This is a genomic window from Chryseobacterium jejuense (assembly GCF_900100075.1).
Taxonomy (GTDB): Bacteria; Bacteroidota; Bacteroidia; order Flavobacteriales; family Weeksellaceae; genus Chryseobacterium; species Chryseobacterium jejuense.
Window position 1 is genome coordinate 115,343 of sequence record NZ_FNEG01000009.1, and the last position, 57,671, is coordinate 173,013.

Below are 57,671 nucleotides of genomic sequence, written 5' to 3' on the forward strand. Positions count from 1 at the left end.
CCTGCTCACTCTGCCAGAGAAAACTTAACTCCAGCATTCATTATAACAACAAAAAAAGATTATTTGAATTAAAAGAGTTCTTTGAAAGACACCATCTCAATTCAGAGTTTGCCCGTGCTGAAAAGGATATTGATCTACTTCCCTAACATTATTCTCTACTCTTTTTTATTCGCCATCTCTTTCAGATATCGATCATAGTTCATGAAAGGTTCATTGATTCGTTTATTGGCCTTTAAATAGAGCGTTCCGTCTTTATTATTCAAAATCACATTAAATTGGCTGAGAATCTGATTTCCGAATAAGGTTGGCCTTCCTGTCGGTTTCTGAGGATCTGCAGCATTTGTTATAATATCTTTAAATTCTCTTCCGGCAATAGAAGCATTTAACCGAACCAGTTTCCTTTCATTCACCATTTGCAGCTCTTTTAAATTTTTCCAATTTTCGTCCTGACTTGTAAAGTCATCTCCAATCAGCATTGTGCCTTCTCTTCCTGTATCAAAAAGGAACCAAAAAGAATATTTTTTATTGTCCTGAGTAAAATCAACTTTGAATTTTGGGCGATTTTGCTCGTAGAATATTTCTTGTTTTTTAAACTCCTTCACTTTAGCTGGTAATTGATTATGAATCAGCATTATTTTCCTATCATAATCAATCTCAATAATTTTATCCCTGAAAAAGCCATTCCCAACAATCAAATCTTCATCCGGTTTCATATTTCCCACTTCTGTAAGAGGAACATCTTTCCAAACGGCATCTCCTATTTGTAATCTGTTTCCAGGGCTTTTACGAGCTTCATTTACTCCTTGTGTATTACTAATTGTTGTTTTATCTGTAAAAGAAAGTTGAAGTTTTTCTGATGAAAGTTTATTAACACAGGATGTTCCCGCTCCAAGATCAAACTGTATATTTACCTCTTCTTTTTCATTCAGAAGTCCTTTAAAATAAATTCGAGATCCTGTTATTGTAAAGGGGATTTCCAGAGGATAAGGTTTATTTTCATTTTGTTTAAGAGAAATAAAAGAAGGATCTTCTTTAGCCATGATACGAACGAAACAACTGTCTTTTTTATTAAGCAGAACTATTAAATCATAACTTTCCCCATACTGAGCAGTAAAGCTTTGCTTCCCCTGATCTGTAACCACCTCTATCTTACTTTTTTTGTAAGGTAAATTGGTGTAATAGATATCGGGTTTTACTCTGGGATCCAGTCGCCAATCTACTTTAACATTTGCACCGTCGTAAATAATAGCTTTATCACTTGTTGCCTTTATAACGGGAATCTGTTTTTGTGCAGAGATCATTTCCAAACACCCTGTTGAAATGAAAAGAAGTATAAAAATGACTGTAAAAAAAATATTTTTCATAGTTATAAAAATTAATCCACACCAACATAACAAGCTTATTTACAAAACAATAAATCCATATTATTTTACATTTAAAGATATAAAATAATATGGATTTATTGAATTCTTCCTTAGAAAATAGTTTATTTTCTCTTCAGATCCAGATCATCAAAATCGAAACTGAAGTCTGTAACATCAGAAATTGCTTTTAATTTTGCAGACTGAGCTTTTCCGCTTTCATCATAATCGAATATGATATAGGCATCAGCATCATAACTTCTGTCATCCCATTTAATGATGAATGAGTTATTGGAATATGGCAGCAATTCTCCTTTTAATCTTGGTGAATTTTTACATGAAATTCTGTAAGTACTTCCCTGCTGAGCAATTTCTACATCACCGAACCAAACATCGTTAAAAGTTCCTGTAAACTGTTCTGCTTTGGGCTGAAGTGCTTTTTCCTTTTTAAAGGCATCCGACTTTGTAAAAGCTTCTTTTTTTTGTTTATCATATTCTGCTTCTACTTTAGACATTCTGTCTCCATACGTTTTCAGCCAGTTTCTGTCTGCTACTCCAAGATAAGAATCTTTAACCGTATTGGTAATCGTGTTGAACGCTGCTCCAGACTGTTGATTCGTTAATACAACAATCCCTAATTTAAGATCAGGAATGAGAGTAAACTGTGTTACTGTTCCTATTAATCCTCCTGTATGCTGTACTTGTTTGTGTCCTTTTACATCGCTTAGGAACCAGCCTAAACCGTATCCGTAAAAACTTGTATCATAAGGATTCTTAGCCGCTACTTTATCCGGAATCTGTAAGCTCCAAAGCTGTTGAACATTTTTATCTGAAACTAATTTTTTACCGTCTTTAGTGGTGAAATTGTTTAATAAACATTCCGCCCAAGTTGTCATGTCTTTAATATTACTCATAATTCCTCCTGCAGCATTACCGGTTTCATTCCAATCATGAGGAACGGCAATGGCTTTTCCGTCTACAGGTGCATGAGCATCAATTTTATTGGTAATGGCCTTCGCTCTGTTGTAGCTTCCAAAACTGGAGGTCATTCCTACTGGTTTCATGATCCTTTGTTCAATAAATTCTGCCCAGCTTAATCCGGAAATTCTGTGGATAACTTCACCAGCAACAATGAACATGATATTGTTATAATCTAAGGTTGTTCTGAAAGGGTTTTCAGGCTTCAGGTATCTTACGTTGTGAACAATATCATTAACGGTTAAACTTCCGCCTTCCGGGAAAAACATCAGATCTCCCTGTCCCAGCCCTAATCCAGCTCTGTGAGTAATCAAATCTTTGATGGTCACATTTTGAGAAACGTATGGATCATACATCTGGAATTCAGGAATGTATTTAGAAACTTTATCGTTCCAGTTCAGTTTTCCTTCATCTGCCAGAATCGCCAATGCTACACAAGTGAACCCTTTTGAGTTGGAAGCAATTCCTACTAAAGTGTTATCATCCATTGCCTGTTTTGAGGTAAGAGAACGCACTCCAAATCCTTTGGAATAAGTAATTTTTCCGTCTTTTACAATTCCTACAGACATTCCTGGAACGTCAAAGGTTTTCAAAGTATTTTGGATCAGATCATCCAGTTTTTTCTCTTCAACCTGTGCATTCGCCAATCCTACGGTTAAAAGAAAAATGAAAAAAGAAAATTTCTGTTTCATTATTTTTTAATTTTCTCAAATTTAGTAAATAACATGCGTCCGGAAGAGGAAAATTGTGATTTATGTGGAGAGAGGCTGCAAGAGGGAGGCTGTAAGTGCTCTAAGACGTTTAATAAAAGGGAGCTATTTTACACTTAATCTCTTCCCTGGGCTATAATTTAATATTACTACCTACAATAACTTCCAGCCTCCTGCTCCTAACTTTTCCCCCACAAAAAAACCGGAAGAAAACTCTTCCGGCTGTCGTTAAATCAAATGATCTTATTGTACTAACAAAAAAGAAATTATTTTTTAGAAATGATATTAACTCCCATTAATCGTCCACTTCCTTTAAGTTTAAACTCAACTTTTGTATTTTTAGAAACAGGGTCATAAGAACTTAAACCTGAAAAGTTATCAGCCTTATTATTAGACATAAAATAGATTCTGTTTTTATATAAGAATGGGTTCTGATAGTTGTAGAAATTATCCACAGGAATATCAAGTTTTACAGCTTTCTTTGTCTGAACATCAATTTCGTTCCAGAACCAGATATCATTTCTATAGCCTACTCCATGCCCGCCACTGTAATAAGATGCACCTGTTGAAGGAATGGTAGTATAGATTTTATTATTGTATGCGAAAATTCTGTTAAATTCAGCCGGCTGCACATAATTCTTCATATCAATTTCAAAGTTAGAATCGAAAGTAGTTTGCCCGTTCTTTATTCTAAGAATTTTAGATGAGTAGGCTGCATCCTGAGCTTTCATATCTGATGCTGCTACCATATAAATATCTTTGGTTACCTCATCAATACTCCATAGAACATGGTCAGTGAAAAGCCCAAGATTTGTAGTGTTAGCATATCTTGTAACGTTCTCCACTTTTTTTGAGGTCAGGTTATATACAGCAACCGCTACTTCTTTTACAACAGGTTTGATCTGCCAGTTTGCTCCTTTTTTACCAATCTGTAAATCAAGATACAATTTATCATCTCTTTTGATTAAAATTAACTGTCCTGCAGCCTGATAAGCTGTTTCTCCAGGTTCAAGGTCTCCAGGGTTAATGATTCCCGCTAATGAAGAAAGATCAATTTCTCCTGTACGCTGCATGGTTCCTGGGTTAAAAGTCTGGATTTTAAGCATTCCTCTTGAACCATCCCAATAATATCCTTCTGTATCACTTACTACAAGATAGTTAGGCTCAAATCCATTGTTTTGGGTAGCGATGAAGCCTTTTGAAGAAATATTTCCGGCATTATCAGCTGTAAGTTTAGAAAAACCCTCTTCCGAAGATGCTGCACCACCAAGTCTGTACATATTCTCCCCGAAAGCTTTTCCCCCTGCAGAATACGCAATCTGATAGAAAGGTTTCTTGTCAGCTAATGAAAGTTCTCCCTGAGGAAGTTCTGAGAATGAATAAATATTTCCACCCCATCCAGCTGTACTGTTATAAATGATCCAGCTGTCTTTAGTTTGTGTTGTTGGTTGTTTTTGCTCTTCAATATTGTCATCGCTGCTGCAATGGGTAAAAAGCAAGAGGCTTAATGCAGATAAAAGTATTGAAATCGGTTTTGATTTTCTCATGATTATAATATTAAAAAATTGTATACGTTAATTTCAGATGATAAGATCTTGTAGGTTTCTGTGCGTTATAATTATCGTAAAGTCTTTCGTTCGTAAGATTGTTAACGCTAAAATTAATGGCCAGCTTAGGGTCTGCCAGGAAGTAGGTAACTCCTACACCTACATCCACCATTCCCAGCCTTCCATCATTCGGAATAAGGAGATCGCTGGAAGCAATAGTAGCTTTGGAAAACAATCCCGGCTCAAGGTTTTTCGGTACAGGATATAGCAGAAAACGATGTACGTAATTAATGTTATAGTACAGCTCTATCTTATCCTTCATATTGAGAATATCTGAAAAATTCAGTCTCAGATAATGGTTTCCAAATAAGTAAGGAATATTCGGTTGTCTGGCATCTTCCCAGATACTTTCGGAACCGGAAAGGTTTTTAAGCCTTATATCCTGATAGGTAAAATTGAATCCTGTCTGAATATTTTTTATAGGCTGGTAGTTAATTTCATACTCTAATCCCAGAATTCGGTTATCATAATAGTTCTGATACCTTCCATAAGGATTATCCGGTATCATGAATATTGTGTTTTTAACATTTCGATAGAAGAGATTCAAGCTTGTATTCAGCTTATAATTCGATGAAGTATAATCCAGAACAACATTGACGTTATCACTTTTTTCAGGTTCAAGGTCAAGATTTTCTTTGATTAAAATTCCGTCTCCGAAAATTTCGGTTTCATCAGGAAGTCGAACTGCTTTCTCATAAGATAATTTCAGAATAAAATTTTTAGGCTTATAGCTTATTCCCGCCATATATCCTGATGCATTTTTATTCCGGTCAGACTCCCATGTAAAATTATATTTATCCGTAGTATATCCTTTAGAACTGAAGAAGTAATTCTTTACCCCAAGCACAGTTTCCACTTTTCGGTCAAGCCAATGAGACACCAATCCCAAAGCTGCAATATTCTTATTGTAAATCGCTGGAATTTTAAGTACATCTTCGCCATTTATATTGATAGCTCCATAAGGATCACTTCCTTTTCTTCGTTGATAGAAATACATATTTCCAAATTCCAGGCTGTGGTTATTATTGATCCGGAATGCGGCATTAAGCCTTGTATGAAACATGTTATAATTCATTTTCATATCATTCCCTTTATTGATCTCACCAACGCTGTTTTCATTACTGAAAGTTGAATCTCCCAGCCAATTGTATCTTCGCCTGCTGATATCCACAAAAGAATTGTTATATCTGGCAAAAGCAGTCATTAAATCTAGTTTCAGACGATTATCAAAGAACATTTTTTTATACTGGAGATAACCCGTCACATTATTTTCTTTGGCAAAAGCTTCACCATAAGGTTTTCTCATTTCAAGGTCATTCTGAATCTCTTTATAGAAATGAGAATAGATAAACCCGACTCTAAAGTCATTGGCCCAGCTTTTATTTCTTACACCAGTATAGACTTCCATATAAGAAGCTTCGGTATCGTCATGAAACCTTTTGGCTTCTACTTTTTTAAGATTGGCAGTCTCAGGATCGATAACATCACCCAGAATTTTATAATTGTTCTTTGAAAATACATAACTTGCCTGCGTTCCAACATAGAACAGGCTGTCTTTTTTCCCTATAAATACTGCATTAAGATGAGATTTATAAGTACTGAATGATGCAATCTCATTAGATATTTCGAGGTTGTCTTTTTGTATAGGTTTTGAGATAAAATTGATCCCGCCTCCTAAGGCATCAGATGCCAAAGAAATAGGCATTACTCCTTTATACACATCTACCCTGTCCAGCATATTGGGAGATAAAACATTCGGATTAAAGCTATGTCCATAAAATTCAATAGGGACTCCATCCCTGAAAATTCTGACTGCTTTCCCCTGAAGACCTCCAAGATTAACCTGAAATCCTGAACCAACACCGCCTTCTGTACGAAGCTTAATTCCGGTTGCCATATTAAGTATTTCACCAATATTGTTGGCCTGGCTTTTTACGGCCTGCATATCAACAATCTTAACACTTAACGGAGTTTCTTTGAGTTTCTCCAGTTTCTTTTTACCTCTGATATACACCTCATCAATACGGTTTGCATCTGAAATTGCTATTTCATACTTCTGACGTGACTGGCAGTTGATATCTAACGTATCATTATAAATAACTTTATTCTGATACAACACAGACACCTTTACAGGACCATCCGATACCTCAGCAAAATCAACAGTTCCTTGTTTTGAAATCTTTTTCTTTTCGCCGTTAATCACTACATACACCTCATCGTTATTATAGTTTTTGATGTTTTTAACAACTAAAGTAATTGGACAGGCAGCCAATGCTAAGGAAGAAAGTACAGAAATCAGAAAAAATATACGCTTCATAGTTTATATAGTTTCTAATGCTCCAAAATGCTGGAACGCAATATTTTTCTCCAATGGATAATGTTCGTGGCCTAATATTTTGTTGATAATAGTAGCATTTCTATAAGGTCCCATTCCTAAATCTGAGGTAATAATCCCTTGTGAATCTACACAGCCGTTTTGCATGAATATTTCATTATCATTCACATCAACCGTATAGTTTTCTGAAGATAGTAATGTCCCATCATTTTGACTCTTGTTCAAACGACCTTCAATAGGTTGTAAAAAATGCGGAACTTCATATCTGTAGCCCGTTGCCAGAATAAGATAATCTGTGTTTACTGAAAATGGTTTTTCTTCTTCAAGATGCCTCATCTTTAGGGTATAATTTTCATCATACTCCATATCTTCCAGCAAGCTATTAGTTAATATTTTTACAGGAAGTGGCTGCTCTTCTTTCATTTGCTGATGATAAAGCTCATCATAAATTGTGCTTATCAATTCATCATTAATTCCTTTATATAGAATATCCTGTTTATTGATGACTTCTCTTCTTTTCGATAAAGGAAGCCTGTTGAAGTAGGAAATATAATCCATGGAAGTAAATTCATAAGTGAATTTTGAATTTTCCATTGGGAAGAATCTGTCGGCAGCCGTTACCCAGTTCAGTTTTAAATCTAAATCCGGTCTGGACGAAAGAAGATCAAAGAATACTTCACCTCCACTTTGTCCGGAGCCCAATACGGTAATGGTACTGCCTTTCTTTATATATTGTTTTCTATGTAAATATTCCGAAGAGTGGAAAATATGCTCCTTAGAGAAGCGCTCCGTTATTTTAGGAACATTAGGAATAGAACCTACTCCCAAAACAATTTTATCAGTGAGATATACTTTCTTTTCACAATTAATAAGATCAATGACTGACACTTCGTAACATTCATGGATTTCATTATAATCTATTTCTGTAACGGTATGACTGAAATTCAGGCTTTCAATTTGTGAAGCTACCCATTTACAGTAAAGATTATATTCCATTCTGGTGACATAAAAGCTTTCCTTAAAACAGAAACGGAAAATTTTACCTTGCTCTCTTAAATAATTGATATACGTAAAAGGACTTTTAGGATTTACAATCGTTACAAGATCTGCCAGGAAAGGAACCTGAAGCGTTGTCCTGTCTATCATTAAACCGCTGTGCCATTCAAATCTTGGTGCTTTATCAAAAAATATGGTTTTAAGATTATGCTCTTCAAGCAGAGCAGCAAGACTTAGATTGAATGGTCCTATTCCTATACCAATGATATCATATTTCATAAATTATCTTTTTCAGTATTCAAGTATTATTATGTAGTAATGTTTATTTTCAGGACCGAGTTTTTGAATATATCTTCTGTTGTTTCATAGAACTTCTCACGGTCAAGGAATGTCAGATTGGATGTTTTATAAGGAAGAGCCAGTGATCTGTTGAATTCACACCCTACCTTGGTAATCAGATTATGAGTTCCTTTGTGAGATGCAGAGGCCTCGCCTATCATTCTTGTTAATTGTGGGAAAGAGAAGAAATATTCCATACACATAGCCAGTGCGTTCATTGAAAAGTTTGGAATTTTTTCTTTTGCAGGAGCGATGAGCATGTGAAAGCCGTAATCTCCAGGATTGAAACGGTAATATTTACCAACTTCATCTTTTACTGCCCAATACAGTTCCAGGGTAAAAATAGGATTGCCATTCAGAAGACCGATATAAGGATGAGAATAATCTACTCCCATGTGTTTAATATAGGCTTCTTCAAACTCCTGTTTATCCACATCCATTTCCCAGTACTGTTTAGCGTAATCCATATTAGACCATTCATGAAGGAACTCCATATCAGTTTCAGGATTAAAAGCTCTCAGGGTGATTTCTAACGTTCCGTTATTAAAGTATCTTTTATGCAGGATTTCCCCATAATCAGGTTTTATCAGCTTTTTGGAATAATGTTTAGGATTAATAAGGAAATTATGTTGTCTGATATACTCTTTCCAAATATCTTCATTCACACTGTGAGCCTGTTTCAGGAACAGTCTTGCCTCCAGGGTTTCATAAATAAAATTCATCGCATCACCATAAACTTCTTGTAAAGAGTCAATTTCAGTATCTACAATCTGATAAAGAATCTCTTCCTCAATAGAACCTAAATAAGCTAAATGTCTCAGAACCGGATAAAGGTTGTAGTAAACCACATGGGTTCTTATAAAGCTTTCCACTTTTTCTCTTCTGATTGCTGACCCATTTGTAATGTATTCATCAAAACTAACATTTACCTTTTCTCCAGCTGTATTGATAAATGTATGCTCGATATTACTGTTATAAATTATCCCTTCCTCTATATACTTCCCTACTGCTGTTTTCAACAATGAATGGGTATATTCTGAAAACCATTGGATAATAGCTGCTTTCTTATCGTAATTGGATTCTAACGCTATATTCTTCGAAACAAAATCCAATAGATTTTCATTTTCGTATCCGAAAAAATTAAAGATAGCGCTTCCCTTAACAGAGTCTATGAAAGAATCAATACTTTCTGTCATTTTATGCCCTTTGTCAAAAGACTCATCAAATTCTTCAGAAAAATATTTGATATAAGCCTCTTCGGGATTTTCTATGATTGTATTTCCACCATAAACAAGGGAAGTAATAAATCGATAAGCTTCTTCAGCACTGATCTTTACTACTTCGCCCATTTTCTTTTCTCTATATCCTACCTCTTCGCCTATATGATGAACTCCGGTAGTAGAAAAATGCTTTACAGGAACAATTAAATAAGATTCTTTATCTGTAATATTAATTCGGATGAATTTACTTTCAGAACAACTGTTCATGAACGTTGACAACTCTTCATCAAACTTTGGTATAAGGTCAAAATAATACCAGTTTTTGCTTTCCAATAAGTATAAACCGACACTCATTATTATTTTTGTTTAGATTAAATAAAAATTAAGACAAATATATACATATTTTCTTCTCAACAAAATAATTATTTAAAATACCGAAAATGAACAATTTAAAATACTGATTATTAATTAATTAAAATGAATAACTCAAACTAATTAATACACCAAAAAGTGAATACAAGCAATATTTCAATCCCCTTTTTTTATATCAAAACACAATTTTCAGGAATTAAAATAAATGTTATTAGGAATTAAATAACAAAACAACAGAAAAACAGAAAATGTCTCAATATGAGACTTTATAGCAATTAATAAGCTGTTGATAAATTTTATATTAAGCGGAAAACTTTCAGTCTTATATTGAAAAGCTTAATTTTGCCGGTAGTAAAGTGTAATCATTTTAAAAGTATGAAAAAGTTGATCCCCTTTCTTTTGTTGTTATTCTTCGCAACTGGTTTTATGAAAAGCCAGGACAGAGCCTCAGACCCTTTTCTTTTACAGACATGGAAACTGACTAAACTGGACAATTATATTTACACTTACGAAAAGCAGAATATTTTTTATGCCAAAAGCCCAGGTTTAAAATTTAGTAAAAACGGAAAAATCATTGGAAATTTAAGTAAATCAGCCAATGGTTATGATACAAAGGAAGATTTTCCTGAAAAAGCTTCAAAAATGGAACGATATGTAGGAAACTGGAAAAAGGTTTCAGATACTACTATTGCCATTGTATTTACTTCAAATAACAGCATGGATGGAACCTTTGTGATATCAAGGCTTACCGAAAGTGGACTGAAATTAAGAAAAGTATTCAGTGCTGACGTTGAAAAGAAGCTTGATTCTATCCGAAGAACCAAGAATATTTCTTATTAATTCACAATGGGCTTTACAGTAATGATAAAATTCAACCAAAATAATTTTATCAAAGCTTCTCTATATTTGCAATCTTAAAACATTAAAAATGATAATAAACAGATTATTCGCCTTCTTTATATTAATGATGAGCTGTAATTTATATTTTTCACAGGATATAACCATTAAAGACGATAAGGTTCTTCTGGATGGAAAACAAATTCTAAAAACTGAAAAAATAAGTCTCGCTCAGTATTCATTTTTCTCAATGAAAAATGATGATGAAGTTCTGATGTATAAATATATGGATAATGAAACTCCAAGCTATGTAACTGACGACTACTTTATTCTTAACTTCCTGACTGAAAAGGTAAAAGTAGAGTCTAAGGACTTAGGGAAAGTTTCCAACTTTATGAACTCCAGAAAAGGAATGGAAAAGCTGGTAAGATGGCTTTTAAAAGAAAGAGTTATCAATCAGGATGGTGATTTAAACTCTGAACGTTTAGCTATATTTAAAGAAAAATACGACGAAAATATTACCCAAAGAACTCTTAGATAATGACAAAAATCCTTCTCCTCTCCGATTCCCATTCTTATATAGATGACAGAATTCTGGAATACGCCTCTCAGGCAGATGAAATCTGGCATTGTGGAGATTTTGGAAGCATGGATGTTATTGAACAGCTGGAAAAAATAAAACCTTTAAAAGGGGTCTACGGAAATATAGATAACGCCAAAATAAAATCTGAATTTCCGGAAGTCAATCGTTTTTTCTGTGAAAAACTGGAAGTTTTAATGATCCATATCGGTGGATATCCAGGAAAATATACTCCATTAACCAAAAAGGAAATGGCTGAGAAAGCGCCAAAATTATTTATTTCAGGACACTCTCACATATTAAAAGCAATGTACGACGAAAAGAATAGTCTTTTACACCTGAATCCGGGTGCTTGTGGAAAACAAGGCTGGCACAAAGTGAGAACGATGATGCGTTTTGTGGTGGATGGTGAAGAGATAAAGGATCTGGAAGTGATTGAACTGGGACCTAGGGTTTAAGAGTTTGAGAGTAGTAGGGTTTGAGAGTGTTGGCTAAAATTAAACCATATCATTTATCAAAAATAAAAAGGCACTCATTCAAAGTAAGTAGAATTTATGAAAATTGGAGATACAGTTTCTGTAGTGGATGAAGATTTAAGCGGAGTGGTAACTTCCGTGAAGGGAAATATTGTGGTTTTTAAAGATGAATACGGCTTTACCCATCAATATCCTAAAGAAAAACTGGTTCCAAAGGATGCTGATCTTTATGAAAATATCCGTGTGGTAAAAAAAGCAGAGCCTAAAAAGGTCATTTCTAAAAAACATCAGAAAAATCATTTGGTTTTAGACCTGCATTTTCATAATTTGGTAAAGAATCCTAGTGATTATGATAGCTTTGAAAGATTATTCATTCAAAAGGAAAAACTGATTGGAGTGATAGAGTTTTGCAGAAAGAATAATTTAAAGAGGCTTGAAATCGTCCACGGAATTGGAAATGGAACCTTGCAGCGCATGGTTCGGGATGTTTTGGAAAGCCAGGTTGGTATTGATTTTTATAATAAGGAAATACTTCACCATCAATCGGGTGCGGTAATGGTAGAATTTCACTAAATTTGCAGGAATTGAAATATGAACGTACTTAATTTACTTTTTACCAAAGACGGATTAATCTACCAGATTGTGAAAAACAAAAGCATTCTGGAAGAAAAGTCTTATTTTGTTACTGAAGAAACACCAGCCAATCTTATTGAGGAAAAACTGGATGAGGTTCTTATCAAACAGCGTTTTGATGAAATCCAGGTGATTTCCGCTCTGAATCATTTTACATTAATGCCGGAAGGTTTTTCTGACCATGATGCAGGGTTTGACCTGATCTCATTCAATGCTCCTGCTGATAGAGAAAAAGAAGAATTGATGCTATCCATCAATAAAAAATTCAACATTCAGTTTTATTATACTTTTCCAAAGAATTATTACAAGAAAATAAAAGAGCTGGCCATACCGGTACATTTTAATTTTTCAGGGGAAAAGTTTTTAAGTTCCATCCACAATAAGACTAATAAAGAGATTCATATCAATCTTTATCATAATCAGTGTGAATTTTTTGCCATTGATAATAAGAAGATTATCCTTTACAATAATCTGGATGTCAACTCTGAAGTTGATTTCCTTTATTTCGTAATGTTTACTTTAAGCAAAATAGGCTTCGGAATTAATGAAACCAGTTTTTATGCTTATGGTGAAACTACAGAAAATGAAACGTTTATTTCCGAACTTCAGAAATTTGTACGAAACCTGAAGATCGTTTTTGACAATATTCCTAATAAGAATTTTATACTTAATTAAAAAGGTACTGTTTTCACAGTACCTTTTTTTTAGCATTTGTTTAGAATAATGTATATCCCAAGATAATGGAGAACGTTTGATAAGTTGCATCATTTTGACCTCCTTTAAGTAAATCTCTTTTTGTTCGAATATTGAATTCAGCACTATACTTGTTATTGTATTTATAGCCAACTCCAAAACCCAGATTAATCCCTGAGTCTATTTTATACTCCTCAGTAACAAACCGATGAATATTATAAGTTACTTTTGAATCCCCCATTGGAATATCAAATATAGCGGATGCATTAAAAAACAATTTTGATGTGTTATTCAATACAGCATAATATCTTACCCCTACAGGAATTTCAATGGATGAATACTTTACAGAAGCTGTATTTGAAACCTTTTCACCTAAGATTGTAGTTGTAAATACTTCTTTTTTATCAGATTTGAAATATTGATAGGTAGGTTCTGCAATAATGGTCCATCTATCATTGTTTAGTGGCAAAACAAACTCTCCCTCTATTCCAATTCTAAAAGTAGTTTTTCTTCCATAGTCAGAATCAAAAACATTATTAGCAGCTTTATTATTAATATCCAGAGATGAAAAATTAATTCCTGGCCTTACAGATAAATGAAAGAATTTTCTATTTGTTTTTTGATCAAAACTTTTATAGCCTGCACTCTCATTTCCACAGGTATTAAGTTTTATAAAAAGTTTTTTTAAGCCACTTTCATTGTATTCAACATTTGAAATCTGAGATGATGTAATACTTTCACAATCTGAAAAGCTTTGCAATTGGTTGATATAAGTATTATTTTTAGCAATTTTAGAATCTGAAATCAAATACCTTTTATAGACCAAAGGTACTATTTTACCATCCGACATGTAGAAAAAACGACTTACATTTTCATTATTATATCTATACAATGTATGCTTCCCTTCAACAATGGTTTTCAAAAAAACAACTTTCTTAGTAAAAGCAGGAGTTTCCATATCACTTAAAGAACTCATATCGTCACTAGACATATCCACATCTACTTCTGCTTTTACATATTTTGCTTTCCCTTCTATTTCAAACTCTTTTATATTGACAATACTATATGATTTAGCAGATGAACTTGCATCTCCTCTAAACTCGATTTGGGAAGGAGTATTTTTCCAATCTGGATTTTTTATCGAACCTTCAATCTTTTCTCCGGCATCATTAATGATATATCCTTTTTCATATTTATCTTGGGCAGATACTTTTAAGGATACAACGACACCTAAAAATAGTGTCAATAATTGTTTATTCATGATTATTATTTTTTCGAGCACAAAAATAGATAATTCATTGAAATAAAAAATAATTAGACCCTGATTCTTTTTATTTGTCAACATTTAGTAATTTCGCAGTTAATAATAAATTCAGTATGTTTAGAATCATTTCCGGAAAGTGGAAAGCCAAAAAAATTGCCGCTCCCAAAAACTTTGACGTAAGACCAACTACAGATTTTGCGAAAGAAGCCTTATTCAGTATTTTGGAAAACAAATACGATATGCAGTCGATTTCTGTACTGGATCTTTTCGCAGGAATTGGTTCTATCACTTTTGAATTTGCTTCCAGAGGATGTCAGGATGTAACTTCTGTAGAAATGAATCCAAAGCATACTGCATTCATCAATACTACAGCTTCTGAACTTGATATGGCACTTCAGATCAACGTACAGAGAGGAGATGTATTCGACTGGCTGAAAAAATTCAGAAACAAAAAGTCTTTCGAAATTGTTTTTTCAGATGCTCCTTTTGAGATGGAAGAAAAAAAATATTACGAATTAATCTCTTTAGTTCTGAACAATAAGTTCCTGAAAGAAAACGGAGTTCTTATCGTAGAACATCAAAGCCGTATGAAGCTGGAACACCCTAATTTAGTAGATACCAGAAAATACGGAAACGTGAGTTTCAGTTTTTTTGACCCGAATAAAGAAGATAATCAGGAACTTTAGTTCTTGGTTATTTTTTTTGAATTATCAGGAGCAGCAATTCCCCACTGGGTAATGGCTTCCAGAACAGGCAGTAATGTCTTTCCGAAATCTGTTAAAGTATATTCTACCATCAACGGTGGTTTTTCTGTATATACTTTTCTATCAATGATGTTATCTTCTTCCAGCTGCTTGAGTTGAAGGCTTAACGTTCTCTCTGTAATCGTAGGAATTACTTTCCGTAACTCATTATATCGTTTCGCTCCGCCTATAAGGTGATGTAAAATTACAGCTTTCCATTTTCCGCCTATAAATCTCATCGTTACACTTGTACAACAAGGGTAAGATTTACTATCTATTGTATACATTTTTATACTATCATTTTTAACCGTTATTGCAAAGTTAATAAACTTAAATTAATTTTGTAGCTATAAAAATGATAGTATAAAATTATGAACTTTTTAGACAAAATGAAAACAAGGTATACTGTAAAAAAGTATAACCCTCAAGGCAATATCAGTGAAGAACAAATTTCTCAGCTGAAAGAAATCTTAAATCTAAGTCCATCATCCATCAACAGTCAACCATGGAATTTTATCTTTATCAATCGTGGTGAACTGAAATCACAATTGGCAGAAGTTTCTTTCATCAATAAAGAAAAAGTAATAGACTGCAGCCACCTGATTATTTTCCAGGTAATTAAAAACCCTGAAGATTTTGAAAGACAGATTGAGGAAAATCTCCCTGAAGGTGCTGTAAATTATTACAGAACCAGAGTAAAGCCTAAAGGAGAAGCCTTCGTAAAATCCTGGTTAGGACATCAGGTTTATTTATCGTTAGGAGTACTTCTTTCTGCATGTGCAGATATGGGAATAGATTCTACTCCTATGGAAGGAATAGAGCCTGAACTCTATGATGAAATTCTAAAAAATGATAAATACGAAACGCTCTTTGCCGTTGCAATTGGAGAAAAGTTAGATACGGATGCCAACCAGCCTAAATTTAATCCAAAATCACGATTGAAAGCAGAAAAAGTAATTCTGGAAGCGTAATTTTGAGCACAAATTATACAATTCTTTATCACAAGAAACACGAATAAGATATGTATTAATTCTCTCGCAGATTGAGAAGATAAGAATCTGCGTAATCCGATTCATCTGCGAGAAATATTTTACAAGTATAAAATTTTATCAAAGATAAAATCATTGCGCCTTAAAAACGTCACCTTTTAGACTATTTGTGTCTTAGCGTTTTCTAATATAATATTGAGATTGCTTCGCTACGCTCGCAATGACGAGGGTGAGAAAGAAAAAAGTCTGCTTCTTTATGAGGCAGACTTTTTTTCTATAATACTTTAAGTTCTAAATCTATCGTTTTACCGAAAAACTTCTTAGAGATCTTTTCAAAGTTCTTAGTGATATCTGAAAGGTAAAAATGATAATTCGGTTTAGCATTATTTTCATTCAGAAGGTTGTACTTATCAAGAATAATCTTCAGATGATTCGCTACAATATTGGGAGAATCGATAACACGCACTCTATTTCCATAATATTGCTTAATTTCATCAATTAGCAATGGATAGTGAGTACAGCCTAAAATTAATGTTTCAATATTTTTCAGCTTGTTATTGCTCAGATAATTATAAATAATAGCATGGGTAATCGGATGGTTTTTGAAACCTTCTTCAATCGCCGGAACCAATAAAGGAGTAGCTAATTCATCAACTTTTATCCATTTATTCTGTTTCCTGATACTCTTTTTATACAATCCCGAATTAACAGTAGCTTTAGTCGCAATGACTCCCACATTATTATGAATCTCATAAGCTACTTTCTCCGCCACAGGATTAATAACATCTATAACAGGGACTTTTCCGGCCACCAATTGCATTACTTCATTTAAAGCATTTGCCGTAGCCGTATTACAGGCAATTACAATAGCTTTACAATTCTGCTCCAACAGAAAATTGGTGATCTTTGTAGAATATTCTATAATCGCTTCTTTTGACTTTTCACCATAAGGAAGGTGCTTGGTATCTCCAAAATAGATGAGATCTTCATTAGGCAAAAGCCTTTTGATTTCTTTAGCTACAGTAAGACCTCCTACTCCACTATCAAAAATACCGATAGGCTGGTTGGATGAAAGATGCGAATAATCTTGTTTCTTAGTTTTCAAATGAACTGAAATTTTATACAAAAATAGTGAATAATCCGTTACTTAATTAAGATTAGTGATTGAAAAATCTTTCGGAAATTTTACTTTATAACTCACTCTTAATTTTCTTGTTTCTGATGGAGAAATTTTAACATTCCAGGTCAAAAAACCTTTCTCTTTATCAAATTCAGCATTATCACTCTGAAGAAGTTCAATTTTCACAGATTCATCTTTACTTAAAGGGATCTGGTCTTTAACATCAATATTGATGGTTTCCTTTTTATTATTACGAATAACAAGATCATAGGTAAATGTTTTTTCCTGATAAGAAGAGAAGAATTTTTCACTTGCTTTATCATTAGCTACTTCTTTCCTGATACTTATTTTTTTATCATCTCCAAGAGTTATACTCATTTTATCATCAGTGAGGTTAGGGTTTATTCTGGTTTCACCAACATACATATTTTCAAAAATCACGCTAGCAGAACCGGTAATCAGCTCGTATTTATTAAAATCTTTGATCTCTGCTACAAGATAGGCCGTCTTATTATACTTTGGTACAGTATAGTATTTATACTCTGCCGGTATTTTTATTTGCTTTAAATTGATAAAATGGTCTTCATTATTGGAAAGAATATCATACGGAATATCTACATCAAAACTAGTGTTCAACTGGTTTTCACTAATCTTAAACCCTACAGAACCCACCATAACTACTTCTTCTATTCGTGTCTCTTTCATAATTGAATCCTTTTTAGAATAACTACGATTAACCCTTTCTTCATTTCTATAAGAATTTAGAAACCATGGGTCCATTACCGGTGCATTATTGTTTCTGGAAGACCTTGCATTAATAAGAGATAACTTCACACCTTTCCAGTCAAGTCCTGTATTTTGATTTACTTTTGCTTTAAAAGTAAGATCTAAAGGCTCTGTAAGTTTGGATCCTTTTACTTCATAAAATGGTTCCCAAGAAACACTTTCTGCTAAATATCCTATATCCATTTTAGCATTCCCAGCAGTAGCAGTAGCGACTTTTAAAACAAGTACTCCATCTGAAAAAGTTTCCTCAGCTTCAGTATTGGCCTTCAGACGATTTTTTAGTCTTTCAAGCTTTAATGTAGTCTCTGTATATTTTTTATTGATATCAAGCTGGGCTATACTGATTTCATTTCTTTTAGTTTTATAATAATCAGCAAGTTGCATAAGTTGAACTACGCTTGAGGTATTGCTTCCAACTAGAAGAGCTTGATTTTTATCTAATAATTCAAGGGTCTTTTCATTGGTTTTCCGTTCAATATCAATTTTAGCACTAAGGTTTTCTAGGATAACTATACTATCCTTAATTCTCTTACCATTAGGATTATTATTTTCAAAGTATGTAGTATTGTAATCATCCCTATACTGTGCAGAAAGAATTGAAATATTCTTATTGTTAGTATTAATCTGTATGGATTTATCCACAATTTCATCTGAAATATTTGTTACTACAACTTCAGAAGTTCCGGCCGGAAGTAAAACACTTACAGTATTCTGGAGCTCAGCAGAAGTTCTGTAGACATTAACAGCAACAACCTTAGCTTTTACAAATATTGGCTTTTGTGCAAAATACAGCCCAGTGAAAAATAGAAATAAGAACAATAAGTTTTTTTTCATAGTTTAGTTTTTGAAGTTATCTACTCCAAATATACACTATAAACCCTAAACCATAAATAAATCCGAAGCAATTCCATCCGCCATAAACCAATGCTTTTCCGGAATTTTCAAATGATTGTTTTCTATAACTAAAATGCCTTCCTCAACTTTCTGTCTGATCTCATTTTGAAAATACTCAAGGAATCGATCATCAAACTTATTTTTTAAGCTATTCAGATCTACTCCCCAAATGGTTCTCAAACCAATCATAATCATTTCATTAAACTGATCTTCCTTGGAGAGAATTTCTTCTTCTTTAGCTAAAAGTTTTGTATTGAGCTTTTTAATATACTGCTGATTGTTGGCTACATTCCAGCTCCTTACGTCAAATCCGTTATAAGAATGTGCGGAAGGACCTATTCCTAGGTATTCCTGATACTTCCAATATGATGAATTATGTCTGGAATAAAAACCTGGTTTTGCAAAATTGGAAACCTCATAATGTTCAAAACCATGATCTTTTAAAAAGTCAGACAGATAATAGAACTCTCTGTTCTGTTCTTCTTCTTTCGGACTTTTAACTTTCCCTTTTGATATCCAGTTATCGAGAGCCGTTTTAGGTTCAACTGTTAAGGCATAAGAGGAAATATGAGGAACTTCCAGCGCAATGGTTTTATGTAAATTTTCTTTCCAGATCTCAAGATTAGAGGTAGGTGAACCGTAAATTAGATCTATACTCAGATTTTCAAACCCGAAATCCTGGGCACGCTTGATAGAACCTTCAGCTTCTGAAGCCGTATGAGCACGATTCATCAGTTTAAGATCTTCTTCAAAGAAGCTTTGTGTCCCAATTGACAATCGGTTAACGGGTGTTCCAGCCAGTTGCTTTAGGAAATTCTTATCCAGATCATCCGGATTGGCTTCCAATGTAATCTCAATATCTTTTTCAAAACTGAAGTGATGTAAAACCTCATCAATTAAAGAATTAATCTCATCCACCGAAAGAATAGAAGGAGTTCCGCCCCCAAAGTAGAGAGATTTTAAGCTCCTGTTCTGCAGTTCATCTTTTCTAAGCTGTATTTCAGTTTTCATGGCACGAAGCATTTCATCCTTAAAATTAAGGGATGTTGAAAAATGAAAATTACAATAACTGCATTTTTGCTTACAGAACGGAATGTGAATATATATCATAAAAAAAGCTCTGAAAAAATTCAGAGCTCAAATTTATTTAAATTAAATTGATTAATATCTATATCCTCGAACATTAATAAAGTTATCGAAATTATAACCAAGTCCGATCATGAAGCTGTTTCCTCCGTATTGCTGAATATCAGACAATCCAAGGTTGTACGTAGCTCCAATCATAAATTTGTTGAATCTTACTTTAACAATCGGAGCAATTTCTAATTGCTGACCGTCAAATCTGTTCTGAGCAGCTCTATAACTTACCCCTACAGAGAATGCATTAACTTCATTAGAGAATGTACCCATTAAGTTATAATCCATTACTCTTGTTGAGTTTGTGTTCAGGTTAATCATTGCAGCAGGAGTTAACGTGATATTGTCAGCAATATGCCAGTTATATCCTAAGTTTAAGAAAAACTTGATTGGAGAAGGCTCCCATCCGTTTACGATAGGTTTATCATTCCCTAATGCAATATCATTTACAGAAACACCCCCGAAAAGGTTTTTAAAAGTAGCTGCTAAACCGAAGTTAGCATAAGCCATAAAAATATTCTGCTGATCACCTTTTACTAAGGGATCTCCCTGTTCTTCAACGTTGATTTTTGTATAATCAAAATTTCTGTTGTACAAACTAACACTTGTACCGAATGAGAACTGATCTTTTCGGTCTCCTTCACTACTTAGAGGAATAAAATATGAAGCACCTGCTGTAACACCACCTGCAGATTCAGCTCCATTGCTGTCTCTGAAAACGGTAAGACCGGCACCTACTCTATCGAAAATGTTTGCATTGATTCCCACCGATTGTACATTTGGGGATTCGCTGAATTTTGAAAATTGCTTTTGATAAATGGCATTGAGCTGTACGTAGTCTGTTTTACCGTACTGAGCTGGGTTGAACAGAAAATCACCATCCAAAAGATACTGTTGATAATATGGTAGTGATTCTTGTGCTTTGTATGCATTTGACAAAAGAGCTAAACATACGATAGCATATAGTTTTCTCATAACAAATCTTGATTTCAATTCAACAAATATAAAAAAAATCTCAATATATTTTTAGTTTTCTAAATAATTTCTCCATTTTTTTACGGCATCCGCCATATCTTTGGGCATTGGGCTTTCAAAATATAATTCCTTTTTTGTTGTGGGGTGTATAAATCCGAGGGTGTGTGCATGCAATGCATGTCTTGGAAGAATTTCAAAAACATTTTTAATAAATTGTTTATACTTCGGAAGGTTCACTCCTCTTAAAGGCGTATGCCCTTCATAGCGCTCATCATTGAATAAAGTATGTCCAATATGCTTGAAGTGAGCCCTGATCTGATGTGTTCTTCCTGTTTCAAGCTTGCATTCTACCCATGTCATGTATTTGAATCTCTCTAAGACTTTATAATGAGTAACGGCATGTTTCCCATGACTTCCATCTTCGTAAACAGACATCTGCATTCTGTTTTTAGGATGTCTTCCGATATGTCCTTTGATCGTTCCTTCATCTTCCTGAGGGTTCCCCCATACAAATGCCCAATACAGCCTCTTTGTAGTCCTGTTGAAGAACTGTTTTGCCAGAAAGCTTAGAGCATACTCATTCTTAGCAATCACCAATAATCCGGAAGTATCCTTATCAATTCGGTGAACAAGCCCTACTCTGTCAAGATCAGACTTCACCCCATTGTTTTCAAAATGATAAGCCAGGGCATTCACCAATGTGCCATCCCAATTTCCATGTCCCGGATGAACCACCATTCCAGGTTCTTTATCTACCACTACCAGATCATCATCTTCATAAACGATATTCACAGGAATATTCTGTGGAATAATCACATTTTCCCTTGGCGGACGGGTTAGTAATATGGAGATCTGATCTCCGGGTTTCACTCGGTAATTCTGCTTTACTGGAGTACCATTCACTACAACGTTTCCAGCTCTGCAGGTCTGAGAAATTTTATTCCTTGAAGAATTCTGGCGGTGTATTAAAAGAAACTTATCAATTCTTAATGTCTCCTGTCCGGGATCAACAGTGATATTAAGATGCTCATATAAACCTTTGTTTTCCTCGTCAATATCGATATTATCAATACTATTAGAATCCAATAATTCTTCGTCTAAAAAATCTTCGTTATCTTCTGACATTGTATTTATTTTTTTACAGAAAAGGCTTCAACATTTTGCAGTTGAAGCCTATATTTTTACAATTAATCTCTATTTATTCTACGACTACTTTCTTAGCCTTTGGCTTTTGAGCAGGCTGCTGTGTAGAAGTTGAAGCTGCTGGTTTTGCAGCATTTCCTATAGCTGGAGTACTGGTAGAAGCTTTAGGCTTTTCTGTTCCTGTACTTGCAGGTTTTGGAGTTGTTGTTTGAGGCTTTGGAGTCTCTGTCTTCGGAGCTTCTACCTTTGGTGTTTCCCTTCTAGGTACTGGTGCAGGTACTACCGGAGCATCATAACTTGGTTCATTATGTACTTCCTCATATCGTACCGGTGGCAGAGAAGTATCTACCTTCATTCGGTAAATAGAATTCAGCTGTTCCACTTTTGCTCTCAGTTCTGCCGGAGTTTTCTTACTCGCCCAGAGGTCAATCTGCATTCCCTGGTCACGAACATCTCCTGAAGCTGGATCCTGATAATAGATAATATCAGATTCATCTTTACCACCATCTTCATATTCTACCAATCCTACTTCAAACATATTCTTCGCAATAACTGCTCTTGCCTCTTTTACAGAAAGTCCTACTACATTAGGAATGGAAATATTTCTCATTGGTCCTGATCCTACCACAACATCAATTACGGAGAACCTAGGAAGACGAGCACCTGGATTTACGGCATTTCCTTTATATAAAATTCTTAAAAGAGCATCTTTTTGAATACTTGGTTCGTAAATAGTATCCCCAATTTTCAGACCTACCTGATCCAATCTCTGGAATGCCAGCCCTGAATATTTGTTGATAACATCCGGAACGGCAATTTGAGCCCATGTTCTAGGGTTAACTTTAAGACGCACAGTTCTTCCATCCTTTACACGGGAACCCGGTGCAGGATAAATTTGTAAAACCTGAAATGGTCTGTATTTAGGGTCATAATTGGCACTGTCTACTTCATATTCCAAACCTGTATCATCTAATATTTTAACAGCATCATGTACAGATTTATTAACTACATTGGGAACAGGAATTTCCTGACCGTGATTAGTATGGTACTCTAACCAGCGAAACGTAAGCCATACAAGACCCACGAAAACACCGATTGCCACTACTAAATTCACTAAAACTTTCCAATTGAAAAGTGATTTAAGCATACTTAAAAATACTTTAATTATAACCGCAAATATAGCTAATAATTTTAGAATGGACTTTTTATTTAACACAATTCATTTTTGATTTGAAAATTTCCCGATTTCCCGTATTGCATTGCATAAAATGTTTAAATTTGCCTTAATTGATACTATATGGTTATGAATAAAAAAAGTGTTGCCGTAGTAATGGGAGGCTATTCTGATGAATATGTTGTATCCTTAAAAAGCGGACAATTGATCTATGAATCCCTGGACAGAAATTTATATGATGTATATAAAGTAGTAGTCCTTAAAGATGAATGGTATTTTCTAGGAGAAAATGATAAAAAATACCCGATCAACAAAGGAGATTTTTCTGTCACCTTAGATAATGGAGAAACATTGAAGTTTGATGCATGCTTCAATATCATTCACGGAACACCGGGTGAAAATGGTATTCTACAGGCTTACTGGGATGCCATAGGTCAAAAATATACAGGTTGTGATTTTTACCAGAGCGCCCTTACTTTCAATAAAAAAGATACGCTTGCCGTATTGTCAAAATATGGAATTCCTTCTGCGAAAAGCATTTATTTAAGAAAAGGAGAAAACATTGATGTGGATAAAATTGTAGAAGAATTAAATCTTCCGGTTTTTGTAAAACCAAATCAATCCGGATCTTCATTAGGGATTTCTAAAGTAAAAGAAAAATCTGAGCTCATTGCAGCTACAGAAATTGCTTTCAAAGAAGATGATGAAATCCTTATCGAAAGCTTCCTGAACGGAATGGAAGTCTCCGTAGGAGTTATCGATTTTAAAGGAGAAACCATTGTTTTAGGAATTACTGAAATTGTTCCAACCAATGAGTTCTTCGATTATGAAGCTAAATATGAAGGAGCTTCTGAAGAAATTACTCCAGCAAGAATTGATGAAGAAACCACAAAAAGAGTGGAAGAAATTTCCAAAAGAGCCTACACCTCTCTTGGAATGAGTGGTTTTTCACGAAGCGAATATATCTTAATGGATGGTATTCCTTATATGCTTGAAATGAATACCAACCCAGGATTCTCTCCTGCAAGTATTCTTCCTCAACAGGCAAAACATTATGGAATCTCCATTATGGACCTTTGTGGAAATGAAGTTGAAAAAGCTTTAAATAAAAAAAATAAATAATAGATGTTGAAAATTAAAAGTTAGATAAGAATGTTACCATTTAACTTTATCATTTTTGACGAACAATTATAAAACCAGACAACATGAAAATTGCTGTTTTCCCAGGGTCCTTTGATCCCATCACTTTAGGACATTATGATATTATAGAAAGAGCGGCACCGCTATTTGATAAATTAATCATCGCTATTGGCCAGAATTCTCAGAAGAAATATATGTTTCCTCTAGAAAAAAGAAAGGAATTCATTCAAAATTCTGTAGCAGAATTCCCCAATGTAGAAGTAGACTCATTCGAAGGCTTAACGGTAGATTACTGTTTTGAAAAGAATGCTCAATACATCATCAGAGGTCTGAGAAACCCTGCTGACTTTGAATTCGAAAAGGCAATTGCCCATACCAACAGAACATTAGCTCACAAAAAACTAGAAACCGTTTTCTTATTAACCTCATCCGGAAAATCATTCATCAGCAGCAGCATCGTAAGGGAAATTATTACCCACGGCGGCGAATATGAACTGATGGTCCCGGACTCTGTAAGGGTTGAGAGATAGATAAAATGAGTAATAAGTAATGAGCAATGGGTAATTTTGAAGATATGGATTTTAATCAAATTTTCCGTGAAAGAACTAAAAAATTCTCTATTGCTATTATTAGAGCACTTTCCGTATTACCGTATTCTGATGATCTTTCAATAATAAGGAAGCAAGTAATCCGATCTTCAACTTCAGTTGCAGCTAATTACAGAGCCGTTTCAAGGGCAAGATCTGAAAAAGAAAAATTTGTAAAATCTGCATTGTAGTTGAAGAGATTGATGAAACACAACTTTGGCTTGAAATTATTGAAGATCTAGAATACATAAGTCCAGAAAAAATTCTACATTTAAAATCGGAATGTGAAGAACTTGTAAAGGTTATGACCAGATATAAATTTAAATTGTCTCAGATTTAAATGGCATAATTTTTATTACTCATTGCTCATTATTCATTACTTATAGTAGTATATGCACGAACAGTTCAATTTTGCCATAGAAGTACTTGGAACCATTGCGTTTTCCATGTCAGGAAGTTTTGCAGCGATGCAGAAACGGCTTGATCCTTTTGGCGTTCTTATTATTGCCTTTGTAACTTCCGTAGGTGGAGGAACTGTAAGGGATCTATTGCTGGATATTCCTGTATTCTGGATGCATGATCTTCTGATGTGTGCCCTGATTATTATTACCAGTGTTGTTTCCATGGTATTCAAGTCTCTTGAAAAAAACTTTAAGGTTACCCTATTCATCTTCGACAGCTTTGGATTAGGGCTGTTTACCATTATCGGAATTCAGAAAGGGCTTAATGTTGGTATCCATCCTTTAATCTGTATTGGTTTGGGAACCATCACAGGCTGCTTCGGAGGAATTATCCGGGATATATTATTGAACAGAATTCCGTTGATTTTCAGAAAGGAAATCTATGCTACGGCATGTATTGTTGGAGGGGCTGCATTTCTACTGATGACAAAGTATACTCCACTTTCCTATACTTTCGTACAGATCTTTACCATCTTACTGATTGTAGCCATCAGAACGCTTGCTGTGAAATACCAGTGGCAGATGCCTAAGTTTTATGGCTATGACCAGACTTCTGAAATGTAATTACATTATATAAGCATAAAAAAAGCACCTGAATCAGGTGCTTTTATTTTATCTAAGTTTCTTATTAGAAGAATTTCCCTCTATTTCTCATATTAGGATTGTGCATATGCTTTTGCATGGTTGGCATTTTCAACTGATCCTTCATCATTTTGATCTGATCGGTCATCATTCCTGCACTGTCTAATCTTTTAGCCTCATCCAATAGCTTTTGACCTTCCTGCTTTCTTCCTTTAGAAATAGCTGCCGCTGCAAGATTTAAAGTAGCCATTGCTCTGTCATGCTTCATATTCAAACCGTACTCCAAAGCTTTTTTCATTAAAGGTTCCACTTTTGTAGGGTGATCCTGAGCTTGAGTTAATCCTAATAAATAGTGGAAATATCCGTATTGAGTTTTATGAAGTTGTCCTTTATAGTCGGTAATTTTTGTTAACCATTCTGCAGCTTTTTCCATATTTTGTTTTCTCAATTGCCAGAATGCCAAAAGGATATACTCATTTTTAAAGTAAAGTACGATTGGAAATGCGGCAAGAAGAAAAACAACAATCCCCCATCCAAGATTTCTTGTGAAAATCATCATATAAAGTCCCAGAAGGATAAGAAGTGCTGCTACTGCAATTTTAATGTTCTTATTCATTATTAAATTTTAGAAGTGCAAAGATAATAAATTTCAGGCTTAAAGTTCAAAAAGTCAATGGTGAATGGTCAATTCGCTGCGCTTGTCAATTTTTATCTCTGACAGCTATTAACGATTCATTTTGCAAAGCAAAAATTGACTATTGATTCCTAAGCTTCTTTTTTGATTCTTTCAAACGTCTGGAAACAGAAATCATAACCATTCTTTTCGTCTTTTTCATGGCAGATTTCATTCGTTTTTTTCCAGATTTTCTCATCGATTTTTGGGAAGAATGTATCTGCTTCAAGGTCAGCCTTTACCAGAGTAACCTCAAGTTTATCTACAATATCCATTGTTTGTTCATAAATATTTCCCCCTCCGATAACGAAGACTTCCTCATCAATCTTTTTAGCAAACTTCATCGCTTCTTTAAGGCTTCCCACGATAAGAACTCCTTCTTCAAACCAATCTTTTTTTCTTGAGACAACAATATTAGTACGGTTAGGAAGTGGTTTCCCAATACTCTCATAAGTTTTTCTTCCCATAATGATCGGATGCCCGGAAGTAAGGTCCTTAAAATGTTTTAAATCTTTCGGAAGATGCCAAAGCAACTGGTTTTCAAAACCAATCTCGTTCTTCTCTCCCATTGCCACCACTATTGTTGTCATTCAAATATAATTTTCTACAAAATTAGCACATAATTTGTATATTTGATTAGCACAAAAAATTAAAAAAAAATAAACTATGAAAAATAAAGGATGTCTGGGCGCCGGAACTATTGGTATAGCCCTCCTTATTATTGTTGCAGTCCTATTCTTTTGGGGAAAAAGCGGATATAACAGCTTTGTAGGTAAAGAACAGACTGTTAACGCAAAATGGTCTAATGTAGAGACTGTGTATCAGAAAAGAGCTAATCTTATTCCCAACCTGGAAAGAACAGTAAAATCGTATTCAAAATTTGAGCAGGAAACTTTAACACAAGTTGTAGAGGCACGTTCTAAAGCGACTTCTATCAACATTGATCCTACCAATATGACGGAAGCGGATATTGCTAAATTCCAGGCTGCACAAGGAGAATTATCTGGTGCATTAAGCAGATTAATGGCTGTGGTAGAGTCTTATCCTAACTTAAAAGCAGATCAGCAGTATATCAACTTCCAGAGAGAGTATACCGCTATTGAAAACAGTATCAGAACAGAAACTGTTTATTATAATGATGCTGCTAAGGATTACAACACCTCTATCAAGACTTTCCCAAATAATATTTTGGCGAATTTCACCAATTTTAAAGAAAAACCTTATTTCAAAGCTGATGCAGGAGCTCAGAAAGCCCCTGAAGTATTCAAATAATAATGGGTAATTTCCTTACAAATCAACAGATCGCTTCCCTTGTGGAAGCGATTCAGTCAGCAGAAGACCATTCAACAGGTGAGATTAGAGTGCATATTGACTCTAATACGGAAAACCGTGATGCTAAAACAGCATTTAAAGTTTTCAAAGAGCTGTCTATGGATAAAACTACCGACAGGAACGCTGTGCTTTTTCATGTTAATTTTGAACAAAAATACCTTACCATTATTGGTGATGTAGGAATTCATGAAAAAGTAAACCAATCCTATTGGGATCATCTGCATGACTATATTACCTCTGAATTTGCCAAAGGAAATTATTATCAGGCATTGAAAAGTGCTATTCTGGAAACAGGCCTTGAACTTAAAAAATACTTTCCTGTTGAAGGAGAAAACCCAAACCAACTCCCGAATGAAATTACATTCTCTTAAAATAGTATTTTCATTTTTACTGATCTGCTTTTACACTTTTGTATCAGCACAATATACGATTCCTCAAAAACCAGCGGTTTTATACCCAGTTTTTGATGAAGCCGGAATTCTTTCCCAGCAAGAAAAAGATGAGCTTAATAATAAACTCATCAAATTTGCGGATTCCACTTCCACAGAAATTGAAGTTGTTATCATTAAGTCTACCCAAGGCGAAGATGTTAACTTCCTGGCTACCCAGTTTGGTGAGCAATGGAAGATCGGAAAAAAAGGAGTAGATAACGGAGTTGTTTTCCTGATTGCTGCAGAAGACCACACCATGTCTATCCAACAAGGGCGAGCTGTGGAACAATATCTTACGGCTTCCGTTGCAGGACAGATTCTGGACTATATTGTAACTCCTAACTTCAAAAAGGGACTTTGGTATGAAGGTATCAACCGTGGTACCTCAGCCATTATGGAGGCTGTTCAGGGCAAATTCAAACCTGCTCCTACTACAGCGCCTTCAGGTGATGGCAGTGCGCTGAAAGTTCTTATTATCGCCTTTGTTATTTTCATCATCATTGCTATTCTCTTTGGAAACCGAGGAGGCGGAGGCGGTGGTGGCGGCAATTATGATGACGACGATGATGTTATTATCACTCGAAGAGGACGCAGAAATTATCCTGGCGGGTTCTTCCCATTCCCAGGTAGTTTTGGTGGTGGAGGCTTCGGTGGTGGTAGTTCCGGAGGAGGCGGTGGCGGCTTTGGTGGCTTCGGCGGTGGCGGAAGTTTCGGAGGCGGTGGTGCTTCCGGAGGATGGTAATCTTACAAAAAATATATTTATTTATAAACAGATCAGGTCTTAATGACCTGATTTTTTATTTAAAAACTTAAAATAACCACGTTTCTTTGATTTTAATTAACATTAAATCCACATTCACATATTAAAAAATTAATAAATCAACATAAAACCTACCTTTTATTCAATATTTTTTCAGTATATTTACTGAAAACAGGATTATGAAGAAGACGCTGGTAGTATTTGCGCACCCTTACCTGGAGCACTCCAATTCGAATGTAGAGCTCATCAATTTCTACGTTCGTCACCAGCATTATACCTTAAGAGATCTTTATGAAGAATATCCTGATTTCCATATTGCCGCCTTCAGGGAAAGAAAACGTTTAGCCAATTATGACCGCTTTGTTTTTCAGTTTCCACTGATCTGGTTCGGAATGCCACCTTTGTTAAGATTATGGATTGATGAAGTTTTCGATCGTGACTGGCTTCAGCCCGGAAAACATAACCCACTTGAAAATAAGGAAGTTTATATTCTGATAACTACCGGTGGAAAAGAAAGGTCTTTCAGCAAAACCGGAACGTATCAATACACTGTAGATGAATTAATTAGTGGTTTAATTGTTTCATTAAAGGTTTTCAAGGCAGATATCAAATTTATCAAGATCGTTTACGAAGCCAACAAATTGTCCAAAAAAGAAATTATTCTACATAAAAAAGAGTTTACAGAACTTCTCAATCAATAATATATGGAGTCCAGCTTAGCGATGAACACATTAATTTTTTTGGGTGTAGCCATTATCATGGTTCCACTGGCAAGAAAATTTGGATTGAGTTCAGTGATTGGTTATATCTTAGGAGGGATCATCATTGGTCCTTATGTACTTAGGCTTACAGGAAATAATGTGAATGACATTATGCACGCCAGTGAGTTTGGGGTTATCATGCTTTTATTTATCGTTGGTCTGGAACTGGAACCAAGAAAGTTCTGGGAGATGCGTAAGAAAATTATGGGACTGGGACTTACTCAGATGCTTCTCACTATTTTATTATTATTTCTTGTATTCATCAGTGTCGGCTGGCGAATAGATAAGGCTATTGCGGTTGCCATGTGTTTCGCGCTATCTTCTACTGCTATTGTATTGCAAACACTTCAAGAAAAAAATAACTTTAAGACAACGGCCGGAGAGGCTTCATTTTCCACCTTATTGTTTCAGGATATTTCGGTCATTCCAATTTTGGCTATTCTTCCGATTATTGCCAACTATAAGGCTAAGCATCATGATAATGAAATTCAGATCCTGATCCAAAAGCTTCCTCAATGGCTTCAGGCAGGAACAGTAATTCTTGGAGTAGCATTGTTGATTTTATTGGGCAGATATGTATTTGTGCCTTTCTTACGATATGTTTCAAAATCCGGAATGGCAGAATTATTAACTGCCTCTTCCTTATTTCTTGTTATAGGAGTATCTGAACTGATGGTAGTAATCGGGCTTTCTCCCGCATTAGGAGCTTTCCTTGCAGGAGTAATGCTGGCCAACAGTGAATTCAGACATGAGCTTGAAGCGCAGATCAATCCTTTTAAAGGACTTTTATTAGCCGTATTCTTCGTCAGCGTAGGATCCACAATCAATTTTAATATCATTCAAAAAGATCCATTATTTATTTTCAGTACTGTATTCGCTGTATTGGCTGTAAAGTTTTTGGTCCTGTATACTATTGGAAAATTTTATAAAATAGATACTCCACAAAGCTTTTTTTATGCCTTCGCTCTTTCGCAGGTGGGAGAATTTGCCTTTGTACTTATTAATTATGCTTCGGATCTTTATCTCTTAAGTCCTGAGTTAAATGCCCAACTGATGGCTGTTACGGCTATAACGATGTGTATCACTCCTATTCTCCTTATTCTTAATGATAAATTCATTACCCCGAAGTTTATCCGGGAAATTCCTGAAGAGGAACATGATTACAATATTCTGGACAGTGATGTAACTCAGAAAAAGATCATTATTGTAGGGTTTGGGCATTTTGGAAGCACCGTAGGACGTCTTTTAAAAGCCAATAAAATATCCGCGACGGTGTTAGACAGAGATTCTGATCGTGTAAAACTTTTAAGAAGCTATGGCTTTAAGGTTTATTATGGTGATGCTACAAGAATTCCGATTCTAAGAGCTGCAGGAATTGAAGATGCAGAAATTCTGGTATTATGCCTTGATGATTCTGATGACAATATGTTTATTGCAGAGCTTGTACGTGAACATTATCCGGAGGTTAAAATATTTGTAAGAGCAAAAAACAGAATTGATGCTTATGAATATCTCAACAACGGCATCAATCATATTTATCGGGAAACATTAGGAACAGCTGTTGATATGGCTGTTGATGTCCTTCATGAGACAGGAATGAGAAAATATGCAGCAAGACGTCTTGGACAGAGGTTTATGGCGATTGATAAGGCTTCCGTCAGAAAGCTTGCAAAGATGACAGAAGATCAGGATGTTACTTTATTCAGCACAAAAGAAATCCTCCAGCGTGAGGAGGAATTATTGGCTTACGATAATCTTAATTTTGATACTAAAAACTGGGAAGGTTCCTCATCCACCGAGGAAGAAGATGAGGAAGAGTCCCAGGATTAATTTATTGGATGTTTACGCTTCCACCGCTGCTTTCTTCTTTAGTAACGCTTTTAAGGTCTCCTTTTTTAGCGATATCTACACTTCCGCCTGAAGAGGCCTCTGCCTTAACAGAAGAAACAGCACTGATCTGAATGCTGGCACCACTGGATGCATCTGCTTCTACATTGTCTGCAATAACCCCTTTAGCTGAAATGCTACTGCCTGAAGAAGAACTTATATCCGCATGCTTAGCTTTTCCGGAGATATCCATACTTGATCCTGATGAAGATTCTATATTAAGATTTACCGCCCAGATTTTCCCGTTGAAATTACTGCTGCTACCTGTATTAATATTGAAATCATTTGCCTCCAGATTTCCGGAAATACTTCCTGCACTTGAAGCTTCAATACTGGTTTTTTCCTGAGTAAATTTATCTTTTACATTAATGCTTGCTGCAGATTCTGCTGTAAGTTTTGTAAAGTCTCTGGCATAAATTTTTGCAGTGACTTTATTAATATTCATTACTCTGATTCCTTTCTTGTAGTGAATATGTACTTTTCCGGATTCATTTTCTACTAGAATTTCATCAATGATATTTTGAGGTGCTGAAATCACTATTTTTTCTGTATCCGACTTAATAATTTCTGCATCTATGGCCTGAGAAACCTGAATTTCGTCAAAATCTCCATTAAATTCTCTCTGCTGAATAGGTCCCGATTCTTTATTGATTACTTTCTCTACCCAGCCATTATTTTCTTTATTTTTTTTCTCATGTCTTTCATTACATGAGGCTAAAACCACTAAGGCTGAAAAAATAAAAAGAGTTCTTTTGTTCATGTTTATTTTTTTTATAGATTATTTTTTTGATTATAATTTAATAACAACTAAAATATAAAAAATATTACATCTACTTCTTATTATCCTTTCAATCTCTAGTAATTCAATAATTGAAAAGTTTTTATGAAAGTAAAGCTGTTATTTCTTTTTATGCTTAAATCACCAAAACAGCTGTTTTATTAAATACATACCCCAAAATATCCGCTATAAGGCAAGTTTTTAATATCTTTATGCTTTAATAACAACTATATTTATGAAGAATATTTCATCGGTATTATTAATTTCTGCCTTGGCGTTCAATCAATCTTGTACTACAATGAAACAGACCGATACTCAACAGGAACTTCCTGCCCCTGATCCATCATTATCTTCAAACCCTTTTATGAAGAAGAGCAAGCTTCAGTATGAAGCTCCGGAGTTTGACAAAATTAAAAATGAACATTTTAAACCGGCTTTTGATTTCGGATTAAAGCAACATGCTGCCGAAATTGAAAAAATAGCTAATAATCCAGCTTCTCCTACTTTTGAAAATACTATTGTTGCATTGGAAAAAAGCGGTGAAGTACTGAGAAGAGCACAAATTGTATTCTCTAACCTTACCAGTGCGAATACAAACCCTACTCTACAGGCTTTGGATGAAGAATATGCTCCTATTTTTGCAGGGCATTCTGATAAAATGTACCTAAATGAAAATCTTTATAAAAGAATCAAATCAATCAAAGAAGATGGGCTAGATCCTGAAAGCAAAAGATTGGTACAATATTACAAACAAAACTTTGAGATTGCAGGAGCTAACCTTTCTGCAGCGGATAAAGAAACACTAAAGCAGATCAACCAGGAACTGGCTTCGCTTTCTACACAATATGCTAATAAATTATTGGAGGCAAGAAAGCAAGGTGGTGTATTCTTCGCTGATGCTAAAGAACTGGATGGACTTTCTGCGGACGAGATTGCAGCGGCTGCAGCTGATGCTAAAACTGCAGGACAACCTGGAAAATATCTTCTTGCCCTACAAAATACAACTCAACAGCCTCTTTTACAAAACCTTAAAAATAGAACGAGCAGAGAAAAGTTATTCAAAGCTTCATGGACAAGAGCTGAAAAAGGTGATGCTAACGATACGAGAGAAACTATTGAAAAGCTGGCTAAAATCAGACTGAAGAAAGCTCAGATTCTTGGTAAAAAGAATTTTGCAGAATGGAAACTTCAGGATCAGATGGCCAAAACTCCGGAAGCAGCTACTAAACTAATGAATCAGGTGGCTACACCAGCTGTGGAAACAGCAAGACGTGAAGCTAAAGATATTCAAGATCTTATCGATCAGCAAAAAGGCGGTTTCAAGGTAGAGCCTTGGGACTGGAATTTCTATGCCGAGCAGGTAAGAAAAGCTAAGTTTGATCTTGATGAAAGTGAAATTAAACCTTATTTCGAAATCACAACTGTTTTAGAAAAAGGTGTTTTCTTCGCTGCTGAGAAATTCTACGGATTAACTTTCAAGAAGAGAACAGATCTTCCTGTTTATCACCCTGATGTAGTGACTTATGAAGTTTTCGATCATGATGGAAAATCTATTGCTATCTACTATCTGGATTTCTACACAAGAGATTCTAAAAATGGTGGTGCATGGATGAGTAACTTCGTAGAGCAGTCTTACCTTATGGGAACAAAACCTGTAATTGTAAACTGTTATAATTATCAAAAACCAGCTCCTGGAAAGCCTTCATTAATTAGTTTTGATGATGTTTCAACTATTTTCCATGAGTTTGGACACTCTATCCACGGAATGTTTGCAAGCCAGAAATATCCATCTCTTTCAGGAACCAATGTACCAAGAGACTTTGTAGAATTCCCTTCTCAGATCAATGAACACTGGGCACTGGATCCGATGGTTATAAAGAACTACGCAGTTCATTATGAAACAAAACAGCCTATTCCTCAGGCTCTGGTAGATAAAATTAAAAAAGCGGCTACCTTCAACCAAGGTTATATGACTACGGAATTGATTTCTGCAGCTGCTTTAGACATGGATTGGCATTCTGTAACGAATGAAAGCCAGTTTATCCCTGTTTTAGATTTCGAAAAACAATCTTTAACAAATCACGGATTCACTTTAGCAACAGTTCCACCAAGATATCATACGCCTTATTTTGCTCACATTTGGGGCGGTGGATATTCAGCAGGCTATTATGCTTATCTATGGTCTGAAACACTGGATAACGATGCATGGGAATGGATCAGTAATAACGGTGGATTAACCAGAGAAAACGGTGACCGTTTCAGAAAATATATTCTTTCTGTAGGAAATTCTGTAGACCTTAATCAGGCATTCAGAGATTTCACAGGACACGATCCGGATATCAAACCTTTATTAAGAAACAGAGGGTTTATTAAATAATACAATGGAAGCATTCTTTTAAGAGTGCTTCTTTTTTTTGATTAAAACCTGGAAGATTAGCTCAATTGGGGATAAGTTTTGGCTAAAGCTGATGGATTTATTGCATCATTTTAGAACAAGTTAAAGCCCGTTCCTATTGATATTTATTATACTTTTGTAGCTTAAAATTTTAAATAAAAAAGATGAATTGTCCCTGCTGTTCAGGAAAATCCTATGAAGAATGCTGCAAGCCTTATCATACAGGAGAAAAACATGCTCCCACAGCTGAAGCATTGATGCGTTCCCGATTCTCAGCCTTTGCCATCCCGAACGGTGAATATTTAATGGAAACTACCCTTCCGGGAAAACGAAAATACCATAACAAACAGGATTTACAGGAATGGGGTGAGATTAATGAATGGACAAAACTGGAAATTATTCAGACTCCCGCTTTAAATCATGTAGAGTTTAAGGCTTATTATACAGATCAGGACGGTCATCCGCAAATCCATCACGAATTCTCTGTCTTTCAGAAAATGCATGAGCGTTGGTATTATGTTTCAGGTGAATTTTTAAACTAATAATATGAAGAAGAATTTTATGTACACATTGCTGCTTATGCTTTGCAGCTTTAGTATTTTCAATGCCCAAACAACTGAGGATAAAAAGGAGATTTCCATTGCTGTAACTGACATCTTAAAAGGGTTTCAAACCAAGAACGGTGATATCATGAATCAATATGTGAACCCCACTTATGGTGTTGGTGTCCTTTTTAAAAGTGGTGGAGATCTTGGTTTTGTTTTAAATGAGGATGTTAATCTCAATATGTCATTAGGCTACATTCAAAAAGTGTGGAATATCAGAAATCAATCTCCAATACAGTTTGATACTGCTTTTGAATATGATTTAAATAACAAAAAGTGGAAAAAAGAAGGATTATCGGTTCAGTTTAATTCTAATGCTGTGAATGCTTATGCGAATAAATTCTTATCGCAGTATTCTGTAAAAGATCAGAAGATTTTTAAAATCAATTCCAATCCTAAAAATGTAGTTTTTGTAACGCTGGCTGAGAATAGTAAGGAGAATGCTCCTATTAATGGATTTAGATTTGTCATGACAAAGATTGATGGCAAATGGTTCCTTACGTTTATTGATGTAACGGAGCATGATGCAGAGTAAGAGTGTGGGATAAACCACCCCGTCAAATCTTCGATTTGACATCCCTTCAGCGAAGGGGAATACCAAGCATTATTCAACTAATATTACTTATAAGAAATACCCCACAGAATGCTCTGCGGGGTATTTTTATTCTATATTAAGCTTGGATCTTTGTGAAAACCCAATCCAAAAAAATGTCCGAAAAAATCGGACATTTATATTATTTTTTAGTGAGCATCAGTTCCGTCAATACCGTGAGCATGACCGTGTGATAATTCTTCTTCTGTTGCAGGACGAGTGTTTAAAACTTCTACCTGGAAATCTAACACTTTACCAGCCATTGGGTGGTTAAGGTCTGCTACTACAGCTTCCGGAGTTACTTCTACTACAAAAGCCTGGAAGTTATTTCCTTGGTTGTCTGATAAAGGTAAAATTGCTCCAATTGGAGGAGTTCCTGATTCTTGGAACATTTCAAGTGGTAATTGTGCAATAGCATCAGGCTGTCTTTCTCCGTAAGCTTCTTCAGGCTGAATTACAAAAGCAGCTTTATCACCAGCTTTCAAACCTAGGATATTTTCTTCAAATTTTGGAATCATCATTCCAACACCATACAAAAATGTAAGTGGATTTTCTGCTGTTGTTTCTTCTACTAGAACTTTAGTTCCATCTGCTTCGATTGTGTGAAGTATATACTTTACAGCTACAACGTGATTGTTTTCAATTGTCATATTTTCTTTTTTTGTCGTGATTTTCCTTCACGATTAACACCACAAATATAATGTTTTTGAAATAATTTCATTGGGTTGGAAACTATGAAAGACATAAAGAACAACTCCTGCTCTTTATTCATCCCAAAAACATTTTCATAAATTTTATTTTCATGAACGATCAGAAGTTATAAGACCAGCAGATACTTCCAGCTTACAGTCCTGTTACTTCTTATTCCTGGACTCTTCTCTTTTTTTCTGTCTTAAGACATACAAATACAAACTTTCAACTTTCGCCCTTGCCCAATCTGTTTTGCGTAAAAACTTCAATGATGAATTGATACTCGGGTTATCTGTAAAACATTTGATATTGATTTGTTTTCCCAATTCCTCAAACCCCTGGTAATATTCCACTAGTTCTTCAAGAATAGCATCAAGTCTTTTTCCGTGTAAAGGATCTTTTGATTTTTCTTCCATAACGCAGTAAAATTAAAACATTTTATCAGACTTACCGACTAAAATTGTTTCAACTCTTAATCTTTAGTATTTTTGATGAAGCTATTTCTTACCCATAAAATTATTCGTTACCAAAATATGAGCAAAAACAACGAAGTAAACAGGAAAAAAAATAAAAATAAAATCGACCAGAAAAAGAGGAAAGCACAAAATGCAGAAGCAGAAAGGAAAGCACGTTTAAAACAAATTCATCAAGATTTTAAAGCAAAAGAAGCTGATGATCAACCATAAAAATCGTTTATTATTAAACCTAATGACTTTTAAAAGCCTATATTTCCTTTACACAACGATACATTTTTTATGAAAATTCTACATACTGCCGACTGGCATTTAGGAAAACGACTGGACCGCTTCTCCCGACTGGAAGAGCAAGTTTCAGTGATGGAAGAAATCATCACAATTGCTGATGATGAGCATGTTGATATGATCCTTATTGCCGGCGATTTGTTTGATAATTTCAACCCTGCTGTAGAAGCCGTTGAGCTTTTTTATAAAACACTGAAACGTTTATCTCAAAACGGAAAACGTCCTGTAATTGCTATTTCAGGAAATCACGATTCTCCTAACCTTATCGATGCTCCGGATCCGTTGGCCAGGGAATGCGGAATTATTCTCATAGGTCATCCCAAAGCGGAAGTTATCCCATTTGGAACAGAACATTTTACAATTACCCATTCAAAAGAAGGTTTTATAGAAATGAAGATCAATACTATTGATTTTCCTATACGACTATTGCACACTCCTTATGCCAATGAAGTCCGTTTGAAGGAATATTTAGGAGAAAATAAGGAAGAAGAAATCAATAATGTCCTTTCCAGAACCTGGAAAGATCTTGCAGACCAATTCTGTGATGAAAAAGGAATCAACCTTCTGACTGCCCATTTATATATGAATAAAAAAGGAGCTGACATTTTAGAAGAGCCTGAAGGAGAAAAACCTATTAAAATTGGGAATGCAGATCTTATTTATTCGGATAGTATTCCTGAACAGATTCAATATACAGCTTTAGGCCATTTACATGGTTTTCAGAATATCGGAACAAAGGAAAAACCGGTCATTTATTCCTCTTCTCCTCTATGCTACAGCTTTAGTGAGGCAGGACAGACAAAATATGTTTCAATTATTGATGCAGAACCAGGGAAACCTGTTTCGTATGAAAAAAAAGTATTGAAAAGCGGAAGAACTCTAGTAAGAAAAACGTTTACATCCATTGATGAAACCGTTCAATGGTTGGAAAAACATCCATATACGTTTATTGAGCTGACATTAGAAAGTGAAACCTTTTTAACGGCTGATGAACGAAGGCTAATTTATCAGTCCCATAATGGAATTGTACATCTGATCCCAAAGGTTAAAAATCAGGAATCCGGTGAAGAAACCAATCATGAAATTAATCTCAACCAGAATATAGAAACATTGTTCAAGGATTTTTTTAAATCGAAAAATGCAGGCCAGGAAGCCAATGAAGAACTGATGAAATTGTTTAACGAAATTTTAAATGCCTAAGTTATGATTCCTGTTCAATTAACCATTGAAGGTTTGTATTCTTATCAGGAACGTCAGACCATTGATTTCAAAAACCTTACGGAAGCCGGTCTATTCGGTATTTTTGGAGCGGTAGGTTCCGGAAAATCTTCAGTATTGGAAGCGATTTCGTTTGCTTTATATGGTGAAACGGAACGTCTGAATATGCGTGACAAAAGAGCGTATAATATGATGAATTTAAAATCAAACTCGTCCTATATTGAGTTTGATTTTATTAATTATGAAAATAAGCTTTTCCGTGCTACCAGGGATTTCAGGCGGAATTCTAAAAAGTTTGAGGATGTAAAACCCTATTCTGTGACGTTCTATGAGAACATCAACGGAAAATGGGTTCCTTTGGATCATTCCAATGCAGAAGAGATTATTGGTTTAAGCTATTCCAACTTTAAACGGACCATCATTATTCCTCAGGGACAGTTTAAGGAATTTCTTGAATTGGGAGCCGCAGACAGAACAAATATGATGAAGGAAATTTTCAGTCTTCAGCGTTATGATCTCCAGAATAATGTTTCAGCTTTGAATACCAGAAACCGATCAGAATTGGATCAGCTTGAAGGTCAGCTGAAAGGTTTTGAAGAGATCAGTGAAGAAAAAATTCAACTTCAAAAAGATCTTTTGGGAGAGGAACAGAAAAAACTGGTTCAGGCCAATGAAAAATTTGAAAAGGTTTCCCAGATTTATCAACAATTAAAAAATTTAAAAACTGATTTTGAAAGCCTAAAACAAAACCGGGAAAACTTTAACAAACTTTCCGAGCAAAAACCTCAAATGGATGTACTTGAGGCTCAAACTGAACTTTATGATCGTACATTCAGAGCTTTCAATCCATTAATTACTGAAAAAAACAGGCTTTCCAAAAGTGTTGTTGAGAAAAGGAATGAGAAAGAAAATCAGGTCAAAGCAGTAAAGGAAACCGAGACTGCTTTTAATACTGTAAAAGAACAACTTTCTGTTTTGGAATCGAAGTTTAAAGCTTTAGAACAGTCCAGAATACAGGAAAATGATTTAAGTCTTATGGTACAGATCCTGAAGTTTTATAATGAGATTAAAACGCTTAAGGAAAGAACCCAAAAAGGGTCAGAAAAGGTAGCTGAAGTAGAAGTTCAAAGGGATGTCATTCAGAAAAAGATTACTGAGCTGTCTAAAAGCCTTGATGTTTTAAAAGGGCAAAAGCTTGATACCTCTTTACTTTCCAATGTAGGGAACTGGTTTATTCAACATAAAAATTTTAAAAAATCACAACAGGAGCAAATTGAAAAAATTCAAAAGCATCAAAAGCAGGTAGAACTGATTGCTGAGGAATTGAAACCTTTTGGTCTTCAGGAAAACTTTAAAGCTGATTTCAATACGAAAAAAGAAGGTCTGGAAGCACAGAAAAAGGAACTTTCTCAAAAGCTGGATCATCTGAAGATTCAAAAGGAACTTTCCCGTTTTGCGAGTGAACTTCATGATGGAGAAGCCTGTCCTCTTTGTGGTTCTCAGGAGCATCCTCATATTGTGGAATTTCATGATGTAAATACTGAGCTACAGGAAATTGAAAAGAAAATAAAAACGGTTGAACAGGAAGCTCATCAACTTCAGCAACAGGAAACCGCTGTTGAAAAAATTCTGGACAGAAAGAAAATCTTTGAAGAACAATTAGTCTCTGAACAGAAAGTTCTTCAACAGATCCAAAAGGATATGGAAAGCCATCTTCAACAGTTTATATGGAAACCATTCAGTCCGGATCATGAGGATGATTTTGAGAAAAAAAGATCAGATTCTTTTGCTGTGGAAAAGAAGATTGAAGAAACTGACAAAACGATCAATCTGGAACGCGAAACCCTGGAAAAGGAAAATAAAGTTCTTGAAAAATATAAAAATGCTTTGGAAGCTTTCAAGTTGGAAGAAGCTACGAAGCAGAAAGAAATCAATATCAGCCGTTCCAACCTTAAGATTCTGGAGTGGGAATCTTATGCACAAAAGACTGTAATAGAAATTGAAGAAGCTTATCAAAAATTAGCACAATCCAATACAGAAACAGAACAAAGCTATCAAAAAGCGGCTCAACAGGAAAAGGAGCTTGCTCCGAAACTTGCAGAACAGAAAGCAATTGTCAGCCAGTCTGAAAAACAGATTACAGAGCTTGAAAAAGAAATTTCAGAGAATCAACAGACTATTGATAAGGCTTTAAATGAAAATCATTTTACAACATTTAATGAAGTAGAAAATATCCTTCAGCAGGAAATCAATATTCAGGAAGCAAGAGCTAAAATCCAGCAATTCAAAATTGATTTTGAAACCCTGAAAAAAGTGATTGAAGGGCTAGAGCTGAAACTAAAAGATCTTTCCTTTGATGACGAACAGTTTTCATTGGCTGAAAAACAGTTTGGAGAAGCTCAGACTGAATTAAAGCAAATCAATGATGCTGTTGTCACCATGATTGCTGAAAAAGACAGACTAGAAAAAGAATACAAGAAAAAAGAAGAACTTCTAAAGGAATTAACAAAGCTTCAGAAACGCTCTGAAAATCTTAAACTGATGATGAATCTGTTTAAAGGTGCTGGTTTTGTTCAGTATGTTTCTTCTATCTATCTGAGACAGCTATGCGATCATGCGAATACCCGCTTCCATAGAATGACAAGAAATCAGTTGAGCCTGCAGCTTAATGAAAATAATGATTTTGAGATCATCGATTACCTCAACGAAGGCAGAAGCAGAAGTGTGAAAACGCTTTCAGGCGGACAGGCATTTCAGGTATCTTTAAGTCTTGCTTTAGCTTTGGCAGAAAGTGTTCAGTCTAATGCTCAGGCCGATAAAAACTTCTTCTTTATTGATGAAGGTTTCGGAACTCAGGATACAGAATCTGTAAATATTGTATTTGAAACACTTACTAACCTGATGAAGGAAAATAGAATTGTGGGAATTATCTCTCACGTAGAAGAACTTAAGGAAAAGATTCCTACGGCACTTAACATTATTAAAGATGAGGAAAGGGGGAGTTTGATTGAGATTATATAATTTAAAAAACACAAGAGTCACAAAAATGTTTAAAATATTTGTGACTCTTGCAGTTAAATAGTATCTGTAATTACAGATTTTGAACCAATGGCTTTACTTCTTTCCCGAATAACTCAATGGATTTCATCATGATGTCGTGAGCCGGATCACCAATATCCATATGCCCAATGAATCTTGTGATTCCGAAGAGCTCTTTCATATAAGCAATTTTATCTGCTACCTCAGCCGGGCTTCCGATGAATAATGCTCCATCTTTACTTCTTCCGCCATCATACTGCATTTTCGTATAAGGAGCCCAACCTCTGGAAGCTCCTATTCTATCCATCTGAGATTTATAATTGTGGAAATATCCGTCTACCACATTCTGATCGTCACTTACAAAGGTATGTGAATGAATCGCAATCTGCATTTTAGACCTATCATGCCCTGCTTTTTGATATTCCTGTTTGTAGAATTCGATCAGGTTTTTAAACTGAATAGGCATTCCGCCAATAATTGCTACAACTAATGGCATTCCTAATTGGGCAGCACTTAAAACAGACTGTGGAGTTCCTCCTACCGCTCTCCAAATGGAAAGTTTACCGTCATTTTTTGCTCTTGGATATACCGTCTGATCTTTCATCGGAGCACGCAATTTCCCTGACCAGGTCACATTTTCTTCAGAATTAATCTTTAATAATAAATCCAGTTTTTCATCAAACAGTTCTTCATAATCATTCAGAGAATAGCCATATAACGGGAATGACTCAATGAAGCTTCCACGTCCTACGAATATTTCTGCTCTCCCATTGGAAATTAAATCCAATGTTGAAAAATCTTCATATACTTTTACCGGTTCAGATGAACTTAACACTGTAACACCACTCGCCAGTTTTATATTTTTTGTAATGCTTGCCGCTGCGGCCAGTACCATTTCCGGTGAAGAAACAGCATAATCTGGACGGTGATGCTCTCCCATTGCAAAAACATCTATTCCTACCTCATCCATGAATTTCACCTGCTCCAAAATTTCATGAAGCTTAACTCCTGCATCTCTATATTTCCCGGTTGATTGGTCAAAAGCCAAATCACCGAACATTCCTATTCCTAATTCCATATTGTTGATTTTGATTTTATATAGGCAAATTTACAGCTATGAAAAGGCAAATGCATTGATGTTTGATAAGATCGGAATTCTATTCAAACTTATTAAATAAGGAGATATCTTTTGTTAAGTATGCAAACTTATCTATATTTGGATCTAATAACTTTATGAAAATGAGATATTCACTGATATTTTTTATCTTTCTAATAACTAACTTTTATTTTTCGCAAAATAAAACGGAAATATATGTGATCGGAAATATACATGACAGCGTACCGAATTACCACCCTGCCATATTATTTGGAATACTTGAAAAAATAAAACCCGATATCACCCTCCATGAGGTTGACAGTAAGGGAATGAAAGAGTATGAAACCAATAATACCTCTAAAGAAAATGAGATCACTGCAACTAATTTATATCTTAAAAAACATCCTGGAACATTAAGATTCCCTTTTGATTTTGAGGGTAGAAATCAATACCGGAAAGACAAAGGAATGGTTCCTACAGACAACCTGTCTGTAAAATTGATTGACAGCCTTTACAAAGCTAAACAACTGTCATCTGCCGAAACAAAATTATATGAAAATTTTCTCAATACCACCAAGGAGCTCATGAAGATCGCAGAATTATCTCCTGAAAATTTCAATAATAAAACAACGGATAAAATTTCTGAAAAAAGACAAAATGCTCAATATTCAGGGTTAATAAAGATCACAGATCAAAGGCCCGAATTTGCTAACAGATATGTGACAAAGCCCAATGGTGAAAAAATAAGTTATAGAGATGGTTTTAAATTAATGTCCGGGTTTTGGGATCTCAGAAATCAAACTATGGCAAAAAACATTTATCATATAGCTGAAAAGTATCCTCATAAAAAAATCGTTGTTCTAACAGGGTTTCTACATCGTTATTATCTTTTAAAAGAACTGCATAAACTGAACAATAAAAAGTATGTTATTAAAGAGTTTTATGATTAATATAGTTTTCAATTAGCAGAAATACATATTTGAGGTGAACGCAGAAGTAAAATTTCATGCTATTTTTAAGGTACAAGAACATTTCAACTTCGTTCCATATAAGATTTCCAGCAAGAAAGATTTACACACAATATTTTGTACTACAATATTCTATGCGCCTATGTGCTTAAAAAAAATATTTAACTACATAGGCACATAGTTTTTTTATGCATTAATAAAAATCATTCGTTCATTAGTTGCAATTATAAAGCTGTATACAATTTTATTGCAGATAAAATCCTTGCGCCTTAAAAGCATGTAGAAAGGAAAGAAACTTAGCATCTTCTCAACAAAAAATCCAACCTAAATGGCTGGATTTTATTATTATTTCTTCAGATTCTGATCAAAATAATCTGTGATTTTCTGCATCAAGTGAACTCTGTCTTTTCCAATTACGTTATGTGGATGTCCCGGATAAGCAAAGTAATCTAATTGGACCCCATTATCTACAGCTGATTTGATAAACTTAATGGAATGCTGCCATACCACTACATCATCCTGTGCTCCATGAATCATCAATAATTTCCCTTTCAGATTCTGAACTTTATCCAAAAGATTAGCGGTTGCATATCCTTGTGGATTTTCCTGTGGAGTATCCATATATCTTTCTCCGTACATGATTTCGTACATATTCCACTCAATTACCGGTCCACCAGCGACTCCTACTTTAAATACATCTGGTTTACGAAGCATGAAACTTGTGGTCATGAATCCACCGAAGCTCCATCCGTGAATACCCATTTTGTCTCCATCTACATAAGGAAGTGATTTTAGATAATCCACACCTTTCATTTGGTCATTCATCTCTGTTGTTCCCAGATTTCTGAAAACAGCCTGCTCGAATTTCATTCCACGGTTGGCAGAACCTCTTCCGTCCATTGTGAAGATGATGTATCCGTTCTGAGCCATATATTCATACCAAAGATTTCCGGAAGACGGGAAAGTATTTGTGATTAGCTGTAAGTGCGGTCCGTTGTATAGATAAACAATGGTTGGATATTTTTTGTTCGGATCAAAATTCGTTGGCAGAATGATCTTTCCATATAAAGGAGTTCCGTCATCAGCTTTTAATTCTACATTTTTAATTTCCGGTCTCTGATAATTCTTTAATGGATTCTCAGAAGTAAGAATATTGGTCGTTTTTAAATTCGAAGTATTAATAATATTTCCTACCCTAGGTGTATTTGCATTACTGTAAGCATCATAGATATAATTTCCATCATTGCTCAGAATTCCAAAATGCATTCCTTCAGCAGCGTCCAATCTTTCCATCTTGAAGTTTGCCCAGTTGATCTTATATAAATGTCTTTCCAGAGGAGTTTCTTTAGTAGAGGTAAAGAAAATTTCTTTTTTCTTTTCATTAAATCCCAGAACCTCAGTTACCAGCCAATCTCCCTTTGTGATCTGAGCAACCAATCCTTTTTCAAGATTATAATGGAAAAGATGATTGTATCCTGTTCTCTGGCTCTGCCAGATAAAATCTGTATTTGAATTCGGGAAGAAAGTAAGTGGGTGCTGTGGTTCAACATATTTGCTGTCTGTTTCTTCAAATAAAGTCTTTACCAATGTTCCTGTGGCAGCATCATATTGATTCATTTTCATATGATTCTGCCCTCTGTTTAGTACTCCTACAAAAATATATTTTGAATCAGGGCTCCAGGTAACTGCCGTTAGATACTGATCTTTTTCACCATCAATCTTCAGAAAAGTTGTTGCCTGAGTTTTGATATTGAAAACCCCTAATGTTACCTGATGAGAGGTTTGTCCTGCCATTGGGTACTTGATGTTATGGTTAACAGCAGGAGTTACAGACCAATCAATGATTGGATAGTCTGCTACCATGCTTTGATCCATTTTATAGAATGCTACACTTTCAGAGTTCGGTGCCGGGAAAATTCCGGTATCAATTCCGAATTCATTTCTGTGAACGGTTTGTCCGCTAATGATATTCTCATTAGCTTCATTAGTAACCGCTATCGTCTTCCCGTTTTTATTAACAAATAAATTATTCTTTGCGGTAAAAGCAAAAGTTTGCCCATCACCAAACATTTTGACATTAGCTGCATCCTGATCTACCGTCGCTGAATTCTTTATTTTCCAATCGTTTCCTGATTTTTCAATCCAGAACATCTTACCATTTGTATTGAAATATCCGTTAGATGTACCTGTAAATTTAATAGGTGGAACAGATTTTAGCTTATTATCAGCAAACTGTCTGTTCAGCTGTGTAAGAGATATCAGAGTATCCTGTTTGTTTGTTTTTAAATCTGTAGCCAGATATCCACCTTTTACGGACTGAATATAGGATTTCCCATCTGCAGACCACGAAAACTGTGAAATATTTTTCACGGCAAGGTTGGTTCTCATTCCATTTACAGCCTCCGCCATTGTGAACTTCTGTGTTTGGGCAAATGCTGAGCTACCCAAAACAAGCATCAATAAAGAAAATTTATGTAATTTCATTGTATAAAATTGAATCCATCAAAAATAAGAAATAAAAATCATCCGTTAAGAAACGTTAAAATAAAAGATTCATAAAATGGAATTCATTCATCAATAGAAATTATTTCTTAACTTAATCGTAGAATTTTGTGGTGTTAATTGGGGAAGCACAAAGACGCAAAGTTTGTTTAATAAAGTATATTTTTAAGCCGAAAGGATTTTATCTGTGATACATTGATTGAGAATATTAAAATGAAAAGTTGAGAGGTTAAATAGAATAAAAGTTCATCACTTAAATGAAGTTATTTCATTTCTTATCCTATATCAATGACTCGTATATGCTCTCTGTTCTAAATTTGCATCATTAATAATAACAAAAAAATACAAAATTACAATGGCAACAAAATGGATTTTAGACCCAACGCATAGTGAAATTACTTTTAAAGTAAAACACATGATGATTTCTAATATAAAAGGAAGTTTCAGAACTTTCACTGCTGAAATTGAATCTGAAGACGAATTCTTCGCAAACGCTAAAACTACAGCTACGATCCAAACGGATTCTGTATTCACCAATAATACCGACAGAGACAATCACTTAAAGTCTGCTGAGTTCTTCAATGCTGAAGCTCATCCAACGATCACTTTTGACTCTCTGAACCTGAATAATGAGGTGGTAGGAAACCTTACTATTAACGGGATTACAAAACCTGTAGCATTAGATGTAGACTTTGGTGGAATTAATGTAGACCCATGGGGAAATACAAAAGCAGGTTTCTCTTTTGAAGGAAAAATCAGCAGAAAAGATTTCGGACTGAACTGGAATGCAGCTCTTGAAGCAGGAGGTGTAATGGTAAGTGACGATGTAAAAATTGCCGGTGAATTACAGTTTGTAAAACAAGCGTAATTAATAACATACATTATAAAGGGTTCAGGGATTTTTACTAAAAACCTTGGACCTTTTCTTTTTTATTAATATTCAACACTTATGAACCTCAACGATCTTCAAAATATAAGCGAAAGTTTCAACAACACACAGAGAATGCCGGTTTTATTCCTTGGGCATGGCTCTCCGATGAATGCTATTGAAGAAAACCAATTTGTACAGGGATTCCGCAAGACAGCAACTGAGATTCCAAAACCGAATGCTATTCTATGTATTTCGGCACATTGGTATACTCCCGGAACTTTCGTTACCGCTATGGAAATGCCTAAAACCATTCATGATTTTTATGGATTCCCGAAGGAATTGTTTGAAGTACAGTATCCCGCTCCGGGAAGTCCGGAACTGGCCAAAGAGACTGCTGAACTTTTACTTCCTGTAGAAGTAGAGGAAGATCATAATTGGGGTCTGGATCATGGTGCATGGTCTGTCATCAGGCATTTATATCCTGATGCTGATATTCCGGTGATCCAGCTCAGTATTGATTATACAAAACCTCCACAATACCATTATGATCTCGCCAAAAGGCTGAATAAGCTCCGTGAGAAAGGAATTCTGATTATAGGAAGCGGAAATATTGTTCATAACCTGCGTATGATCGACTGGAAGAATATCAATACCGTAGGCGCTGGCTGGGACTGGGCGATAGAAGCTCGTGAAAAAACCAACAATTGGCTTCTGGATGGTAATTTTCAGCATATTATTGATTATCATAAACAGGGAACTTCTTTACAGTATGCTGTTCCTACTCCGGATCATTATCTTCCTTTGATTTACACTTTAGGATTGAAGGATCAGGCTGAAGAATTGACATTATTTAATGATGAACTTATTGGTGGATCATTAAGTATGACAAGTGTGAGAATTGGATAATGTGATATTATAATAAAAAGGAAACACCTCAGTTGAGATGTTTCCTTTTCTTTTTATAGTATTATTATTTACTGTACTGCTTTTAAAACATTGATGTTTCCATAGCCATAGCTTGAATTAACAGTTGGATAATAGGTTGCCGACTGTCTCATTTTATTAAGCACCTGATCTCTGGTCCATGATGGATTTTTAGCCCAAACCAACGCTGCAATTCCCGCAGTAGCAGCCGTTGCCACTGAAGATCCACCTACATAATCAGCCTGCCCATTATAATAACTTAAAACCGGAACTGTATTTCCTGATGCTCTTTCCATCTGGAAGGTAAAATCAATCTGGCTTCCGGAGTGGCAAACATCACATTTTTGGTTGGAAGTTCCTTCTTTTACCCCTGTTATCGCTTGTGTTTCGGACATTGAAGCAGGAAAAATAACGCCTACAAAATTCGTAAAGCTGGTAGATGTTCCTCCTGCACAGAAAATCAGTTTTCCTCTTGCATAAGCATATTTTACTCCATCCTCAATTTTTCCTACTGAAAATATATGTCCCATAGACATAGAGATAATTTTCACATTGGTATTGTTTCCTAATTCCGTAAATGCTGTTTTCACTCCATTTTGTTCACTGGAAGTTTCCAATACAACATTTTCGGCAGCACGATAGGCGATAAGATTTGCATTATAAGCTACTCCTACAGGAAGACCTGCATTATTTCTAGGGGCAGTCATTACAGAAGCCATTTTGGTTCCGTGCCCACACTGATCCGCTGAACCATCGGAATTATACACTCCGAATTTACTGATTGTTCTTCCTGAGGATGCTCCATTATTAAAGCTAGATCCCAATAAAGACTGATCCGGAGAAACTCCTGTATCAATAAGACCGATAGTGACTCCAGCTCCTGTGCTGTAGCTCCAGGCATCAGGAATATTATGTTTGGTAAATGCCCATGGAATTTTTGCACTTGGTGTTGTGGAGGTATAATCTACCGCACTTAAGGTAGCTGTGGAAAAACCACATCCTGAAGAACCGCTGCCTGAAGATTTTGCTGTGGTATTGTATTTAGCTTCGTTTTCGAAATAATGATAGTCTGCAGGCTCTACATATCGGATGTTTTTCATCTGACGAAGAGCTGTTATTGTTTCCTCCTTTTCGATGGTAACATCCATCTGGTTAAGATATTGATCGGAATTCAAGAGAAATCTTGCAGATCCTCTCCCTTCAGATTTTTCAATGAGATTTAAAATCTCTTCCTGCATATTTTTGTTATCCGGAGATTTACTTCTGTCAAAATCATCTTTGGATGAACCAAATCCAATAGATACCATTCTGTTGCCACGGAAAATGGCACTCCAAAGAAAATGATCGGATTCATTCTTCCAATTGAAAGCTCCATCCTTTTTTATAGCCTGATTGATCCTTTCATTGATCTGTTTTTCCGTTAACGGAGTTTTCTGAGACATTTCAATGTTTGAACTCTCATTGCGAAGTTCTTCCTGTGTACAGGAGTTTAAGGCAAAAAATAATGCCAGGAAAAATACACTTTTTTTCATATGTTATAATTTTGATTGGAGTCACAATATAACACTTTCATGAGAATTAAAAGTTTTAAAAAAGTGAATTTAGCATTATATGAATATTAATTTTAAAGATAATAGTTTAATATTCTTAAATAATTGATTTTTAATGAATATTAGTATAAATTATAGATAAAACTGACCAGCCCATCAATAATTCTTTGAATTTTTGACACCCTCCGGAGGGAAATTTTCACACCTCCAATTGGGCTTTATTTGACTATTTTAATTCTTTTTCAAAACATACACTATGATCTACCCCAATGTACTGCCCATAATTAGGAATTTTTTGGAATCCACTTTTTTCATATACAGAAATTGCATTGGTAAGGTCCTTGGATGTTTCAAGAGCTGCCTTTTGATAGCCTAATTCCTTAGCCCAACTTTCCAGTTCTTTTACAATGGCAGAACCCAAACCTCTTTTCCTAAACTCAGGGTTGGTGAACATTCTTTTGATTTCAACAGTATCTTCTGAAAGTTCTTTGAAAGCACCGCACGCTGCCGGAATTTCATCAATGTAAACCACAATACAATTTTTAATCACATCAATTTTATTAAACTGGGCAAAAAATGCATCATCATCCCCGTTGTGTTCTGCAAGGTGGGCATCAAGAGATTCTACAAGCATTTTAAAATCTGTGGAGTTAGAATCGGTTCTATATATTATCATTATTTTTTTTGATTAAAATTTAAAATCTGTGAGTGTAAAACAAAAAAGCTCCCTTTCGGAAGCTTTCATTTTTATTGGATTAGTTTACAATAAACTTTCTTTCTCTGATGAGCTCTGCAATAGCCAGCATATCTTTCCCAATTAATCTGTCGTCTTCAAGCTTAGTAACTTTGGAACGAAGAATCGTGAAGTTTTCTTCAATGATCTTGGAACATTTCGAAGGTCTTCTGAATTCCAGACCCTGAGCGGCAAACATTAATTCAACAGATAAAATATTAACCAGATTTCCAAGAACCTGATTGAATTTTCTTCCTGAGATACTTCCCATAGAAACATGGTCTTCCTGCCCTAAACTTGTAGGAATAGAGTCAGCAGATGCCGGGAAACACAATGTTTTATTCTCTGTTACTAATGCAGCAGAAGTATATTGAGGGATCATAAATCCTGAATTCAATCCTGAGCTTTCCGTTAATAATCTTGGAAGTCCGTACTTTCCTTCCAATAGTAAATAACTTCTTCTGTCTGAAATATTTCCTAATTCTGCAGCTGCAAGGGTTGCATAATCTAATGGTAAAGCCATCAGCTGTCCGTGGAAGTTTCCTCCTGAGATAGATTCTTCTGCACTTAATACAATTGGGTTATCTGTTACAGAGTTTAATTCTGTCTCTGCCATGCTTTTAAGGTGCTCATAAGCATTTCTACTCGCTCCGTGAACCTGTGGTACACATCTCATAGAATAAGGATCCTGAACTCTTTCACAATCTTCATGAGCTTTCATATTTTCTGATCCTTTCAGGAACTTAAGCATTCTTGCGGCTACTTTTTTACTTCCTTCAAATGGTCTGATATCATGAAGCTCTTTCTTGAACGGACTTGCAGAACCTCTGTACGCTTCAATACTCATGGCAGCAGTTATATCAGCAAGATCCAACAGGTATTCAAATTTCTCTAAGCCTTTGATCGCATGTGCCAGGATAAACTGTGTTCCGTTAATTAGTCCTAATCCTTCTTTTGGCCCAAGAGCTAATGGTTCAAGATTATGTTTTTCCAATACTTCCATAGTATCTGAAACTTGATCTCCTTCCCAAACCTGTCCAAGACCTAATAAAGGTAGTACAAGATGAGCCAGAGGAGCTAAATCTCCCGACGCCCCCACAGATCCTTGCTCAGGAACCACAGGAATAATATCTTTTTCAAGCATCAGAATCAATCTCTCAATCACGTCAAGAGAAACTCCGGAAAATCCTTTTGATAAAGCATGAACTTTAGCAATCATCATGATCTTTGAAAGTTCTTTTTCAATAGGCTTCCCTACGCCTACAGCATGGGAAATAATCAGATTATACTGTAACTGAGCGGTTTCATCTGCTGATATTTTAGTATCGCACAACGGCCCGAATCCTGTATTGATTCCATATACACATCTGTCGGATTCTACAATTTGCTGTACGTTTTTCTGAGATTTTAAAATTTGGTCTTTGGCTGCTTTGTTCAGCTTGGCTTTATTAGGTTTTTTACATATTTCCAGAACATCATGGAAAGTAAAAACATCTACTCCGTATATCATTTCTAAAAAATTTTCTTAAAATTACGCATTTAACAATAATTGGAGAAACTAAATTTCACTGTTCTATCTTTTTATCTGAAGAAGTGAATTAATTTGCTATTTTTATCGCCGAAATTAAAAACAATAATACATGAGACTGAAAACTTTACTGCTTGCTTTATGCGTTGCAGGTACTACAACTTTCGCACAGAAAGTAAAATATTCTAAGGAAGAAAGACATGAAATGAACCGTTATCTTTTTAACGAAGGTTTCAATACAGCAACAGATAAAAAGGTTTCCACCATTATATTAAAGGATAACACCGAACATCAGGGTTACAGTAAATCATGGGAAAGGGAGAAAGGTCAGATTCTTTCTATCACTATAGAAGATGTTGACACCAAAAAACCTGTAAAATTTACAGCAGCAGAAATTGCTGAAATGTACCTATATCCTACGGAGTTGGAAAAATCGATGAAAGCTTCGAAATTTATTTCAAACATGAGGAATTACAGCACTAAAAAATACAGTAAATCTGTAACTGATGACGCTGTCTTATATGAAAACCAAATTGTTTCTTTAAAAAACAAGAAAGAACCCAAAGTTTTCTTAATGCAGGTCATTAACCCTGAATTTAATGAGCTTATTTCCGTTTATCATGATCCATTCGCTTCAGAAACAATGAGTACCGGCTTTGCAGGTGCTCCCGCATTTGGTGGAGGTGTTATCAAATCCTATTATGTAAAGAAAGGAAATAAGGTAATGTGGCTTCACAAGGATGACTTTGAAGACAATTATGATTTTTTATTTGGTGATAACGCTGAATTTATGAAAAAATATCCCAAGAACTCTGTAGAGTGGAATTATTTAAGCTTTTTAATCTATCAATATACTGAAATGAACCACGGATAAAATGGGTGATCAAAATATCAGAGCCTGTAGAATCATCTGCAGGTTTTTCTTTTTTAAATAGGGAAAGATTCCTTAATTTTGTTATATGAATCCTTCTTTAGAGTTACAGCTCAAAACCTTACCATCCGAACCCGGTGTTTATCGTTATTATGATAAAAACGAACAATTATTGTATGTCGGAAAAGCTAAAAATTTAAAGAAGAGGGTTCTCTCTTATTTCAATAAAAATCTTTCAGGATACAGAATAAAGATTATGGTTGGCAAAATCCAACGTCTGGAAACCACCATCGTAAATAGCGAGTATGATGCTCTTTTGCTGGAAAACAATCTTATTAAAGAACATCAGCCGTTTTATAATGTCATGCTGAAGGATGACAAGACCTATCCTTGGATCTGTATTAAAAACGAAGACTTTCCGAGAATTTTCCTGACCAGAAATGTCATTAAAGATGGTTCGGAATACTATGGTCCTTATGCCAAGGTACGTCCTGCAAAGATTTTACTGGATACGATCAAACATATTTATAAGCTTAGAACCTGTAATCTGAATCTTTCACCCGCTAAAATTGCAGACGGAAAGTATAAGGTATGTCTGGAATATCATATTAAAAACTGTGAGGGACCTTGTGAAGACCTTGAAAGCAAAGAAGATTATGATGATAAGATAGATGCCATCCGTGGAATCGTTAAAGGAGACTTCCGAAAAGCAAAAGAATATCTGGTAAATCAGATGATGAAGCTTGCCTCCAATCTTCAGTTTGAAGAAGCACAGATCATTAAGGAAAGACTGGATATTTTAGAAGATTACCAGGCTAAAAATACGGTAGTGAATCCCAATATTGATGATGTGGATGTTTTCGGTATGACCAGTGATGAGACAGCAGCTTATGTCAATTTCTTTAAAATAAGAAATGGAAATATTATCCAGAGTTTCACTACAGAAATCAAAAAAATTCTTGAAGAGACTGATGAAGATATTATGGAAGAGGCTTTAATTGAAATCAGGCAGAAATTTAGCTCTGATTCGAAAGAAGTATTACTTCCTTTTCATTTGTCTGTAGAGATTCCAAATGTGAAACTTATTGTTCCTAAAGTTGGGGATAAAAAAAGAATCGTGGAACTTTCGGAAAAAAATGCAAAAGAATATCGTCTGGAAAAATTAAAACAAGTTCAAATTGTAGACCCGGAAAGACACACAAACAGAATTATGGCTGAGATGCAGAAGCTTCTCAGAATGCCTGTTGAGCCAAGACATATTGAAGGGTTTGATAACTCAAACATTCAGGGAACCAATCCGGTTTCAGCCTGTGTTGTTTTTAAAGATGGAAAACCCAGCAAAGCAGACTATAGAATCTTTCATCCTAAAACAGTGGAAGGACCCAACGACTTTGCAACGATGGAAGAAGTCATCTACCGCCGGTATAAAAGAATGCTGGATGAGGGAGAAAGTCTTCCGCAGCTGATTCTTATTGATGGTGGAAAAGGACAGTTGTCTTCTGCTGTCAAAAGTCTGAGATTACTGGGACTGTATCGGAAAATTACCATTGTGGGGATTGCTAAAAGACTGGAAGAAATTTTCTTCCCGGAAGATTCTATTCCTTTATATCTTGATAAAAAATCCGAAACGTTAAAGATCCTGCAAAGAGTAAGGGATGAAGCCCACCGATTTGGGGTAAAACATCACAGAACAAGAAGAAAAAATTCCACTATAAAATCTGAACTGGAAGAAATTCCCGGTGTGGGAGAAAAAACGATAGAATTATTACTGTCTAAACTTAAGTCTGTAAAAAGGATCAAAGAATCCAATCAGGAAACCTTGGAAGAGATCTTAGGTAAAAGTAAAGCAAAAGTTATTTGGGAGTTTTTCAATAGCAATGGGTAATCTCACCTACCCTATCAATTTATTTTTCACAAATAAATGAACTTTTTTTTATAAAATTCCAATTTACAAACTATTTTCTCAACATGAGACAAATATTGTAAAAACACGCCCTAACTTCAAATTAAAATCAATAAAAACTAAATACATTTAAAATATAATAAAAATAATATTATTATATGTATTTTTTTCATAAATTAGTACTATTAATTTCAAACAATAATACCATGAAAAAAAACTCATTCTGCAAATGATAATGCATTATCATTTACCTCCATTGGTATTCTGCCATTACCTTTCCTTAATATTTTTTACAAATGACAGCTTGGTAGAGTCCTAATTATTCTAAAAAAAGAAAAAACACATCAACATACTTCCAAAAAAATAAGCTCTTCAAAAAGAGCTTATTTTAGTTTTATATTCAGTAAACATTACATTATTTTCCAGTGAAGATCTCTTTAGTATATCTTCCATCAGCTTGTGGAATATCAATTACAATATTTCCATTTTCAACATAACCTATGGTAACATTGTTATCAGCAAGCTTCACAATAAATATGTCATTTTTTGAAGTTGTTTTAAAGATAGCATACGGCACAGAACTCCCCGATTTTGCCAGGATAAACTGATTGGCATCAATCTGTATCTTCTGTACAACTACTTTCCCATTGGAATAAGTTCCTGTGGATGAACCTGCAGCAGGAGCAATCACAGCTGTTTCAGGAGCAGAACTCTGAACAGTATTGGAAGCGATTGTTGTAGTGGTAGTTGAAGTTTGAGTCTTTGCAGGCTGCATGGCAACAGGATTAGAATTACTAACACTTATTAAAGCCATTTTCAAAGCATCCGCCAAACCTTCTTCAAATTCTTTAATGCTGGAACTTCCTTTAGATTCAAGAATTACTTTATTATTACAATCTTTAAACTCAAGCATTAGTTTATTGGAAAATAAACTCTTAACATTCAAAATATTTGCATTGATAATATTACAAGAATTATCCTTAGCCTCAGATGGCCATTGATCGATACTTGCTGGTAAAATTACATACTTCTTGTTTTTTAAAGCTTTTGTCAGAGCTCCTTCCAAACCATAACTCTCTCCTTTGAAGCTCTCAAACTTCTCAGGAATCAATACATATTTATAATCTGAAACTTTCTGTCCGAAAATAGCTGTTGAGCAAATAGCCAACATCAATATTGATAACTTTTTCATATCCTTCACTTTAGTCATTTCTGAATGCTCCCATATCTAGCTTAAGCGAGAAGAAATTAGAATAGAAATTAGAACCTCCAATACCTGAATTCGTAATAGCATAATCCAGGGTAAGGCCTCTGTATCTAATTCCAATCCCTGCACTTGGCTGGAAAGAAACTTTTCTTTTTAAATCTTCTATATCTGTAATAGACTGGAACCTGTTGATCCCTAGTCTCACAAAAATCATTTTCTGATACCCTAATTCAGCACCTGCATAAGGGCTGATACTTGCAAAATCAGTAGAAATCAAAGATGCTGTCTTTGCAAAATCCACATTGATTCCTGCTTCAGGCAATACATACACACTGCTGTTAATTTCAAATAACTTACTCGCTCCTACATTTAGCTTAGGCATCGTAAGCTCCATTTTATCTTTTGGTGCAGGGTTGAATTCTTCACCGTTTACCACTGTTGACAGTTCTTTCTGGTTAATACTCCAAAAGTTAACAGTAGTGGTAATATCTCTAACCATTCCCCCGAATTTCCATCCGTTTTCTCCTTTATAAATGGCTCCAACATCAAAACCAAATCCATAACCATTGGCAAATTTACCTACATTTCTATAGACAATTTTAGCATTTACCCCAACATCAAGATTCGGGTTTCCTCCCGGACGGAATGCATAGGAAAGGATAGCGGCATAATCAGACTGTGAGAATTTTGTGATTTTATCGTAATCAATATTCCCTTCAGCATCAATCATCTGGGTGGTATTCAAAATATTATCTACCCCAAGTCTTACTACTGAAACTCCAAAAACACCTTCTTCCATTACTCTTGCATAGGCTAGATAATCATATTTTGCTATGGATTCAAAGTATTCGGCGTGCATTGCTGCTCCCTGCCAGTCTTTCTCAATAGCCATTAAACCTGCCGGGTTCCACATAGGAGAATACACGTCATCCTGATTGGATATTACAGCACCTCCCATTGCTAATCCTCGGGCTCCTGCTCCGATATTTAAGAATTCATTGGAATACTTCCTGATAATCTGAGATTGAGACAGCCCATAGAGCAGTGAAAATGCAAGTAAAAAATATTTTTTCATCATATAAAATTGATGCTAGTTAAAGTTTTTAGTTTTCCTGGCCTTAATTAATCCATTCGCAATGATTGCCAGTATCATAACTCCTGAGGCAATATAAAATATAGGACTCATATGTTCTGATTCCCCAAAGATAAAAAAAGCTAGTATAATTCCGTAAACAGGTTCCAAATTAACTGTTAAAATTAGAGTAAAAGGCGATATATACTTCATTAAATTCACTGATTCCAGCATCGGAAAAGCAGTAAAAACACTGGCTAACAAGCATATTAACGCTATATCACGGTAGTTTATTTCATTCATTTGAAAAATTTGGCCTGAAAACAAATAAAATAACATTAAAATAAACCAACCACAGAATATTTCGTAAAATATAATGTTCCCGGAACTCG

54 protein-coding genes and 1 pseudogene (2 of these 55 running past the window's edge) are annotated in these 57,671 nt (G+C 35.1%); 28 read left to right on the forward strand and 27 right to left on the reverse strand.

Annotated features, from left to right (window positions below; translation table 11 throughout):
• Nucleotides 1-146, forward strand: the final stretch of a protein-coding gene (locus BLS98_RS21775; protein WP_089739413.1) for an archaemetzincin. It extends 748 nt beyond the left edge of the window; 146 of the gene's 894 nt are visible here — the last part of the coding sequence; the start codon falls outside the window, past its left edge; the stop codon is at nt 144-146.
• A 9-nt stretch (nt 147-155) separates the two neighbouring features.
• On the opposite strand, the gene BLS98_RS21780 is transcribed toward BLS98_RS21775, so the two are convergent.
• The 6 genes from BLS98_RS21780 to BLS98_RS21805 all read right to left on the reverse strand — a co-directional run bounded on the left by BLS98_RS21780 (nt 156) and on the right by BLS98_RS21805 (nt 9,900).
• Nucleotides 156-1,364, reverse strand: coding sequence for a retropepsin-like aspartic protease (locus tag BLS98_RS21780; protein ID WP_089739415.1), 1,209 nt, complete (start codon nt 1,362-1,364; stop codon nt 156-158).
• 122 nt (nt 1,365-1,486) lie between these two features.
• On the reverse strand, nt 1,487-3,031 hold the full coding sequence (locus BLS98_RS21785; RefSeq protein WP_089739417.1) for a serine hydrolase: 1,545 nt from the start codon (nt 3,029-3,031) through the stop codon (nt 1,487-1,489).
• Nucleotides 3,032-3,315: 284 nt separating this feature from the next.
• The gene (locus tag BLS98_RS21790) at nt 3,316-4,596 is read right to left on the reverse strand and encodes a hypothetical protein (RefSeq protein ID WP_089739419.1); all 1,281 of its coding nucleotides are present in this window, start codon (nt 4,594-4,596) and stop codon (nt 3,316-3,318) included.
• Between the two features lie 10 nt (nt 4,597-4,606).
• Nucleotides 4,607-6,973, reverse strand: a complete 2,367-nt coding sequence (locus BLS98_RS21795) for a TonB-dependent receptor (RefSeq protein WP_089739421.1) — start codon at nt 6,971-6,973, stop codon at nt 4,607-4,609.
• A 3-nt stretch (nt 6,974-6,976) separates the two neighbouring features.
• Nucleotides 6,977-8,266: a lysine N(6)-hydroxylase/L-ornithine N(5)-oxygenase family protein gene (locus BLS98_RS21800; protein ID WP_089739423.1), complete on the reverse strand. Its 1,290-nt coding sequence runs from the start codon at nt 8,264-8,266 to the stop codon at nt 6,977-6,979.
• Nucleotides 8,267-8,295: 29 nt separating this feature from the next.
• Nucleotides 8,296-9,900: a GNAT family N-acetyltransferase gene (locus tag BLS98_RS21805; protein WP_089739425.1), complete on the reverse strand. Its 1,605-nt coding sequence runs from the start codon at nt 9,898-9,900 to the stop codon at nt 8,296-8,298.
• A 393-nt stretch (nt 9,901-10,293) separates the two neighbouring features.
• Between BLS98_RS21805 and BLS98_RS21810 the strand changes: the two genes are divergently transcribed.
• From BLS98_RS21810 to BLS98_RS21830, 5 genes are all read left to right on the forward strand, one after another.
• On the forward strand, nt 10,294-10,758 hold the full coding sequence (locus tag BLS98_RS21810; protein ID WP_089739427.1) for a hypothetical protein: 465 nt from the start codon (nt 10,294-10,296) through the stop codon (nt 10,756-10,758).
• Between the two features lie 88 nt (nt 10,759-10,846).
• Entirely contained in the window at nt 10,847-11,296 is a 450-nt protein-coding gene (locus tag BLS98_RS21815) for a hypothetical protein (RefSeq protein WP_089739429.1), read from the forward strand.
• On the forward strand, nt 11,296-11,793 hold the full coding sequence (locus BLS98_RS21820; RefSeq protein WP_089739431.1) for a metallophosphoesterase family protein: 498 nt from the start codon (nt 11,296-11,298) through the stop codon (nt 11,791-11,793). Before BLS98_RS21815 ends, BLS98_RS21820 begins: the two co-directional genes overlap by 1 nt.
• A gap of 96 nt (nt 11,794-11,889) precedes the next feature.
• Nucleotides 11,890-12,384: a Smr/MutS family protein gene (locus BLS98_RS21825; RefSeq protein ID WP_089739434.1), complete on the forward strand. Its 495-nt coding sequence runs from the start codon at nt 11,890-11,892 to the stop codon at nt 12,382-12,384.
• Nucleotides 12,385-12,402: 18 nt separating this feature from the next.
• Nucleotides 12,403-13,119 (forward strand): DUF3822 family protein, encoded by a 717-nt coding sequence (locus BLS98_RS21830; RefSeq protein ID WP_089739436.1) that lies wholly within the window; start codon nt 12,403-12,405, stop codon nt 13,117-13,119.
• Nucleotides 13,120-13,159: 40 nt separating this feature from the next.
• Here BLS98_RS21830 and BLS98_RS21835 read toward each other — a convergent pair whose 3' ends face one another.
• Entirely contained in the window at nt 13,160-14,398 is a 1,239-nt protein-coding gene (locus BLS98_RS21835; protein WP_167356269.1) for an outer membrane beta-barrel protein, read from the reverse strand.
• A gap of 116 nt (nt 14,399-14,514) precedes the next feature.
• Between BLS98_RS21835 and BLS98_RS21840 the strand changes: the two genes are divergently transcribed.
• Complete coding sequence (locus BLS98_RS21840) at nt 14,515-15,087, forward strand: RsmD family RNA methyltransferase (RefSeq protein ID WP_089739439.1); 573 nt, start codon at nt 14,515-14,517, stop codon at nt 15,085-15,087.
• Here BLS98_RS21840 and BLS98_RS21845 read toward each other — a convergent pair.
• Nucleotides 15,084-15,431: a winged helix-turn-helix transcriptional regulator gene (locus BLS98_RS21845; protein WP_089739440.1), complete on the reverse strand. Its 348-nt coding sequence runs from the start codon at nt 15,429-15,431 to the stop codon at nt 15,084-15,086. The genes BLS98_RS21840 and BLS98_RS21845 overlap by 4 nt on opposite strands.
• A gap of 84 nt (nt 15,432-15,515) precedes the next feature.
• Between BLS98_RS21845 and BLS98_RS21850 the strand changes: the two genes are divergently transcribed.
• The gene (locus BLS98_RS21850) at nt 15,516-16,115 is read left to right on the forward strand and encodes an NAD(P)H-dependent oxidoreductase (RefSeq protein WP_089739442.1); all 600 of its coding nucleotides are present in this window, start codon (nt 15,516-15,518) and stop codon (nt 16,113-16,115) included.
• 292 nt (nt 16,116-16,407) lie between these two features.
• Here the strand turns inward: BLS98_RS21850 and murI are convergent, their stop codons facing one another.
• The 6 genes from murI to BLS98_RS21880 all read right to left on the reverse strand — a co-directional run bounded on the left by murI (nt 16,408) and on the right by BLS98_RS21880 (nt 23,335).
• On the reverse strand, nt 16,408-17,238 hold the full coding sequence (gene murI / locus BLS98_RS21855; RefSeq protein WP_089739444.1) for a glutamate racemase: 831 nt from the start codon (nt 17,236-17,238) through the stop codon (nt 16,408-16,410).
• A gap of 42 nt (nt 17,239-17,280) precedes the next feature.
• Complete coding sequence (locus BLS98_RS21860) at nt 17,281-18,873, reverse strand: DUF4139 domain-containing protein (RefSeq protein ID WP_089739446.1); 1,593 nt, start codon at nt 18,871-18,873, stop codon at nt 17,281-17,283.
• Nucleotides 18,874-18,918: 45 nt separating this feature from the next.
• A complete protein-coding gene (gene hemW, locus BLS98_RS21865; protein ID WP_089739448.1) occupies nt 18,919-20,043 on the reverse strand; it encodes a radical SAM family heme chaperone HemW in 1,125 nt (374 codons plus the stop codon).
• A 51-nt stretch (nt 20,044-20,094) separates the two neighbouring features.
• Nucleotides 20,095-21,045 carry a PorP/SprF family type IX secretion system membrane protein gene (locus tag BLS98_RS21870; protein ID WP_089739450.1) on the reverse strand — a complete coding sequence of 317 codons (951 nt, stop codon included), beginning with the start codon at nt 21,043-21,045 and terminating at the stop codon, nt 20,095-20,097.
• Between the two features lie 51 nt (nt 21,046-21,096).
• Complete coding sequence (locus tag BLS98_RS21875; RefSeq protein ID WP_181575103.1) at nt 21,097-22,170, reverse strand: RluA family pseudouridine synthase; 1,074 nt, start codon at nt 22,168-22,170, stop codon at nt 21,097-21,099.
• A gap of 73 nt (nt 22,171-22,243) precedes the next feature.
• The gene (locus BLS98_RS21880; RefSeq protein WP_089739452.1) at nt 22,244-23,335 is read right to left on the reverse strand and encodes a PASTA domain-containing protein; all 1,092 of its coding nucleotides are present in this window, start codon (nt 23,333-23,335) and stop codon (nt 22,244-22,246) included.
• 156 nt (nt 23,336-23,491) lie between these two features.
• Between BLS98_RS21880 and BLS98_RS21885 the strand changes: the two genes are divergently transcribed.
• From BLS98_RS21885 to BLS98_RS21900, 4 genes and pseudogenes are all read left to right on the forward strand, one after another.
• Nucleotides 23,492-24,484 (forward strand): D-alanine--D-alanine ligase, encoded by a 993-nt coding sequence (locus BLS98_RS21885; protein WP_089739535.1) that lies wholly within the window; start codon nt 23,492-23,494, stop codon nt 24,482-24,484.
• An 83-nt stretch (nt 24,485-24,567) separates the two neighbouring features.
• Nucleotides 24,568-25,032 carry a pantetheine-phosphate adenylyltransferase gene (coaD, locus tag BLS98_RS21890; RefSeq protein ID WP_045492768.1) on the forward strand — a complete coding sequence of 155 codons (465 nt, stop codon included), beginning with the start codon at nt 24,568-24,570 and terminating at the stop codon, nt 25,030-25,032.
• A 44-nt stretch (nt 25,033-25,076) separates the two neighbouring features.
• Nucleotides 25,077-25,429 (forward strand): annotated as a pseudogene (locus BLS98_RS21895) (four helix bundle protein).
• Nucleotides 25,430-25,481: 52 nt separating this feature from the next.
• Nucleotides 25,482-26,114 (forward strand): trimeric intracellular cation channel family protein, encoded by a 633-nt coding sequence (locus BLS98_RS21900; RefSeq protein WP_089739454.1) that lies wholly within the window; start codon nt 25,482-25,484, stop codon nt 26,112-26,114.
• A 64-nt stretch (nt 26,115-26,178) separates the two neighbouring features.
• Here BLS98_RS21900 and BLS98_RS21905 read toward each other — a convergent pair whose 3' ends face one another.
• Complete coding sequence (locus BLS98_RS21905; protein ID WP_045492762.1) at nt 26,179-26,748, reverse strand: membrane protein; 570 nt, start codon at nt 26,746-26,748, stop codon at nt 26,179-26,181.
• Between the two features lie 149 nt (nt 26,749-26,897).
• A complete protein-coding gene (locus tag BLS98_RS21910) occupies nt 26,898-27,395 on the reverse strand; it encodes a dihydrofolate reductase (RefSeq protein ID WP_089739456.1) in 498 nt (165 codons plus the stop codon).
• Between the two features lie 76 nt (nt 27,396-27,471).
• On the opposite strand from BLS98_RS21910, the gene BLS98_RS21915 reads away from it, so the two are divergent.
• The 5 genes from BLS98_RS21915 (at nt 27,472) to BLS98_RS21935 (ending at nt 31,919) form a co-directional block, all read left to right on the forward strand.
• Nucleotides 27,472-28,077: a LemA family protein gene (locus BLS98_RS21915; RefSeq protein ID WP_045492756.1), complete on the forward strand. Its 606-nt coding sequence runs from the start codon at nt 27,472-27,474 to the stop codon at nt 28,075-28,077.
• A 2-nt stretch (nt 28,078-28,079) separates the two neighbouring features.
• Nucleotides 28,080-28,508: a TPM domain-containing protein gene (locus BLS98_RS21920; RefSeq protein WP_181575104.1), complete on the forward strand. Its 429-nt coding sequence runs from the start codon at nt 28,080-28,082 to the stop codon at nt 28,506-28,508.
• The gene (locus tag BLS98_RS21925; protein ID WP_089739460.1) at nt 28,489-29,310 is read left to right on the forward strand and encodes a TPM domain-containing protein; all 822 of its coding nucleotides are present in this window, start codon (nt 28,489-28,491) and stop codon (nt 29,308-29,310) included. The genes BLS98_RS21920 and BLS98_RS21925 overlap by 20 nt, the downstream gene beginning before the upstream one ends.
• Before the next feature lie 197 nt (nt 29,311-29,507).
• Nucleotides 29,508-30,029: an NAD(P)H-dependent oxidoreductase gene (locus tag BLS98_RS21930; protein ID WP_089739463.1), complete on the forward strand. Its 522-nt coding sequence runs from the start codon at nt 29,508-29,510 to the stop codon at nt 30,027-30,029.
• A gap of 3 nt (nt 30,030-30,032) precedes the next feature.
• Nucleotides 30,033-31,919: a monovalent cation:proton antiporter-2 (CPA2) family protein gene (locus BLS98_RS21935; RefSeq protein WP_089739465.1), complete on the forward strand. Its 1,887-nt coding sequence runs from the start codon at nt 30,033-30,035 to the stop codon at nt 31,917-31,919.
• Between the two features lies 1 nt (nt 31,920).
• Here BLS98_RS21935 and BLS98_RS21940 read toward each other — a convergent pair whose 3' ends face one another.
• Nucleotides 31,921-32,736 carry a head GIN domain-containing protein gene (locus BLS98_RS21940; protein WP_089739467.1) on the reverse strand — a complete coding sequence of 272 codons (816 nt, stop codon included), beginning with the start codon at nt 32,734-32,736 and terminating at the stop codon, nt 31,921-31,923.
• 253 nt (nt 32,737-32,989) lie between these two features.
• Here BLS98_RS21940 and BLS98_RS21945 point away from each other — a divergent pair, with 253 nt between their 5' ends.
• The 3 genes from BLS98_RS21945 (at nt 32,990) to BLS98_RS21955 (ending at nt 36,289) form a co-directional block, all read left to right on the forward strand.
• Nucleotides 32,990-35,131: a M3 family metallopeptidase gene (locus tag BLS98_RS21945; protein WP_089739469.1), complete on the forward strand. Its 2,142-nt coding sequence runs from the start codon at nt 32,990-32,992 to the stop codon at nt 35,129-35,131.
• A gap of 182 nt (nt 35,132-35,313) precedes the next feature.
• Entirely contained in the window at nt 35,314-35,691 is a 378-nt protein-coding gene (locus BLS98_RS21950) for a YchJ family protein (protein ID WP_089739471.1), read from the forward strand.
• A gap of 4 nt (nt 35,692-35,695) precedes the next feature.
• Complete coding sequence (locus BLS98_RS21955) at nt 35,696-36,289, forward strand: hypothetical protein (protein WP_139166170.1); 594 nt, start codon at nt 35,696-35,698, stop codon at nt 36,287-36,289.
• Between the two features lie 206 nt (nt 36,290-36,495).
• Here the strand turns inward: BLS98_RS21955 and BLS98_RS21960 are convergent, their stop codons facing one another.
• Together BLS98_RS21960 and BLS98_RS21965 are read right to left on the reverse strand one after the other, a co-directional pair.
• A complete protein-coding gene (locus BLS98_RS21960) occupies nt 36,496-36,996 on the reverse strand; it encodes an FKBP-type peptidyl-prolyl cis-trans isomerase (protein WP_089739475.1) in 501 nt (166 codons plus the stop codon).
• A 204-nt stretch (nt 36,997-37,200) separates the two neighbouring features.
• Nucleotides 37,201-37,452 (reverse strand): VF530 family protein, encoded by a 252-nt coding sequence (locus tag BLS98_RS21965; protein ID WP_089739479.1) that lies wholly within the window; start codon nt 37,450-37,452, stop codon nt 37,201-37,203.
• Between the two features lie 117 nt (nt 37,453-37,569).
• Here BLS98_RS21965 and BLS98_RS23460 point away from each other — a divergent pair, with 117 nt between their 5' ends.
• The 3 genes from BLS98_RS23460 (at nt 37,570) to BLS98_RS21980 (ending at nt 42,036) form a co-directional block, all read left to right on the forward strand.
• On the forward strand, nt 37,570-37,722 hold the full coding sequence (locus tag BLS98_RS23460) for a hypothetical protein (protein ID WP_167356270.1): 153 nt from the start codon (nt 37,570-37,572) through the stop codon (nt 37,720-37,722).
• A 69-nt stretch (nt 37,723-37,791) separates the two neighbouring features.
• A complete protein-coding gene (locus tag BLS98_RS21975; protein ID WP_089739483.1) occupies nt 37,792-38,997 on the forward strand; it encodes a metallophosphoesterase family protein in 1,206 nt (401 codons plus the stop codon).
• Between the two features lie 3 nt (nt 38,998-39,000).
• A complete protein-coding gene (locus tag BLS98_RS21980; RefSeq protein ID WP_089739484.1) occupies nt 39,001-42,036 on the forward strand; it encodes an SbcC/MukB-like Walker B domain-containing protein in 3,036 nt (1,011 codons plus the stop codon).
• A gap of 70 nt (nt 42,037-42,106) precedes the next feature.
• Here the strand turns inward: BLS98_RS21980 and BLS98_RS21985 are convergent, their stop codons facing one another.
• Nucleotides 42,107-43,132: an LLM class flavin-dependent oxidoreductase gene (locus BLS98_RS21985; RefSeq protein ID WP_089739487.1), complete on the reverse strand. Its 1,026-nt coding sequence runs from the start codon at nt 43,130-43,132 to the stop codon at nt 42,107-42,109.
• A gap of 236 nt (nt 43,133-43,368) precedes the next feature.
• Here BLS98_RS21985 and BLS98_RS21990 point away from each other — a divergent pair, with 236 nt between their 5' ends.
• Entirely contained in the window at nt 43,369-44,100 is a 732-nt protein-coding gene (locus tag BLS98_RS21990) for a hypothetical protein (RefSeq protein ID WP_228425286.1), read from the forward strand.
• Between the two features lie 363 nt (nt 44,101-44,463).
• Here the strand turns inward: BLS98_RS21990 and BLS98_RS21995 are convergent, their stop codons facing one another.
• Nucleotides 44,464-46,602, reverse strand: a complete 2,139-nt coding sequence (locus tag BLS98_RS21995; RefSeq protein ID WP_089739491.1) for a S9 family peptidase — start codon at nt 46,600-46,602, stop codon at nt 44,464-44,466.
• Nucleotides 46,603-46,975: 373 nt separating this feature from the next.
• Here BLS98_RS21995 and BLS98_RS22000 point away from each other — a divergent pair, with 373 nt between their 5' ends.
• A complete protein-coding gene (locus BLS98_RS22000; RefSeq protein WP_089739493.1) occupies nt 46,976-47,488 on the forward strand; it encodes a YceI family protein in 513 nt (170 codons plus the stop codon).
• A gap of 81 nt (nt 47,489-47,569) precedes the next feature.
• Entirely contained in the window at nt 47,570-48,397 is an 828-nt protein-coding gene (ygiD, locus tag BLS98_RS22005; RefSeq protein ID WP_089739495.1) for a 4,5-DOPA-extradiol-dioxygenase, read from the forward strand.
• Nucleotides 48,398-48,465: 68 nt separating this feature from the next.
• Here ygiD and BLS98_RS22010 read toward each other — a convergent pair whose 3' ends face one another.
• The 3 genes from BLS98_RS22010 to hutH all read right to left on the reverse strand — a co-directional run bounded on the left by BLS98_RS22010 (nt 48,466) and on the right by hutH (nt 52,208).
• On the reverse strand, nt 48,466-49,947 hold the full coding sequence (locus BLS98_RS22010; protein ID WP_089739498.1) for a S8 family peptidase: 1,482 nt from the start codon (nt 49,945-49,947) through the stop codon (nt 48,466-48,468).
• Nucleotides 49,948-50,191: 244 nt separating this feature from the next.
• Nucleotides 50,192-50,641: a GNAT family N-acetyltransferase gene (locus tag BLS98_RS22015; protein ID WP_089739499.1), complete on the reverse strand. Its 450-nt coding sequence runs from the start codon at nt 50,639-50,641 to the stop codon at nt 50,192-50,194.
• Between the two features lie 79 nt (nt 50,642-50,720).
• Nucleotides 50,721-52,208 carry a histidine ammonia-lyase gene (hutH, locus tag BLS98_RS22020; RefSeq protein ID WP_089739501.1) on the reverse strand — a complete coding sequence of 496 codons (1,488 nt, stop codon included), beginning with the start codon at nt 52,206-52,208 and terminating at the stop codon, nt 50,721-50,723.
• 130 nt (nt 52,209-52,338) lie between these two features.
• Between hutH and BLS98_RS22025 the strand changes: the two genes are divergently transcribed.
• Together BLS98_RS22025 and uvrC are read left to right on the forward strand one after the other, a co-directional pair.
• Nucleotides 52,339-53,100 (forward strand): hypothetical protein, encoded by a 762-nt coding sequence (locus tag BLS98_RS22025; RefSeq protein WP_089739503.1) that lies wholly within the window; start codon nt 52,339-52,341, stop codon nt 53,098-53,100.
• A gap of 85 nt (nt 53,101-53,185) precedes the next feature.
• Nucleotides 53,186-54,982 (forward strand): excinuclease ABC subunit UvrC, encoded by a 1,797-nt coding sequence (uvrC, locus tag BLS98_RS22030; protein ID WP_089739505.1) that lies wholly within the window; start codon nt 53,186-53,188, stop codon nt 54,980-54,982.
• Between the two features lie 433 nt (nt 54,983-55,415).
• Here uvrC and BLS98_RS22035 read toward each other — a convergent pair whose 3' ends face one another.
• The 3 genes in view from BLS98_RS22035 to BLS98_RS22045 are tightly spaced (at most 12 nt apart) and all read right to left on the reverse strand, a layout consistent with a single transcriptional unit that may run on beyond the window.
• Nucleotides 55,416-56,192, reverse strand: coding sequence for a hypothetical protein (locus tag BLS98_RS22035; RefSeq protein ID WP_228425288.1), 777 nt, complete (start codon nt 56,190-56,192; stop codon nt 55,416-55,418).
• A gap of 10 nt (nt 56,193-56,202) precedes the next feature.
• Nucleotides 56,203-57,285 carry a putative type IX sorting system protein PorV2 gene (locus BLS98_RS22040; protein WP_089739509.1) on the reverse strand — a complete coding sequence of 361 codons (1,083 nt, stop codon included), beginning with the start codon at nt 57,283-57,285 and terminating at the stop codon, nt 56,203-56,205.
• A 12-nt stretch (nt 57,286-57,297) separates the two neighbouring features.
• Nucleotides 57,298-57,671, reverse strand: the 3' portion of a protein-coding gene (locus BLS98_RS22045; RefSeq protein ID WP_089739511.1) for a DMT family transporter. Its footprint extends 505 nt past the window's final position; only the last 374 of its 879 coding nucleotides appear in the window; its start codon lies off the right edge, out of view; it ends in the stop codon at nt 57,298-57,300.

Excerpts from the sequence above, each read along its gene's own strand:
- BLS98_RS21830 (WP_089739436.1), top strand. The coding sequence starts at position 12,403 with ATGAACGTACTTAATTTACTTTTTACCAAAGACGGATTAATCTACCAG.
- BLS98_RS21840 (WP_089739439.1), top strand. The coding sequence starts at position 14,515 with ATGTTTAGAATCATTTCCGGAAAGTGGAAAGCCAAAAAAATTGCCGCT.
- BLS98_RS21995 (WP_089739491.1), bottom strand. The coding sequence starts at position 46,602 with ATGAAATTACATAAATTTTCTTTATTGATGCTTGTTTTGGGTAGCTCA.
- uvrC (WP_089739505.1), top strand. The coding sequence starts at position 53,186 with ATGAATCCTTCTTTAGAGTTACAGCTCAAAACCTTACCATCCGAACCC.
- BLS98_RS21935 (WP_089739465.1), top strand. The coding sequence starts at position 30,033 with ATGGAGTCCAGCTTAGCGATGAACACATTAATTTTTTTGGGTGTAGCC.
- BLS98_RS21975 (WP_089739483.1), top strand. The coding sequence starts at position 37,792 with ATGAAAATTCTACATACTGCCGACTGGCATTTAGGAAAACGACTGGAC.
- BLS98_RS21880 (WP_089739452.1), bottom strand. The coding sequence starts at position 23,335 with ATGCTTAAATCACTTTTCAATTGGAAAGTTTTAGTGAATTTAGTAGTG.
- BLS98_RS21810 (WP_089739427.1), top strand. The coding sequence starts at position 10,294 with ATGAAAAAGTTGATCCCCTTTCTTTTGTTGTTATTCTTCGCAACTGGT.
- BLS98_RS23460 (WP_167356270.1), top strand. The coding sequence starts at position 37,570 with ATGAGCAAAAACAACGAAGTAAACAGGAAAAAAAATAAAAATAAAATC.
- BLS98_RS21820 (WP_089739431.1), top strand. The coding sequence starts at position 11,296 with ATGACAAAAATCCTTCTCCTCTCCGATTCCCATTCTTATATAGATGAC.
- hutH (WP_089739501.1), bottom strand. The coding sequence starts at position 52,208 with ATGATATACGGAGTAGATGTTTTTACTTTCCATGATGTTCTGGAAATA.
- BLS98_RS21835 (WP_167356269.1), bottom strand. The coding sequence starts at position 14,398 with ATGAATAAACAATTATTGACACTATTTTTAGGTGTCGTTGTATCCTTA.
- BLS98_RS21825 (WP_089739434.1), top strand. The coding sequence starts at position 11,890 with ATGAAAATTGGAGATACAGTTTCTGTAGTGGATGAAGATTTAAGCGGA.
- BLS98_RS22035 (WP_228425288.1), bottom strand. The coding sequence starts at position 56,192 with ATGAAAAAGTTATCAATATTGATGTTGGCTATTTGCTCAACAGCTATT.
- BLS98_RS21900 (WP_089739454.1), top strand. The coding sequence starts at position 25,482 with ATGCACGAACAGTTCAATTTTGCCATAGAAGTACTTGGAACCATTGCG.
- BLS98_RS21985 (WP_089739487.1), bottom strand. The coding sequence starts at position 43,132 with ATGGAATTAGGAATAGGAATGTTCGGTGATTTGGCTTTTGACCAATCA.
- BLS98_RS21850 (WP_089739442.1), top strand. The coding sequence starts at position 15,516 with ATGAACTTTTTAGACAAAATGAAAACAAGGTATACTGTAAAAAAGTAT.
- BLS98_RS21815 (WP_089739429.1), top strand. The coding sequence starts at position 10,847 with ATGATAATAAACAGATTATTCGCCTTCTTTATATTAATGATGAGCTGT.
- BLS98_RS21980 (WP_089739484.1), top strand. The coding sequence starts at position 39,001 with ATGATTCCTGTTCAATTAACCATTGAAGGTTTGTATTCTTATCAGGAA.
- BLS98_RS21785 (WP_089739417.1), bottom strand. The coding sequence starts at position 3,031 with ATGAAACAGAAATTTTCTTTTTTCATTTTTCTTTTAACCGTAGGATTG.
- BLS98_RS22010 (WP_089739498.1), bottom strand. The coding sequence starts at position 49,947 with ATGAAAAAAAGTGTATTTTTCCTGGCATTATTTTTTGCCTTAAACTCC.
- BLS98_RS22015 (WP_089739499.1), bottom strand. The coding sequence starts at position 50,641 with ATGATAATATATAGAACCGATTCTAACTCCACAGATTTTAAAATGCTT.
- BLS98_RS21845 (WP_089739440.1), bottom strand. The coding sequence starts at position 15,431 with ATGTATACAATAGATAGTAAATCTTACCCTTGTTGTACAAGTGTAACG.
- BLS98_RS21860 (WP_089739446.1), bottom strand. The coding sequence starts at position 18,873 with ATGAAAAAAAACTTATTGTTCTTATTTCTATTTTTCACTGGGCTGTAT.
- BLS98_RS21930 (WP_089739463.1), top strand. The coding sequence starts at position 29,508 with ATGAAGAAGACGCTGGTAGTATTTGCGCACCCTTACCTGGAGCACTCC.
- BLS98_RS21800 (WP_089739423.1), bottom strand. The coding sequence starts at position 8,266 with ATGAAATATGATATCATTGGTATAGGAATAGGACCATTCAATCTAAGT.
- BLS98_RS21915 (WP_045492756.1), top strand. The coding sequence starts at position 27,472 with ATGAAAAATAAAGGATGTCTGGGCGCCGGAACTATTGGTATAGCCCTC.
- BLS98_RS21920 (WP_181575104.1), top strand. The coding sequence starts at position 28,080 with ATGGGTAATTTCCTTACAAATCAACAGATCGCTTCCCTTGTGGAAGCG.
- BLS98_RS21940 (WP_089739467.1), bottom strand. The coding sequence starts at position 32,736 with ATGAACAAAAGAACTCTTTTTATTTTTTCAGCCTTAGTGGTTTTAGCC.
- BLS98_RS21905 (WP_045492762.1), bottom strand. The coding sequence starts at position 26,748 with ATGAATAAGAACATTAAAATTGCAGTAGCAGCACTTCTTATCCTTCTG.
- BLS98_RS21805 (WP_089739425.1), bottom strand. The coding sequence starts at position 9,900 with ATGAGTGTCGGTTTATACTTATTGGAAAGCAAAAACTGGTATTATTTT.
- BLS98_RS21780 (WP_089739415.1), bottom strand. The coding sequence starts at position 1,364 with ATGAAAAATATTTTTTTTACAGTCATTTTTATACTTCTTTTCATTTCA.
- BLS98_RS21960 (WP_089739475.1), bottom strand. The coding sequence starts at position 36,996 with ATGACAATTGAAAACAATCACGTTGTAGCTGTAAAGTATATACTTCAC.
- BLS98_RS22025 (WP_089739503.1), top strand. The coding sequence starts at position 52,339 with ATGAGACTGAAAACTTTACTGCTTGCTTTATGCGTTGCAGGTACTACA.
- coaD (WP_045492768.1), top strand. The coding sequence starts at position 24,568 with ATGAAAATTGCTGTTTTCCCAGGGTCCTTTGATCCCATCACTTTAGGA.
- BLS98_RS21910 (WP_089739456.1), bottom strand. The coding sequence starts at position 27,395 with ATGACAACAATAGTGGTGGCAATGGGAGAGAAGAACGAGATTGGTTTT.
- BLS98_RS21965 (WP_089739479.1), bottom strand. The coding sequence starts at position 37,452 with ATGGAAGAAAAATCAAAAGATCCTTTACACGGAAAAAGACTTGATGCT.
- BLS98_RS21945 (WP_089739469.1), top strand. The coding sequence starts at position 32,990 with ATGAAGAATATTTCATCGGTATTATTAATTTCTGCCTTGGCGTTCAAT.
- BLS98_RS21950 (WP_089739471.1), top strand. The coding sequence starts at position 35,314 with ATGAATTGTCCCTGCTGTTCAGGAAAATCCTATGAAGAATGCTGCAAG.
- BLS98_RS21795 (WP_089739421.1), bottom strand. The coding sequence starts at position 6,973 with ATGAAGCGTATATTTTTTCTGATTTCTGTACTTTCTTCCTTAGCATTG.
- BLS98_RS21870 (WP_089739450.1), bottom strand. The coding sequence starts at position 21,045 with ATGAGAAAACTATATGCTATCGTATGTTTAGCTCTTTTGTCAAATGCA.
- BLS98_RS21925 (WP_089739460.1), top strand. The coding sequence starts at position 28,489 with ATGAAATTACATTCTCTTAAAATAGTATTTTCATTTTTACTGATCTGC.
- hemW (WP_089739448.1), bottom strand. The coding sequence starts at position 20,043 with ATGATATATATTCACATTCCGTTCTGTAAGCAAAAATGCAGTTATTGT.
- BLS98_RS21955 (WP_139166170.1), top strand. The coding sequence starts at position 35,696 with ATGAAGAAGAATTTTATGTACACATTGCTGCTTATGCTTTGCAGCTTT.
- BLS98_RS21885 (WP_089739535.1), top strand. The coding sequence starts at position 23,492 with ATGAATAAAAAAAGTGTTGCCGTAGTAATGGGAGGCTATTCTGATGAA.
- BLS98_RS22000 (WP_089739493.1), top strand. The coding sequence starts at position 46,976 with ATGGCAACAAAATGGATTTTAGACCCAACGCATAGTGAAATTACTTTT.
- BLS98_RS22040 (WP_089739509.1), bottom strand. The coding sequence starts at position 57,285 with ATGATGAAAAAATATTTTTTACTTGCATTTTCACTGCTCTATGGGCTG.
- BLS98_RS21790 (WP_089739419.1), bottom strand. The coding sequence starts at position 4,596 with ATGAGAAAATCAAAACCGATTTCAATACTTTTATCTGCATTAAGCCTC.
- ygiD (WP_089739495.1), top strand. The coding sequence starts at position 47,570 with ATGAACCTCAACGATCTTCAAAATATAAGCGAAAGTTTCAACAACACA.
- BLS98_RS21875 (WP_181575103.1), bottom strand. The coding sequence starts at position 22,170 with ATGTCAGAAGATAACGAAGATTTTTTAGACGAAGAATTATTGGATTCT.